The organism is Terrimesophilobacter mesophilus, assembly GCF_014200375.1.
Taxonomy (GTDB): domain Bacteria; phylum Actinomycetota; class Actinomycetes; order Actinomycetales; family Microbacteriaceae; genus Terrimesophilobacter; species Terrimesophilobacter mesophilus.
On sequence record NZ_JACHBP010000001.1, the window covers coordinates 1,022,296 to 1,078,353 of the forward strand.

At 66.7% G+C, this 56,058-nt stretch carries 59 protein-coding genes, 1 tRNA gene and 1 riboswitch (2 of these 61 cut by a window edge); of the genes, 24 read left to right on the top strand and 36 right to left on the bottom strand.

Annotated features, from left to right (window positions below; all coding sequences use genetic code 11):
• Positions 1-422: the start of a cysteine--tRNA ligase gene (cysS, locus tag BKA04_RS05060; RefSeq protein WP_104095430.1), read on the bottom strand. It extends 1,000 nt beyond the left edge of the window; 422 of the gene's 1,422 nt are visible here — the first part of the coding sequence; it begins with the start codon at positions 420-422; its stop codon lies beyond the left edge, outside the window.
• A 60-nt stretch (positions 423-482) separates the two neighbouring features.
• Between cysS and BKA04_RS05065 the strand changes: the two genes are divergently transcribed.
• Both BKA04_RS05065 and BKA04_RS05070 read left to right on the top strand, forming a co-directional pair.
• A complete protein-coding gene (locus BKA04_RS05065) occupies positions 483-1,460 on the top strand; it encodes an MBL fold metallo-hydrolase (RefSeq protein WP_104095431.1) in 978 nt (325 codons plus the stop codon).
• Positions 1,461-1,629: 169 nt separating this feature from the next.
• Positions 1,630-2,556 (top strand): sugar-binding transcriptional regulator, encoded by a 927-nt coding sequence (locus BKA04_RS05070; protein ID WP_198413296.1) that lies wholly within the window; start codon positions 1,630-1,632, stop codon positions 2,554-2,556.
• Between the two features lie 16 nt (positions 2,557-2,572).
• On the opposite strand, the gene BKA04_RS05075 is transcribed toward BKA04_RS05070, so the two are convergent.
• The 11 genes from BKA04_RS05075 to BKA04_RS05125 all read right to left on the bottom strand — a co-directional run bounded on the left by BKA04_RS05075 (position 2,573) and on the right by BKA04_RS05125 (position 12,939).
• Positions 2,573-2,845, bottom strand: a complete 273-nt coding sequence (locus tag BKA04_RS05075; protein WP_104095433.1) for an HPr family phosphocarrier protein — start codon at positions 2,843-2,845, stop codon at positions 2,573-2,575.
• Positions 2,846-2,883: 38 nt separating this feature from the next.
• Entirely contained in the window at positions 2,884-4,218 is a 1,335-nt protein-coding gene (locus tag BKA04_RS05080; RefSeq protein ID WP_104095434.1) for a dihydrolipoamide acetyltransferase family protein, read from the bottom strand.
• A gap of 1 nt (position 4,219) precedes the next feature.
• A complete protein-coding gene (locus BKA04_RS05085; RefSeq protein WP_104095435.1) occupies positions 4,220-5,233 on the bottom strand; it encodes an alpha-ketoacid dehydrogenase subunit beta in 1,014 nt (337 codons plus the stop codon).
• A 22-nt stretch (positions 5,234-5,255) separates the two neighbouring features.
• A complete protein-coding gene (locus tag BKA04_RS05090) occupies positions 5,256-6,227 on the bottom strand; it encodes a thiamine pyrophosphate-dependent dehydrogenase E1 component subunit alpha (RefSeq protein ID WP_104095436.1) in 972 nt (323 codons plus the stop codon).
• Positions 6,228-6,237: 10 nt separating this feature from the next.
• Positions 6,238-7,542, bottom strand: a complete 1,305-nt coding sequence (locus tag BKA04_RS05095; RefSeq protein WP_104095437.1) for an NAD(P)H-dependent oxidoreductase — start codon at positions 7,540-7,542, stop codon at positions 6,238-6,240.
• A gap of 165 nt (positions 7,543-7,707) precedes the next feature.
• Positions 7,708-8,106: a transcriptional regulator GutM gene (locus tag BKA04_RS05100; protein WP_104095438.1), complete on the bottom strand. Its 399-nt coding sequence runs from the start codon at positions 8,104-8,106 to the stop codon at positions 7,708-7,710.
• Complete coding sequence (locus BKA04_RS05105; RefSeq protein ID WP_104095439.1) at positions 8,107-8,484, bottom strand: PTS glucitol/sorbitol transporter subunit IIA; 378 nt, start codon at positions 8,482-8,484, stop codon at positions 8,107-8,109.
• 32 nt (positions 8,485-8,516) lie between these two features.
• Positions 8,517-9,575, bottom strand: coding sequence for a PTS glucitol/sorbitol transporter subunit IIB (gene srlE, locus BKA04_RS05110; protein ID WP_104095440.1), 1,059 nt, complete (start codon positions 9,573-9,575; stop codon positions 8,517-8,519).
• Positions 9,576-9,578: 3 nt separating this feature from the next.
• Entirely contained in the window at positions 9,579-10,241 is a 663-nt protein-coding gene (srlA, locus tag BKA04_RS05115) for a PTS glucitol/sorbitol transporter subunit IIC (protein WP_219818124.1), read from the bottom strand.
• Positions 10,242-10,538: 297 nt separating this feature from the next.
• Positions 10,539-12,206 (bottom strand): phosphoenolpyruvate--protein phosphotransferase, encoded by a 1,668-nt coding sequence (gene ptsP, locus BKA04_RS05120; RefSeq protein ID WP_104095442.1) that lies wholly within the window; start codon positions 12,204-12,206, stop codon positions 10,539-10,541.
• Positions 12,207-12,456: 250 nt separating this feature from the next.
• Positions 12,457-12,939, bottom strand: coding sequence for a CarD family transcriptional regulator (locus BKA04_RS05125; RefSeq protein ID WP_104095443.1), 483 nt, complete (start codon positions 12,937-12,939; stop codon positions 12,457-12,459).
• A 230-nt stretch (positions 12,940-13,169) separates the two neighbouring features.
• On the opposite strand from BKA04_RS05125, the gene BKA04_RS05130 reads away from it, so the two are divergent.
• The gene (locus BKA04_RS05130) at positions 13,170-13,655 is read left to right on the top strand and encodes a hypothetical protein (protein WP_104095444.1); all 486 of its coding nucleotides are present in this window, start codon (positions 13,170-13,172) and stop codon (positions 13,653-13,655) included.
• A 1-nt stretch (position 13,656) separates the two neighbouring features.
• On the opposite strand, the gene BKA04_RS05135 is transcribed toward BKA04_RS05130, so the two are convergent.
• Positions 13,657-14,337, bottom strand: coding sequence for a response regulator transcription factor (locus BKA04_RS05135; RefSeq protein WP_104095445.1), 681 nt, complete (start codon positions 14,335-14,337; stop codon positions 13,657-13,659).
• Positions 14,334-15,500: a sensor histidine kinase gene (locus tag BKA04_RS05140; protein WP_104095446.1), complete on the bottom strand. Its 1,167-nt coding sequence runs from the start codon at positions 15,498-15,500 to the stop codon at positions 14,334-14,336. Before BKA04_RS05140 ends, BKA04_RS05135 begins: the two co-directional genes overlap by 4 nt.
• Positions 15,501-15,654: 154 nt before the next feature.
• On the opposite strand from BKA04_RS05140, the gene phoU reads away from it, so the two are divergent.
• Complete coding sequence (gene phoU, locus BKA04_RS05145) at positions 15,655-16,317, top strand: phosphate signaling complex protein PhoU (protein ID WP_104096641.1); 663 nt, start codon at positions 15,655-15,657, stop codon at positions 16,315-16,317.
• Positions 16,318-16,334: 17 nt separating this feature from the next.
• Here phoU and BKA04_RS05150 read toward each other — a convergent pair whose 3' ends face one another.
• The 4 genes from BKA04_RS05150 to BKA04_RS05165 all read right to left on the bottom strand — a co-directional run bounded on the left by BKA04_RS05150 (position 16,335) and on the right by BKA04_RS05165 (position 19,223).
• Complete coding sequence (locus tag BKA04_RS05150; protein ID WP_104095447.1) at positions 16,335-17,078, bottom strand: phosphoglyceromutase; 744 nt, start codon at positions 17,076-17,078, stop codon at positions 16,335-16,337.
• A 29-nt stretch (positions 17,079-17,107) separates the two neighbouring features.
• On the bottom strand, positions 17,108-18,202 hold the full coding sequence (ygfZ, locus tag BKA04_RS05155; RefSeq protein ID WP_232841967.1) for a CAF17-like 4Fe-4S cluster assembly/insertion protein YgfZ: 1,095 nt from the start codon (positions 18,200-18,202) through the stop codon (positions 17,108-17,110).
• Positions 18,192-18,803 (bottom strand): nitrobindin family protein, encoded by a 612-nt coding sequence (locus tag BKA04_RS05160; RefSeq protein ID WP_104095448.1) that lies wholly within the window; start codon positions 18,801-18,803, stop codon positions 18,192-18,194. The genes ygfZ and BKA04_RS05160 overlap by 11 nt, the downstream gene beginning before the upstream one ends.
• A 129-nt stretch (positions 18,804-18,932) precedes the next feature.
• Complete coding sequence (locus BKA04_RS05165) at positions 18,933-19,223, bottom strand: hypothetical protein (protein WP_198413297.1); 291 nt, start codon at positions 19,221-19,223, stop codon at positions 18,933-18,935.
• Between the two features lie 62 nt (positions 19,224-19,285).
• Here BKA04_RS05165 and BKA04_RS05170 point away from each other — a divergent pair, with 62 nt between their 5' ends.
• From BKA04_RS05170 to pstB, 9 genes are all read left to right on the top strand, one after another.
• Positions 19,286-19,981, top strand: coding sequence for a winged helix-turn-helix domain-containing protein (locus tag BKA04_RS05170; RefSeq protein ID WP_104095450.1), 696 nt, complete (start codon positions 19,286-19,288; stop codon positions 19,979-19,981).
• Entirely contained in the window at positions 19,950-20,825 is an 876-nt protein-coding gene (mshD, locus tag BKA04_RS05175) for a mycothiol synthase (protein WP_167309675.1), read from the top strand. The genes BKA04_RS05170 and mshD overlap by 32 nt, the downstream gene beginning before the upstream one ends.
• 34 nt (positions 20,826-20,859) lie before the next feature.
• Complete coding sequence (locus BKA04_RS05180; RefSeq protein ID WP_104095452.1) at positions 20,860-23,031, top strand: RNA degradosome polyphosphate kinase; 2,172 nt, start codon at positions 20,860-20,862, stop codon at positions 23,029-23,031.
• Positions 23,028-23,975: an NUDIX hydrolase gene (locus tag BKA04_RS05185; protein WP_104095453.1), complete on the top strand. Its 948-nt coding sequence runs from the start codon at positions 23,028-23,030 to the stop codon at positions 23,973-23,975. Before BKA04_RS05180 ends, BKA04_RS05185 begins: the two co-directional genes overlap by 4 nt.
• A gap of 19 nt (positions 23,976-23,994) precedes the next feature.
• Positions 23,995-25,095, top strand: a complete 1,101-nt coding sequence (locus BKA04_RS05190; RefSeq protein WP_232841968.1) for a phosphate ABC transporter substrate-binding protein PstS — start codon at positions 23,995-23,997, stop codon at positions 25,093-25,095.
• A gap of 143 nt (positions 25,096-25,238) precedes the next feature.
• Complete coding sequence (locus tag BKA04_RS05195; protein WP_232842059.1) at positions 25,239-26,360, top strand: phosphate ABC transporter substrate-binding protein PstS; 1,122 nt, start codon at positions 25,239-25,241, stop codon at positions 26,358-26,360.
• Between the two features lie 140 nt (positions 26,361-26,500).
• Entirely contained in the window at positions 26,501-27,448 is a 948-nt protein-coding gene (pstC, locus tag BKA04_RS05200) for a phosphate ABC transporter permease subunit PstC (RefSeq protein WP_104096643.1), read from the top strand.
• Positions 27,448-28,530 (top strand): phosphate ABC transporter permease PstA, encoded by a 1,083-nt coding sequence (gene pstA / locus BKA04_RS05205; RefSeq protein ID WP_104095456.1) that lies wholly within the window; start codon positions 27,448-27,450, stop codon positions 28,528-28,530. Before pstC ends, pstA begins: the two co-directional genes overlap by 1 nt.
• A gap of 24 nt (positions 28,531-28,554) precedes the next feature.
• Positions 28,555-29,334 (top strand): phosphate ABC transporter ATP-binding protein PstB, encoded by a 780-nt coding sequence (gene pstB / locus BKA04_RS05210; protein ID WP_104095457.1) that lies wholly within the window; start codon positions 28,555-28,557, stop codon positions 29,332-29,334.
• 39 nt (positions 29,335-29,373) lie between these two features.
• Here the strand turns inward: pstB and BKA04_RS05215 are convergent, their stop codons facing one another.
• The 6 genes from BKA04_RS05215 to BKA04_RS05240 form a co-directional block, all read right to left on the bottom strand.
• Positions 29,374-29,919, bottom strand: a complete 546-nt coding sequence (locus tag BKA04_RS05215) for a hypothetical protein (protein ID WP_146065760.1) — start codon at positions 29,917-29,919, stop codon at positions 29,374-29,376.
• 6 nt (positions 29,920-29,925) lie between these two features.
• Complete coding sequence (locus BKA04_RS05220) at positions 29,926-30,333, bottom strand: DUF4383 domain-containing protein (protein ID WP_104095459.1); 408 nt, start codon at positions 30,331-30,333, stop codon at positions 29,926-29,928.
• 79 nt (positions 30,334-30,412) lie between these two features.
• Complete coding sequence (locus BKA04_RS05225) at positions 30,413-31,069, bottom strand: anti-sigma factor (RefSeq protein WP_104095460.1); 657 nt, start codon at positions 31,067-31,069, stop codon at positions 30,413-30,415.
• Positions 31,066-31,731, bottom strand: coding sequence for a sigma-70 family RNA polymerase sigma factor (locus tag BKA04_RS05230; protein WP_232841969.1), 666 nt, complete (start codon positions 31,729-31,731; stop codon positions 31,066-31,068). Before BKA04_RS05230 ends, BKA04_RS05225 begins: the two co-directional genes overlap by 4 nt.
• A 184-nt stretch (positions 31,732-31,915) precedes the next feature.
• Positions 31,916-32,545 carry a DNA-directed RNA polymerase subunit beta gene (locus tag BKA04_RS05235; protein WP_104095461.1) on the bottom strand — a complete coding sequence of 210 codons (630 nt, stop codon included), beginning with the start codon at positions 32,543-32,545 and terminating at the stop codon, positions 31,916-31,918.
• 26 nt (positions 32,546-32,571) lie between these two features.
• A complete protein-coding gene (locus BKA04_RS05240; protein ID WP_104095462.1) occupies positions 32,572-34,284 on the bottom strand; it encodes a cytochrome c biogenesis protein DipZ in 1,713 nt (570 codons plus the stop codon).
• 218 nt (positions 34,285-34,502) lie between these two features.
• Between BKA04_RS05240 and BKA04_RS05245 the strand changes: the two genes are divergently transcribed.
• Both BKA04_RS05245 and BKA04_RS05250 read left to right on the top strand, forming a co-directional pair.
• Positions 34,503-35,156, top strand: a complete 654-nt coding sequence (locus BKA04_RS05245) for a fasciclin domain-containing protein (RefSeq protein ID WP_104095463.1) — start codon at positions 34,503-34,505, stop codon at positions 35,154-35,156.
• Positions 35,157-35,239: 83 nt separating this feature from the next.
• A tRNA-Lys gene (locus tag BKA04_RS05250) sits at positions 35,240-35,312 on the top strand.
• A 174-nt stretch (positions 35,313-35,486) separates the two neighbouring features.
• Here BKA04_RS05250 and BKA04_RS05255 read toward each other — a convergent pair.
• On the bottom strand, positions 35,487-36,116 hold the full coding sequence (locus BKA04_RS05255) for a hypothetical protein (RefSeq protein ID WP_134542241.1): 630 nt from the start codon (positions 36,114-36,116) through the stop codon (positions 35,487-35,489).
• A gap of 122 nt (positions 36,117-36,238) precedes the next feature.
• On the opposite strand from BKA04_RS05255, the gene BKA04_RS12245 reads away from it, so the two are divergent.
• Positions 36,239-36,733, top strand: a complete 495-nt coding sequence (locus BKA04_RS12245) for a cation:proton antiporter regulatory subunit (protein WP_104095465.1) — start codon at positions 36,239-36,241, stop codon at positions 36,731-36,733.
• Between the two features lie 4 nt (positions 36,734-36,737).
• Complete coding sequence (locus BKA04_RS05265; protein WP_104095466.1) at positions 36,738-37,964, top strand: cation:proton antiporter; 1,227 nt, start codon at positions 36,738-36,740, stop codon at positions 37,962-37,964.
• Here the strand turns inward: BKA04_RS05265 and BKA04_RS05270 are convergent.
• Together BKA04_RS05270 and BKA04_RS05275 are read right to left on the bottom strand one after the other, a co-directional pair.
• Positions 37,925-38,986 (bottom strand): VIT1/CCC1 transporter family protein, encoded by a 1,062-nt coding sequence (locus BKA04_RS05270; protein ID WP_104095467.1) that lies wholly within the window; start codon positions 38,984-38,986, stop codon positions 37,925-37,927. The two genes, BKA04_RS05265 and BKA04_RS05270, sit on opposite strands and share 40 nt — an antisense overlap.
• Positions 38,973-39,917: an aldose 1-epimerase family protein gene (locus BKA04_RS05275; RefSeq protein ID WP_104095468.1), complete on the bottom strand. Its 945-nt coding sequence runs from the start codon at positions 39,915-39,917 to the stop codon at positions 38,973-38,975. The genes BKA04_RS05270 and BKA04_RS05275 overlap by 14 nt, the downstream gene beginning before the upstream one ends.
• Before the next feature lie 27 nt (positions 39,918-39,944).
• Between BKA04_RS05275 and galT the strand changes: the two genes are divergently transcribed.
• Genes galT through BKA04_RS05290 form a run of 3 tightly spaced genes read left to right on the top strand, consistent with a single transcriptional unit; the run spans position 39,945 to position 43,030 of the window.
• Positions 39,945-41,072: a galactose-1-phosphate uridylyltransferase gene (gene galT / locus BKA04_RS05280; protein WP_104095469.1), complete on the top strand. Its 1,128-nt coding sequence runs from the start codon at positions 39,945-39,947 to the stop codon at positions 41,070-41,072.
• Positions 41,069-42,229, top strand: a complete 1,161-nt coding sequence (galK, locus tag BKA04_RS05285) for a galactokinase (RefSeq protein WP_232841970.1) — start codon at positions 41,069-41,071, stop codon at positions 42,227-42,229. Before galT ends, galK begins: the two co-directional genes overlap by 4 nt.
• A gap of 24 nt (positions 42,230-42,253) precedes the next feature.
• Positions 42,254-43,030: a hypothetical protein gene (locus BKA04_RS05290; RefSeq protein ID WP_104095471.1), complete on the top strand. Its 777-nt coding sequence runs from the start codon at positions 42,254-42,256 to the stop codon at positions 43,028-43,030.
• A 36-nt stretch (positions 43,031-43,066) separates the two neighbouring features.
• On the opposite strand, the gene BKA04_RS05295 is transcribed toward BKA04_RS05290, so the two are convergent.
• The 8 genes from BKA04_RS05295 to BKA04_RS05330 all read right to left on the bottom strand — a co-directional run bounded on the left by BKA04_RS05295 (position 43,067) and on the right by BKA04_RS05330 (position 51,584).
• Positions 43,067-43,942: a bifunctional methylenetetrahydrofolate dehydrogenase/methenyltetrahydrofolate cyclohydrolase gene (locus tag BKA04_RS05295; RefSeq protein ID WP_104095472.1), complete on the bottom strand. Its 876-nt coding sequence runs from the start codon at positions 43,940-43,942 to the stop codon at positions 43,067-43,069.
• 13 nt (positions 43,943-43,955) lie between these two features.
• The gene (glyA, locus tag BKA04_RS05300; RefSeq protein ID WP_104095473.1) at positions 43,956-45,266 is read right to left on the bottom strand and encodes a serine hydroxymethyltransferase; all 1,311 of its coding nucleotides are present in this window, start codon (positions 45,264-45,266) and stop codon (positions 43,956-43,958) included.
• A gap of 20 nt (positions 45,267-45,286) precedes the next feature.
• Positions 45,287-45,369, bottom strand: a riboswitch (ZMP/ZTP riboswitch).
• 2 nt (positions 45,370-45,371) lie between these two features.
• Complete coding sequence (locus BKA04_RS05305; protein ID WP_104095474.1) at positions 45,372-46,298, bottom strand: 1-phosphofructokinase family hexose kinase; 927 nt, start codon at positions 46,296-46,298, stop codon at positions 45,372-45,374.
• A gap of 7 nt (positions 46,299-46,305) precedes the next feature.
• Positions 46,306-47,184, bottom strand: coding sequence for a carbohydrate ABC transporter permease (locus BKA04_RS05310; RefSeq protein ID WP_104095475.1), 879 nt, complete (start codon positions 47,182-47,184; stop codon positions 46,306-46,308).
• The gene (locus tag BKA04_RS05315) at positions 47,177-48,121 is read right to left on the bottom strand and encodes a carbohydrate ABC transporter permease (protein WP_232841972.1); all 945 of its coding nucleotides are present in this window, start codon (positions 48,119-48,121) and stop codon (positions 47,177-47,179) included. Before BKA04_RS05315 ends, BKA04_RS05310 begins: the two co-directional genes overlap by 8 nt.
• Positions 48,118-49,443, bottom strand: a complete 1,326-nt coding sequence (locus BKA04_RS05320) for an ABC transporter substrate-binding protein (RefSeq protein ID WP_232841973.1) — start codon at positions 49,441-49,443, stop codon at positions 48,118-48,120. The genes BKA04_RS05315 and BKA04_RS05320 overlap by 4 nt, the downstream gene beginning before the upstream one ends.
• Positions 49,440-50,681 (bottom strand): Gfo/Idh/MocA family protein, encoded by a 1,242-nt coding sequence (locus BKA04_RS05325; RefSeq protein WP_104095476.1) that lies wholly within the window; start codon positions 50,679-50,681, stop codon positions 49,440-49,442. Before BKA04_RS05325 ends, BKA04_RS05320 begins: the two co-directional genes overlap by 4 nt.
• 108 nt (positions 50,682-50,789) lie before the next feature.
• The gene (locus BKA04_RS05330; RefSeq protein ID WP_104096647.1) at positions 50,790-51,584 is read right to left on the bottom strand and encodes a DeoR/GlpR family DNA-binding transcription regulator; all 795 of its coding nucleotides are present in this window, start codon (positions 51,582-51,584) and stop codon (positions 50,790-50,792) included.
• Between the two features lie 161 nt (positions 51,585-51,745).
• Between BKA04_RS05330 and BKA04_RS05335 the strand changes: the two genes are divergently transcribed.
• The 3 genes from BKA04_RS05335 to nagA are packed head-to-tail and all read left to right on the top strand — an operon-like array spanning position 51,746 to position 54,653.
• Positions 51,746-52,630: an SIS domain-containing protein gene (locus BKA04_RS05335; protein ID WP_104095477.1), complete on the top strand. Its 885-nt coding sequence runs from the start codon at positions 51,746-51,748 to the stop codon at positions 52,628-52,630.
• Positions 52,627-53,499, top strand: coding sequence for an ROK family protein (locus tag BKA04_RS05340; RefSeq protein WP_104095478.1), 873 nt, complete (start codon positions 52,627-52,629; stop codon positions 53,497-53,499). Before BKA04_RS05335 ends, BKA04_RS05340 begins: the two co-directional genes overlap by 4 nt.
• On the top strand, positions 53,496-54,653 hold the full coding sequence (gene nagA, locus BKA04_RS05345; protein WP_104095479.1) for an N-acetylglucosamine-6-phosphate deacetylase: 1,158 nt from the start codon (positions 53,496-53,498) through the stop codon (positions 54,651-54,653). Before BKA04_RS05340 ends, nagA begins: the two co-directional genes overlap by 4 nt.
• Positions 54,654-54,804: 151 nt before the next feature.
• On the opposite strand, the gene BKA04_RS05350 is transcribed toward nagA, so the two are convergent.
• Positions 54,805-55,653, bottom strand: a complete 849-nt coding sequence (locus BKA04_RS05350; RefSeq protein ID WP_104095480.1) for a class II fructose-bisphosphate aldolase — start codon at positions 55,651-55,653, stop codon at positions 54,805-54,807.
• 168 nt (positions 55,654-55,821) lie between these two features.
• Here BKA04_RS05350 and BKA04_RS05355 point away from each other — a divergent pair, with 168 nt between their 5' ends.
• Positions 55,822-56,058: the start of a hypothetical protein gene (locus BKA04_RS05355; protein WP_104095481.1), read on the top strand. Its footprint extends 363 nt past the window's final position; only the first 237 of its 600 coding nucleotides appear in the window; the start codon lies at positions 55,822-55,824; its stop codon lies off the right edge, out of view.

Sequence of the window (56,058 nt, forward strand, 5' to 3'; positions counted from 1 at the left end):
GCGGCGGGGTAGGCGTGGCCGGCATCGATGAGTCGCCGGATGAGCTCGTGCATCTGGCCGATGCTGGCCGTCGCCCGCGGCTCGTAGGTCGGTGCCTGGATGCCGAGGGCGGCGTACCCTGCGGTGAACTCCAGTTCGAACCGGTAGGCGAGTGCCCACCATTGTTCTGCGTTGCCCTCGGCCACAGCGCTCGCAAGGATCTTGTCGTCGATGTCGGTGACGTTGCGCACGAGCGTCACCCGGTAGCCGCGATAGTTCAGCCAACGCCTCCACAGGTCGTAGACGAGTGCTGAGCGCAGGTGCCCGATGTGCGGACTCGACTGCACGGTGGGACCGCACACGTAGATGCCGACCTCGCCCGGAACGAGGGGAACGAAATCGACCACGGACCGGGTCCGGGAGTCATAGAGGCGCACTGTCACAGGCAAAGCCTACTTGTCGCGGCTTCGGGAGGCCTCTGCGAGTCAACTACCATCGAAGCAATGCACGCCACGAGTTCCACCCAGTTCGACGCCGCAGGAGGGCACGGCGTTCCCGGCCTCGAACTCGTGCGCGATGGCCTCTACTGTTACGGCCTCCCGCAGCCCGGAACGCTCCCCCACTACGCGTTCAGCTACCTGCTGCTCGACTCGGGTGGCGCGGTGCACGTCATCGACGCCGGCTGGGACTCGGATGAGAACTGGCAGCGGTTCACCCGGGTCCTGTCCGGTCTCGGCCGCAGCGAGAAGGATGTCGCCACCGTCACGGTCACGCACCTGCACCCCGATCACCTCGGCATGGCCGCGCGAATCAGGGCGGCATCCGGGGCCTCGGTCGCCCTTCACCGGGCGGAGCAGGACGGCATCCGCGAACTCGCGGCCCCCGTCGTCGAGTCCGAGGTCGAGGCGCGGCTCGAGTCGTGGGGTGTCCCCACCGATCGCAGGCCGGAGCTCCTCGAGGCGTTCCGCGGGCGAAGCGGCTGGACCGCGTTCACGGCCGACCGGCTCCTCGACGACGGGGAGTCGCTGGAGATCCCGGGCCGCTCGGTCCGCGCCCTGCATACGCCGGGGCACACCACGGGTCACCTCGCGTTCGTCGACGATGCGAACGAGCTCCTCTTCCTCGGCGATCTCCTGCTTCCGAACCAGTTCCCCGGCATCGGGCTGGGCGGGACGCCGGTCGCGAACCCGATCGACGACTACCTCGCATCCCTCGCGACGGTCGCGGCGCTCGACCGGTTCGAAGCACTGCCGGGCCACGGGTACCGATTCACCGGCATCGCCGCGCGGAGTGAGGAGACCGCAGCGCACCATGGGCGCCGTACGGAACAGGTCGCATCCGCCATCGCGCCCGGTCAGACGGTGTGGGACCTTGCGAGCGTCCTCACCTGGACCGCCGGATGGCAGAATCTCCGGGGACTGGCGTTGCTCTCCGCGCTCTCGCAGACCGACCTGCACCTCGCCCGGATTCGCGATCGCTGAGGCCACCGCGTCGCCTGGCCGGGGGATGAATCCGCCCGGAGCTGCTCGGCGTGGGGATCACCATCGACGAACTTCGTTAGAATTCTGAGGATCGTACCGAAGTCTCCCGGTGTCACTGATCCGAAGGAAGGACCGCCGCATGGCCTTAGCGCGGGATCAGTCTGTCCTGGTGAAGGCGGCAACGCTCTATTACCTCGAGGGCAAGTCCCAGGCCGAAGTTGCGGCGGAGATCGGGGTCTCCCGATCCAACGTCTCCCGAGTTCTCGCCGCCGCACGAACGCAGGGTATCGTCGACATCCGGATCAACGACCCTTTCGGTCGCGCCGGTGACCTGGAGCACCAGCTCATCTCCCGGTTCAACCTCGCCGACTGCCGGGTCGCCAACACCGGGCCCCGCACCGACAATCTCGCACGCGTCGGTGAGCTGGGCGCCGCCTGGCTCATGGAGAACCTGCCATCCAAGGGGTCCCTGGCACTGTCCTGGGGCTCCGCGGTCCAATCCGTCGTGGACCGGCTCGTGCCAGACCCGATCCACAGCGACCTCGAGGTCCTTCCCCTCATCGGCGGTCTCTCCATCGTGGACTCCGCCCGCGACGGCAATGTGCTCGTACGCTCCCTCGCCCTCAAGCTCGGGGCGAAGCACCGCGCTCTCCATGCACCGGCGATCGTCGAATCCATGACGACTCGGGATGCGTTCATGGCAGAGCCGTCGATCAGTTCCGTCCTGACCGCCGCCAGCACCGCACGGCTGGCCATCGTGGGTATCGGGAGCGTCGGAAGCGGCGCCTCCCAGACGATCCTCAAAGCCATGTCGCTCAGCCCGGACGATGAGGATCGGTTCCTGCAGGCCGAACCGGTCGGCGACTGCTGTACGCGCTACTTCGACAAGAGCGGAACCCCGGTCGGCTCTCCGACGAGCGACCGTGTCGTGGGCATCGACCTCGAGACTCTGCGACGCATCCCCACGATCGTCGGCGTCGCGGTAGGGCCGGCCAAGGCCCCCGGCGTGCATGGTGCGCTGCTGGGCGGACTGCTCGACGTGCTCATCATCGACTCATCGCTGGCAGAGGCGCTCCTGGCCGCGAGCATGCCCTAGGGGTATGCGCCGCACCCTACTCGGCAAGCTCCTCGTCAGGCGTTGACAGCAGTTCCGCCAGCCGTTCGAGCACGTCCTCGCCGCCTTCGCCCTCGGTACGGAGGACCACGGTGTCGCCGCAATTGGCGCCCAGCGAGAGCACCGCCAGGATGCTGGCCGCGTTTCCGCTCTTCTCCCCCTTCGTCACTGTCACCACCATGCCGCTGTCCCGCGCGGCCTTCGTGAACAGGGACGCCGGACGGGCGTGCAGACCGTGCCGGGACGCTATCTGGACGGTACGCTCAGCCATGATCTACTCGCTTTCGGTGTGAGGTGAGGTCGGCGGCCTCAGACGGCAAGGATGCTGTCCGGACTGGCGACCAGGTCGCTGATGGTCTGCAGGTAGCGTGCCGCATCCGCCCCGTCGGCGACCCGGTGGTCCATCGTGAGACCGACGGTGCAGGTCAGACGCGGGCCGAACGCCCCGTCCGCCGTGGCCACCACCCGCTGGGCGACGGACCCCGCCGACAGTGCCGTTGCATGGGGCGGTGTCAGCAGCGCATTGAAGTGGTCGACTCCCATGCCGCCGAGGTTGGAGAAGACGCTCGTCCCTCCGCTCAGCTGGCCCGCGGTGATCGAGCCGGAGAGTGCGCTGTCGACGAGCTGGGCGATCCCCGCCGACAGGTTCGGAAGTGTCTCACTCTGCGGGTTTCGGATGACCGGAGCCAGCAGCCCGGACGGGGAATCCACGGCAAGGGCTATGCCGATCTCCTCCATGCGCTCGGGGCCGTCCTCCGTCCACACCGCATTCAACTCCGGATGCCTGCTCAGCGCGATCGCCTGGGCCTTCACGAGGATCGCGGTCCAGCTCGCCCCGCCGAGTCCACTCTTCCGGACTCCCGCGAGCACGCTCAGATCGAACTGGCGATACGCGGTGAACTGCGGAATGCTCGCCGATACCGTCATCGTGCGCGCCACGAGGAGTCTCGTCCTCGCCCGCCGTGCGGCGACCGGGTCTGTTGCGCCGGCCGCCTTGGGCGCGCGTGACGGTGCCGACTGTTGCGATCGGGCGGACGGTTGTGACGGCGCGGACGGTTGCGCCGATGCGGCCGGTTCCGCCCGCGATGGCACGGCTCCCGCGCTCTCGACATCCTGCACCCTGATGATGCCGCCGGGGCCGGTGGGCGCCACGGAGGACAACTCGACGCCGCGATCGGATGCGATGCTCCGGGCGAGTGGGACCGCTGCCGGCCAGTCGGAGGCGGTCGAGGACGCGGTCGATCCATCGCCGCCGACAGGATCCTGGCCCGGAGTCGAGGCCGCGCCACCGTCGCCGACCGCGCCACCTCCGGCCGCACCTGGCCCGGCCGCGGCGGGCGCCTGACCACCGGGCGTCTGACCGCTGTCCGCACCGTCGAACAGGCCACCGAGCAGATCGTCGGAATCGGACGTGATGTAGCCGATCGGCTCGCCCACCTTGATCACGTCGTCGATATCGGCCACGATTCGGGAGAGAACGCCGTCGTAGGGAGACTCCACCTCCATGTCCACCTTGTCGGTGGCGACCTCGGCGACCGGCTCACCGGACTTCACCGGGTCACCCACGCTCTTGAGCCACGCGACCATGGTTCCCTCTTCCATGGTCATCGACATCTTGGGCATTGTCAGCGAGAGCTCCGCCATCTCACCACTCCGTCACGAGTGCGGTGGCGGCGGCAACGATGTCCTCGACCTGGGGCACCGCCGCGCGCTCCAGCTTCGGAGCGTACGGGATGGGGATGTCCAGTCCGGAGAGCCGCCGTACCGGTGCGCGCAGATGGGCGAAGGTCTCCGACTCAGCGATGATCGCCGCGACCTCGGACATGAACCCCAGCGTGCCCGCCGCCTCCTGAACCAGAAGCACCCTTCCGGTCGCCGTCACCGACGCGAGGATCGTCTTGGAGTCGAGCGGCTTGAGCGTGCGCGGGTCGATCACCGTCGCATCCACCCCTGCGGCCGCCAGTTGTTCTGCGGCCTCCATGGCCCTGCTCACCATGACACCGGTGGCGACGATGGTGAGATCCTTGCCCTCCCTCCGGATGGCAGCGACCCCGAGCGGCGTGCGGGCGTCACCCACTCGGACGTCTCCCGACGTCTTGTAGAGCAACTTGTGCTCGAGGACGACGACCGGGTTCGGGTCGTCCAGTGCGGCGAGGAGCAGTCCCTTGGCGTCATCCGGTGTGGCCGGCATCACGACCTTGAGGCCGGGGATGTGCACGAACCAGGTCTCCAGGCTCTGCGAGTGCTGGGCGGCGGCCCCCGTGCCGGATCCACCCGGCGCACGAATCACGAGCGGAACATTGACGGCGCCGCCGAGCATGAAGTGGATCTTCGCGGCCTGATTCGCGATCTGATCCATCGCCTGCGCACTGAAGTCGGAGAACTGGAGTTCCACGATCGGCCGCATGCCGGTGATCGCAGCCCCGACGCCGGCCCCGACGATTCCCAGCTCGCTGATCGTCGTGTCGCGCAGGCGCTCAGTACCCACCTCGTTGATCAGTTCCCCGGTGACTCCGAAAGCACCTCCGTAGATCCCCACATCCTCGCCCATCATGAAGACGCGATCGTCCTCTGCGATGGCGACCCGCAGCGCATCCCTGATGGCCTCTGCGTAGGTCATGACCTTCGTCTCGGTGCCCTCGACCACTTCGTCCACCATCACCTTTCCCCAGCCCCGATCGTCAACTCGCGTAGACCGCTTCGAGAAGACCGTCTGCTGTCGCATCCGGTGCGGCATTGGCGCGCTGTACCGCGGAGCGCAGCTCGTCCCGCACCTGGTTGCGGATCTCTTCCAGGTCCGTCTCGGTCAGCGTTCCGGCCTGCAGCACCCTCGCCTCGAACGCGGGGATCGGGTCGTGGGTGCGCCACTCCTCGATCTCCTCGCGAGTGCGGTACAGGTTCTTGTCCGACTTGGAGTGGCCCCTCCACCGGTAGGTGAGGGCCTCGATGAACGTCGGTCCGCCGCCGGAGCGTGCGCGATCCACCGCCTCCTGGACGGCATCCCGCACGGCCTGGACATCGTTGCCATCGACCGTGACTCCGGGGATACCGTAACCCTTCGCGCGATCGGAGAGCTTCTCCAGATTGAACGCCTTCTCGGATGCCATCGACATCCCGTAGTGGTTGTTCTCGCACAGGAAGACCACCGGAAGCTGCCACATCGCGGCAAGCACGACACCCTCGTGCCATGCGCCCTCGCCCATGGCCCCGTCCCCGTGGAAGCACACCGCCACCTGCTTCGTGCCGCGCATGTGTGCGGACAGCGCAGCGCCGGTCGCGATGGGAACGCCGCCGGCGACGATGCCGTTCGCACCGAGGTTTCCGGTCGTCGTGTCCGCGATGTGCATCGAACCGCCCCGGCCGCGGCAGTAGCCGCTCTCCTTCGCCAGGAGCTCGGCCATCATCCGCTCGATGTCGGCGCCCTTCGCGATGCAGTGGCCATGGCCGCGGTGCGTCGAGGTGATGTAGTCGTCCTTGTTGAGGGCCAGACACGCCCCGGTGGGAACCGCCTCCTGTCCGATGGACAGGTGCATCGTCCCGTGCATCATTCCGCGGCCGTAGAGGTCCTCGACGGCCTCCTCGAATCGACGGATCATCCACATGGTCTTCAGGACGGATTTCGCGGCTTCCGCGTCTTGCGCTAAGGGGTTCATGACACAGCTTTCACACTTTGGATCCGAGCACTCCGTCGGCAAGCAGGCGATCCTGCAGCCGGCGAAGGATGACAATGGTCTTCGTTTCGTCCAGTTGCACATCGTCGTACGTCAACGGTGTGCCCTTCTTGACCTCTCTCACCAGCGTGGCGCCATAGGTCAGACCGATGGGCAGTTCCTTGCCGGCCGCAGCCGTCACCGAGGAGACCGCGTCCCCGTAGACGTGCTCTCCTCCGATTCCATCGATGCGGTCCCCAACACCCAGGTCGCGCTTGGCCCGGGCCGTGACGTCCGCGTTCCACGCGACCGGTGCGAGCGAGCGCTGGCCGTCGATGATGATCTCTCCGATCGTCAGGATCGCCTCGATACTGGCCAGGTGGTACGGACGGTAGAAGGAGAAGTACGGTCCTGCGCCGAGCTTCAGGTAGCTGAGTTCGGCCTGGACCACCGGGTCATTCGCCTTCGCCGTGACGAAGACGCCCGGCGCAACCGGACCGGTCGCGTAGTCGACGACGCCTACGCCGCCGAGCACGCCTCCGTCTTCGATCGGGATGAACGTCTCGTGGAGGGTGGGGACGGTGGATGCCGGACCGTTCATCGAACGGGTGCTCAACTGGAGGTCGGCCGCGTTCGCGAGCGCCGCCATCTCGATCATCGTCTTGGTGCCGTCCACGAAGCTGCACAGCATCCGGGGGTTCATCCCCTTGGCCTTCGCCTCCTCCGCCAGCATCGTCGGCGTGGCCTCGGGGTTCAGCGGATTGTTCTTGCCCTTGCCCGCGCACACCAGTTCGAGGCCGATGTCCCGAACGTATTCGACCAGCTTCAGGCACTCGACGGGCTCGTCTCCCCGGCATACCGTGTAGATGCTGCCGGTCTGGGCCGCGATGGATGCGAGCACGAGGCCCACCGTGACATCCGCCTCCACCGTCATGAGCGCGACGTGCTTTCCGGCCAGCAGCGACGAGAACGCCACCGCTGCGGCCACTTCCGGGACGCCGGAACACTCGATGATGAGGTCGAGAGGCAGTTTGGGCAGTGTGAGCGCGTCATCGACGACGACGTGTTCGCCACGGGCTATCGCCTCGCTCAGCGCGTCGATGTCGTCATTCTTGACGACATCGTGGATGCCCGCGTTGCCCAGGGCGGCGATCGCCCGGTCCACTGCGACATCCGCCACCGCGGTCATGTGCACGCCGGGCAGCCGTGCGATCTGAACTATGAATCCCGAACCCATCTGGCCCGCGCCCACGAGGCCGACGCGTACGGGGCGCCCGGTGTCCTTCTGCCGGGCCAGAAGCCGTTGAGTGTATTCCATGACATCCTCATCAATCGTCGATCTTCCACCACTGTGCACATTTGTGAGTATCATTGATCACGTTTGTGATCCAAGTATGCACTCAAATTCCGGGTAAGCCAAGTCTCGGACCCCGAGTTCATCGTCCACGGACCGGATCAGGGCGACCCGCGCGCACTGAATCGCTCAGGATGCGGATCTGGATGACTGGCGCGCCGCCACCGTGCGGTACTGCTTCAGGGCGTACTCGATGGCCTCGGCGAGCTTCTTCTCGTTCGCCCGCTTGGGTGCAGAAGAGATGGGGCCCAACAGTTCGTCCCTGGCGTGGAACCTGGCGAAGATCGTGACACCGACCATCGCCTCAGCCGCGACAATGCGCTTGGTGATCGAATCGACGACCAGGAGCACGACGGCCCCACGAGTCCAGCCCTTGCCTCGACCGGACACCAGGACCAGGTCCTGGCGACTCTCATACCTGGCGGTCAATCGCCGGGTCGCCGCAGCGTAGTTGCGGTGCTGGATGTAGCTCAGCAGGCCGCCCAGCAGCAGCGCCCCGAGTAGAAGAAGTGCGAATCCATTGTCCACTTACCGACCTCCCGACCGGATCTCGATGGTCTCCCCGATGGTGGGGACAGTGAGCGCACCCGTCGCCAGGACGGCGCCGGGCAGCGGATCCTGCCCCTCCTCCGGATTGACGTAGACCACCATGTGCCCAAGGCTACGCAGATTCTCGCCCGCGATCGCGCCAACCGCATCGAGAGTGACGGTTGAAGCCCCCACCCGCAGCACGTCCCCTGGTGCAGGGTCGCGCTGCGGGTCAGAATCCATCACCCTGTGCACGATGCTGACTTCCGCCAGTTCGTCAGGGCACGGCTCCGCGAAGAAGATCGCGACACCGCCTTCCAGCATCTCCGCGACGTCGACTCCGATCGAGACGACTTCGCTGCGAAAGTATGGATTCATGGGGAACTTCAGTCCTTTTCTTCAGCCGTGCGTCAGACGATGAGCAGGAAGCTGGCCACCCAGGCGATCACAACCGCCATGGGCGAGGTGATCATCCGCGAGAACAGCACAGCCGGCACACCGACGGCAACCGTTTCCGGCTTCGCTTCACCGAGCGCCAGTCCGACCGGGACGAAGTCACAGCCGACCTGGCCGTCGATGGCGAACAGCGTGGGGAGCGCATACGGGATCGGCAGTGCACCGATCGCGATCTGCGTACCCATGAGCACACCGATGACCTGCGCGATGGCTGCTCCTGGTCCCAGAATAGGCGACAGGAACGGCAATCCGGTGATGACCCCGAGCAGGATCAGGCCCCACGGCGAGGACGCCAGCGGCGTGACGACGGTGGCGATCCAGTTGGACAGACCCGTGTAGGTCACGAATCCGATCAGAAGGCTCACATACGCCATGAACGGAAGGATGGTCTGCAGCGTCAACTGGATGGCCTGCCGCCCTGAGGACAACAGCGTGTTGATGATGTTTCCGACGACCGCACCGAACGAGACGGTGACCCGGGAGAAGAATCCCATCACGCCGCCCTGCTTCGGCTGTCCGGACTGAGCACTCGTGCTCATGCCGTGCAGTTTCTCGCCCCCGGAACCCGGAAGCTTCGGTCCACCGCTGCCGGCAGCCATCGCGGCGTTGCCTGCCATCGCGTCGGCCATGACGGCGTCCGCGAGAACGACATTGGCCGGCTTGACGGCGGAGACGAACACATCCTCGGTGATGTACTTGGCCAGCGGGCCCGAGGGCTCACCGGGGAACACATCGATCGTGAGCATCCGCTTGCGGGGATACACGCCGATGCGCGCCGTGCCACCGCAGTTGATGACCACGGCGAGCACGTTCTCCTCCGGGACACTCGTCGTGAACCCGTCCACCGCCTGGACACCGGTGAGCTCGGCGATCTTCGCCGCAACCGGGTGGATTCCGCCACCGGTCACCGAGAGGACCACGTTCTTCTCATCGGAGGGCTCCAGGAGCAGTCCTGGGCCCCAGCCGCCACTGCCGGCGCTGACAAAGACGCTCTTGTACTTGTCGTCAGCCATGATCTACGCCATCCCTTCTGCAGTAGCAACGGTCTTCTTCTTGGGTGTGCGGACATTCGCCTTCGCGAACGCCTTGTCGTACTCGTCGAAGACCTCGGTGAGGCCACCACGACGAATCATCAACCGGGTGATCCACTCGGTCACCATCCCGCGGATGAAGATCACGACGATGCCGACGATGAAGTACAGGAGTGCCAGAGTCGCGTACTGCTTCTCCGTTCCCGCCTTGAGGACACCGGCAGCAACCCCCGCCCACACGAAGATCTCTCCCGCGTTGGCGTGAGGGAAGAACGCGGTGACCGGGTGGACGAACGATACAGCCGAGTCGTAGAAGGCCGGCTTCTGCCGCTCCGGGAGGTAGATCCCGAACGCGTAGCATGCCGGGTTCGTGAGCATGATGACCGCAATGATCGGCATGATCGTGTACCGGGTGATCGCGTATCGTGCGGACCACTGGATCGCCCCGGTCATGCGCTCCTCGCCGACCCACGTGGTGATCGCATACATGAGCGTCAGCAGCACGATCAGGAGCGGGAGGATCCCGGTGATCAAGCCCATGAGTGCGTTACCGGAGGCAGTGAAGAGGCCAATGAAGTGGGTCGAGACCCAGACCAGGCCCTGCATGATCGGGTTGTCCCCCGCTGGTACGGGGGGTGAATCAGCCATATGTACGAATATGGCCAGCGTGCTGTTCATCGGACACCTTTCTCGTCTGGGCACCATGACCCGCGCCAAGTCGACCAGCATCAGCACCGAACCGCGGCACCTTTGCCAACCGCTATGAGGACTAATCTGCACCTATGTGCACATCTTCGGCACACTAGTGTGTTGAATGTCTACCAGTGATCGCGGCGCGGCGCAATAGACACGGCGGTCGTCTTCCGCCTGGTGTGCCGAGCGGTCTGAACTCGGCGGGTGAGCTCGCCGGGGTGAGCTCAGCGGGGTGAGCTCAGCGGGGTGAGCTCAGCGGGCGGCGCCCAGGACTGCCGCGAGCGCATCCTCGGCATTGTCGGCCGCAAGCGCCAGCCGGGCGAATTCCTTCGCCTGCGCAAGGGTGTGCCGGGACAACTCGTCCCTGACGTCCGCGAGCGCTGCAGCGGACATCGACAGCGAGGTCACGCCGAGACCGACGAGGACGACGGCCAGGAGCGGCTCCGCAGCCGCTTCACCGCACACTCCCACCGGTTTGTGCAGGGCGGCTCCGGCAGAACCGACCTCCGCGATGAGGCGGAGCACCGCAGGATGCCATGCGCTCTGGAACGACGCGAGCGAGCCCTGGAGACGGTCGGCCGCGAGCGTGTACTGCGTCAGGTCATTCGTGCCGATGCTCGCGAAGTCGCTGACCGCAAGGATTCGATCCGCCAGGATCGCGCTCGAGGGCACCTCGACCATGATGCCGACCGACTTCAGGTCGAACTCCCGCGCGATGGCGCTGAACGACCTGGCCTCCTCGACCGTCGCGACCATGGGCGCCATGACCCAGGCGTCCGCCTCGGTCTGGCCGGCAGCTCCGGCGATCGCCTGCAGCTGGCTGCGCAGGATCCCCTCATTGGCCAGAAGCGCCCTGATCCCGCGTTGACCCAATGCCGGGTTCTGTTCCGCCTCGCTGTTCAGGAACTCGAGCGGTTTGTCTGCGCCGGCGTCCAACAGGCGGATGACCACCTTCTGGCCCGGGAACGCTGTGAGGACCTTCGTATAGGCGGCTTGCTGCTCCTCCACTGACGGCGCGGCCGTGGCCCCGAAGAAGAGGAACTCCGTGCGGAACAGGCCCACCCCTTCCGCTCCGTACTTCACAGCCTCGTCCACGCCGTCCACCGAACCGATGTTGGCGAGAAGTGAGATCGGCGTCGCATCCGCAAGGGCGCCAGGAGTCGCCGGCCGCGCTCGCTGCGCCGCACGCTCCTCCATCGCCGCGGTTGCCGCCTTCTGCTCCGACTCGGACGGAGACACCGTGACGGCGCCCTTGGCCGCGTCGACGATGACCAGGTCGCCGTCAGCGATCGACTGGGCGTCCGCGACCGCCACGAGCGCGACGATGCCCTTCTCGCGGGCAAGGATGGCCGTGTGCGATGTCGGGCCGCCCTCCGTCGTCACGAAGGCCAACACCGTGGTGAGGTCGAGGGTGACGGTGTCGGCGGGGGCCAGGTCTCGTGCGACCAGGACGAACGGCGTCTCGGACTCCGGGATCCCTGGCGCCGCGACCCCCCGCGCGTACGCGATCGTTCTCTGCATCACGTCGTCGATATCGCTGACCCGCTCCGCGAGATAGGAGTCCAGTCCGGCCACGATCGCGCGGAAGGACGAGAAGCTCTCGAAGATCGCCCGGGCGGCCGTCTTACCGGCCATGACCAGTCTGGACACGTCTTCGTGCACGGATGGGTCCTCCGCCATGAGCGACTGGGCATCCAGGATCTCGCGCGCAGCACCGACGGCCTGCTCACCGCGTGAGCGGATGAACGCTGCCGTCTCCTCGAGCGCGCCGACGGCACAGGACAACTCCTCCGCGGCAGTCCGAGCGCTGGGGATGTCCACCGGTTCCGGCAGCGGGTCCGGCATCCGCCGGACGACGCCCATGGCCGTACCATTGCCGATTCCCATGCCCGACAGCTGCGCGTGCGCTCCCTTGCCCATGTGGCCTTTCCGGTGCGGTTCATCGTGGAAAGACGCATGGATCGCCGCGACCGACCGGTCACGGACCAGTCATGTCCCCGGATGGTTGCCCGGTCGACCCACTCCGATGATCGTCACCTTTTACAGTGCTACTTGCATAAGTGTGACACACACGAGGCCGTGGGCGATCAGAGCGGTGACGCTCCCCACGGCTCATGGGCGTGCGTCAACACTCCCGAACGGACGGTCGGGAGAACTGGACCGGCAATGATCAGGAAGCGAGAACCTCGTCGAGAACGGTGGATGCCTTCTCTTCGTCGGTCTTCTCCGCCAGCGCGAGCTCGGAGATGAGAATCTGGCGTGCTTTCGCGAGCATCCGCTTCTCGCCGGCCGAGAGACCGCGGTCCTGATCGCGACGCCACAGGTCGCGCACCACTTCGGACACCTTGATGACGTCGCCCGACGCGAGCTTCTCGAGGTTCGCCTTGTAGCGGCGCGACCAGTTGGTCGGCTCCTCGGTGAACGGTGCGCGAAGCACCTCGAAGACCTTGTCGAGACCTTCGCGGCCGATGACGTCACGAACGCCGACGAGGTCGACATTGTCGGCCGGAACCTCGATCGTGAGATCGCCCTGGGTGACGTTGAGTTTCAGGTAGAGCTTTTCTTCACCTCGAACGGTCCTCTTCTTGACCTCAGTGATGGTGGCAGCCCCGTGATGGGGGTAAACGACAGTCTCGCCGACTTCGAAAAGCATTGATTGGGCTCCATTCCGCGACCAACAGTTTACCACAGGGCCACCGACGACCCCAGGGGTCGAAATGGGCCGTGAGCGGTCGCGCGGCGGTGGCCGCCAGGACCTGCGACAGCCTCGACGTCAGGTGCGCCAGCGCCCTCTCGCGGCCCGCCGGCGCTAGGCTAAACTCGCAATTGAGTTCCTGTGGTCCATCGCCCGGGAGCGACACCGGTCAACCCTCGGAGGATTCTGTGAAAGCACGTCTTGCTGCGAGCGCCGTTCTCGTCGCGCTACTGGTGGGCGGAACGACCGGATGCACATTCCTCACCCCGCAGGCGACCTCGCACATGTACGACGCGAGCGACGGAATCGGAACGACCCTGGGCGACATCCGCGTCAACAACGCGCTCCTCGTGACGGAGGACGGCCAGAACGCGAGCCTCCTCATCAACCTCGACAACACCTCCGCGTTCGGCGTGCAGGTCTCGATCCAGTACGAGAACACCCAGAAGCAGAAAGTCAACGAGAGCATCTACGTGAACGGCGACTCGGTCGCCCACGTGGGCGGGCCGGATGCCACGAAGCTCGTCCTCAGCGGGATCGATGCGCCCGCCGGCAGCCTCTTCCCGGTCTTCCTCCAGTACGGCGACGTGACCGGCAAACAGCTCTACCTGCCCGTGCTCGCGCCGAACGGCGAGTACGCGGGGCTCGAACCCACCGCGACGCCGACCCCGTGACTCAGCCGTCGAAGCGGTAGCCGAGTCCGCGAACCGTGACGACCATGACCGGCTTCGACGGGTCGCGCTCGATGCGGTTCCGGATGCGCTTGACGTGCACGTCGAGGGTCTTGGTGTCGCCGAAGTAGTCCGAGCCCCACACGCGGTCGATGAGCTGCCCGCGGGTGAGCACCCGGCCGGCATTGCGCAGCAGCACCTCGAGGAGCTCGAACTCCTTGAGCGGCATCGTGATCTCCTGGCCCCTGACCTCGACGGTGTGGCGCTCCAGATCCATCCGTACGTCAGCCGCGGTGAGCACCGCGTCCGGAGCATCGTCCAGGTCGAGCCTGCGCCGCTGGACGGCCCGGATGCGCGCGAGCAGCTCCCGGGTCGAGTACGGCTTGGTCACGTAGTCGTCGGCGCCGAGCTCGAGTCCGACGACGATGTCCACCTCGCTGTCCTTCGCGGTCAGCATGATGATCGGCACAGTGGATACCGCCCGAATCTGCCGGCACACCTCCGTACCCGGGAATCCGGGAAGCATCAGGTCGAGCAGAATGAGGTCCGCCCCTTCGCGCTCGAACGCGGCGACAGCCGAGGGCCCATCGGCCGCGATCGTCGTGCGGTAGCCCTCGCGTTCGAGCAGGAACGCGAGAGGTTCGCTCAGCGAACGCTCGTCCTCGACGATCAGGATGTGGTTCACGCGCTCTCTCCCTGTGAGTCGACCAGTGAGACCGCCGTCGCGTGCGACGCTTCGGGCAGTCGGATGGTGAACGTCGAGCCGTAGCCCGGCTGCGACCACACCCTGATGTCCCCGCCGTGGTTCTGCACGACGTGTTTGACGATGCTCAGGCCGAGCCCCGATCCTCCCGTGTGGCGGGAACGCGCGGGGTCGATGCGGTAGAAGCGCTCGAACACGCGATCCTGCTCCTCCGCGGCTATGCCGATCCCCTGGTCGGTCACGGCGATCTCCACGATGCCGTCCGCGTTGCGCACGCCGATGCCGACCCGCGAACCCTTCGGCGAGTAGATGATCGCGTTGGAGATGAGGTTCTGCAGGGCCACGGTGAGCAGCGCGTCGTCCCCGAAGACCTCGGCACCCGCGTCTCCGCCGCTGGCCATCGTCACGTCGCGCGCCTCCGCGGCGACACGGTTGTGGTCGATCGCGGCCGCGACGACGTGATCGATCTCGACGGTCTCCGGCCTGGCGAGCGCATCCGCGGCCTGAAGTCGGGAGAGCTCGATGATCTCCTGCGTGATCCGCGCGAGCCTTTCGGACTCCTTGGTGAGCCGCTTGGCGAACCGCTTGACCTGGTCCGGTTCCTTGGCCGCGGCCTGGAGCGCCTCGGCCAGCAGCCCCACGGCGCCGATCGGGGTCTTCAGTTCGTGGCTGATGTTGGCGATGAAGTCTCGGCGGACGGCGTCCAGCTTGACGCTCTCCGTGCGGTCCTCGGCGAGCAGCAGCACGTATCGAGCGCCGAGCCGGGCCACCCGGACGAGCAGGAAGATGTTGGTGTCGCCGATCCTGCCCCGCTGCAGCTCGAGCTCGCGAACGATCGGTTCGCCGTAGCGGCGGACGTCGTCGACGATCGCGACGAGCTCCTGATGCACGAGCGCGTCGTTCCAGACGAGGCCGAGTGCCAGCGCCCCGGGGCTGGACTTGATGACGTTGTTGGAGGGATCGAGCACGATGCCACCGGATTCGAGGGCGTCGATCACCTGGTCGACACCATCCGGAACCGAGGGGCTCACGACATCCGCGGCCCTCCTGCCCCTCCTCGCCGCGAGGGTGACGATGAGCACGACGCCTGAGCCGAGCACGATGCCGAACGCGATCGACGCGAGCACCAGCCAGGTGGGGTCCATAGCGACTAGATTAGTTACTTCGATCGTGCTGCCCCGCCGACGTGCGGATTCGGCGGCACGATGAGGGGCGTTGTTCAGTCGGTGGCCACCGATCGTTAACCTCGGCCCGACAGGATGACCGCGTCGAACGATGCACGGTGTGGAGGGATGCGCGATGCGCGAGGTGTTCCAGCAGGAGCTGCGCGAGGTGCAGGAGCGCCTCGTCGAGATCGCGACGCTCGTCGAGGTCTCGATCGAGAACGCGACGAGCGCATTCAACGAATCCAACGTCTCCCTCGCCGAGACGGTCATCGCCAACGACGACAAGATCGACGCACTGACCGTGAGCCTCGACGAGCTCGCCATCAACATCCTCGCGAGACAGCAGCCGGTCGCCCGCGACCTGCGGATCGTCGTGAGCGCCCTGCGCATCTCGTCCTCGCTCGAGCGGATGGGCGACATGAGCGAACACATCGCCCAGCTCGCCCGCTACCGGTTCCCGGAAAAGGTCGTCCCGAAGACGCTTCGCTCGACGTTCGCCGAGATGGGGCGGCTCGATGTCGAGGTCGCGAGGAAACTCACGGAGCTCCTGCGCACCGAGGATGTCGCGATCGCGGAGCAGATCCGCAACGACGACGACAGGATCGACGAATTGCACCTGAGCGTTTTCGACAAGGTGCTCGGAGAGACCTGGAAGGGCGGGGCTGAGGACACCGTGGATGCGACCCTCGCGTCCCGGTATCACGAGCGGTTCGCCGACCACGCCGTCTCCATCGCGAAGAAGGTGCAGTACCTCGCGACGGGCGACTGGCAGGTCAGCAGCACCCCTGCGTCCTGAGCTGCCCGCCGGCCGGGTTACTTCTTGCCCTGCGCGGCGACGGCCGCAGCGCCTGCCGCAGCGGCCTCAGGGTCCAGGTAGCGCGACGGTGCCGCCGGCATGAAGTCGTCCCCGAGCTCGTAGACGAGCGGGATGCCGGTGGGGATGTTGAGACCGGCGATCTCGTCATCCGATATGCCGTCGAGGTGTTTCACGAGGGCCCGCAGCGAGTTGCCGTGCGCCGTGACGAGGACCCTCTTGCCCGCGCCGAGGGCGGGGATGATGTCCGAGCGCCAGTACGGCAGCATCCGCTCGATGACATCCTTCAGGCATTCCGTGCGGGGCAGGTCATCGCCGAGGCCCGCGTAGCGCGGGTCGTGAGCCTGGGAGAACTCGGAATCGTCAGCGATGGGCGGCGGCGGAACGTCGAATGACCGACGCCAGGTCATGAACTGCTCCTCGCCGAACTCGGCGAGCGTCTGCGCCTTGTCCTTGCCCTGCAGCGCGCCGTAGTGGCGCTCGTTGAGCCGCCAGCTCCGCTCCACGGGGATCCAGTCGCGATCCGCCGCCGCCATCGCCGCGTTCGCGGTGTGGATGGCGCGCTTGAGCACGCTCGTGAACTGGATGTCCGGGAGCAGTCCGGCGTCGGCGATGAGCCTTCCGGCATTCGTCGCCTCCTGCCGGCCGAGCCCGGTCAGCGGGACATCCACCCATCCGGTGAAGAGGTTCTTCTCGTTCCAGTCGGACTGGCCATGACGGAGCAGGATGAGCGTGTGGGTCATGCGCCCAGTTTACCGAGGGCCCGGCAGCCCTACCGCAGCCGCGGAATGCGCGGGACGTCGGCGACCGCCCCTGCGGTCGGCGGCACGATGACCTCCTGGGCAGCGGCCACGATCGTGTCGCCGACGGGGATCGAGAGCACCGCGTCCGGATCGGTCGACCGCTTCACCACGGCGAGCGCGACCGGGCCGAGTTCGAAGTGGCGCGCGACGCTCGTGATCCGGCCGACGACCGTGTCACCCAGCACGACGTCGCCGCCCTCCAGCGGGAGGACCGCATCCGAACCGTCGAGGTGCAGCATGACGAGTCGGCGCGGCGGATGCCCGAGGTTGTGCACCTTCGCGACCGTCTCCTGCCCGCGGTAGCAGCCCTTCGTGAGGTGCACGGCGCTGCGCAGCCAGTCGAGTTCGTGCGGAATCGTCTTCTCGTCGACCTCCGCCGTGAAGCTCGGCCGCCAGGCCGCGATGCGCAGGGCCTCGAGCGCGAGCACGCCGGCAGGGACGATCCCCGCCGAGACCAGCTCGTCCGCGACCGATGCCATCGCCGATCGCTCGACGAGAACCTCCGAGTACGTCCAGGCGGATGCCGGATGCTCCTCCGGCACCGCGTACTGATGACCTCCGCGCGGCACTGCAGGCCACGGATCGCGCCAGGCGAGTACGACGCCGTTCGACTCGGCAGCGGACGGCACGCGCGCTCCGAGCGTTCCGACCGTCGCGAAATCGGCCGTGCGATCGGCGACCTCGACGCGCAGCATGAACCGCATCGAGTCGAGCCACGCCCGAAGGGGTTCAGCATCGGCACCGTCGACGAGCAGCCACGCGATCACACCGTCGTCCAGGATCCGGATGTCGTGCTCGATCCTGCCCGTCTGCCCGAGCAGGAGGGTCTCCGCAGAGTCGCCAGGGCGCATGCCCCTGACGCTCTGGCTGGACATGGAGTCCAGCCAGGTGAGCCGGTCCGGGCCCGTGACCGTCAGGACGCCGCGGTTCGACAGGTCGACGATGGCCGTGCCGGCGACGAGCGACCGCTGCTCGACCATCGGGTTGCCGTAGTGCGCGGCGATGCCGGCATCCGCTCCGGATGCCTCCACGGCGCCCTCGAGGGCGAGGAACTCAGTCGACACGGGCGAGCCTCCCCGACGCGTGCGAAGTGAGGGGCCGGCCGAGCGCAGCGATGTCCCACGCCCACAGCAGGTGGCCTTCCACGAGGCCGTACATCCTGGTGGATGCAGTGTGCGGCTTCGCGCTCGCCGAGCGCAGGACGGCATCCGTCGCGAGGTCGATTCGCGCGGACTTCACCTGCCCCAGGTACAACTCGCTCACCCCGCCGGGGTGCAGGATCGATACCTCCAGGTCGAAGCCGTCGTCCGCATTGCGCAGTGTCTCGACCTGCTCAGCCGTCACGAACTCCGGCTCGCCCTCCCCGGCGAGAAGACCGGGACCGGGGTCGGCATCCGTGGCGGCGCGGGCAAGCCGCCAGTATCCGGTCTCGGTGGCGAGCGGCGTGGGAAACGACTGCTCGTCTTTCGAGTCGAGGAGCCAGGTGTACGAGTTGTAGTTGAGGTGCGGCAACCCGTCGTGGCTGAAGCTCAGCCGCTGTCCGAACTCGTAGTCGCGCACGTCGTCTCCGACCGGGTAATTCAGCACGCCGGTCCCCTCCCACACGCCGATCAGCCACGCGAGAGGAGCGAGTTCGGCGGGCAGACCATCCGGCAACTGCAGCACGCCGGCGACCTAGCGCTGGCCGCGGAACAGGTTGTACAGAACGACGACAGAGACGTATGCGATGGCGAGCGACGCGAGACCGAGGAGTCCGACGAACGTGAGCTCAAGCGCGAGAAGCATGATTCGATTCTAGCCGTTCACCAGCTGGAGCAGCGCGAGGACGCCGGTCGCGACCGCCAGGATGAGCACGGCGCCGCCGACCGACGCCATGATCCGGTCCACGAATCCTTCTCGTGTGAGTGTCGAGAGCTGGATGATGAACGTCAGGAGCACTGCTGCAGCCAGTGCGATGGGAAGCCAGATGAGGTAGCTGTCGCCGATGTTGACGACGCCGATCACCACGGCGCCGATGAGGGTGAGGATCCACACCGGCACGACGGTTCCCACCCGGAGATCTCTCGAACGGTCGGCCGATGTCACACGACCATCCTGCCCCATCCGCGCCCCCGTAGACTATTGACCTGTCGAAGCCGGAGGGTCCTGTGGCGCAGCTGTTGATTCTCACCCCCTCGGGGGAGAACGACGTGTTGCCCTCCCTCTCCCTGCTCGGACACCGGGTGAGGACCATTCCCGCAGACCCCGCACACCTCGTCAATGCACCCGGCTGCGACGTCATCCTGCTCGACGCGCGGACCGATCTGGTGAGCGCGAAGTCTCTGTGCAGGATCCTGCAGGCGACTGGGCTGACGGTGCCGCTCATCCTCATCGTCACGGAGGGCGGGCTCGCCGCCGTGAACGCGGAGTGGGGGGCGGATGATGTCGTGCTGTCGTCCGCCGGGCCGGCCGAAGTGGATGCGCGTATCCGGCTCGTGCTCGGCCGGAAGGAGGAAGGCGAGGCGGCGAGCCGCATCAGCGCGAGCGGGATCGTCATCGACGAGGCGAGCTACTCGGCGAAGGTGCGCGGCCGCGCGCTCGACCTCACCTACAAGGAGTTCGAGCTCCTGCGTTTCCTCGCGATGCACCCGAGCCGCGTGTTCACCCGCGAACAACTCCTGAGCGAGGTGTGGGGATACGACTATTTCGGAGGTACCAGAACGGTCGACGTGCACGTCCGCAGGTTGCGGGCGAAGCTCGGCGACCAGGAGTCGGTGATCGGAACCGTGCGGAACGTCGGCTACCTGTTCAAGGTCTACGACGAGGATGACAGTGAGCGCGTTGCAGACACCGTCCGCTCCTGAGCGCCTGGGTGCGCTCATCGCCGCCGCGAGGGCGGTCGACGGGCAGCCGCCGTTCTCCGACCAGAGTCTCGTCGAGCTCGAACGCGGTGAGCGCACCCTCGTGACGAGCGAGCGTGGTTCGGACGCAGAGGGCGCTGCTCTCATCGGGGCTGCCGTCGTCGGAACCGACGAGTTCGAACTCGTCGTGCACCCGGATGCCAGGGGCGCCGGGGTCGGTACCGATCTGGTGCGCAGGGTGCTGGCAGAGCATCCCGCCGCGACCCACGCGTGGGCGCACGGCGACCACCCGGCGTCCCGCGCCCTCGCGGCCAGGTTCGGATTCGAGCCGGTGCGCACCCTGTTGCAGTTGCATGCGGATCTCGATTCGCCGTCTGCGGCGGCACTCGACCCGCGGCGCGAGGATCGAGACCACCTCCGGGTCACCGACTTCCGCCCCGGCATCGACGACGAGCAGTGGCTCGCCCTCAACGCGCGCGCGTTCGCCGATCACCCCGAGCAGGGCAGGCTCACGCTGCGCGACCTCGACGACCGCACGGCGGAAGCCTGGTTCGATGCCGGCGACTTCCTCATCCTGCGCGACGGCGACGCCATGATCGGGTTCTGCTGGCTCAAGGTCGAGGGAACGATCGGCGAGTTCTATGCGGTCGGCGTCGACCCTGCACGGCAGGGCGAGGGGCTCGGCCGCGTGCTCATGGACGCCGGAATCGCGCGCCTGGCCGCGCGCGGCATCCGCACCGCCGTACTGTACGTCGAGGCGGACAATGCGCCGGCGCTCGCGCTCTACAGTCGGTACGGCTTCACACAGCACACGATCGACATCCGGTATCGCCTCATCGCGCGTTAACCCCTCGGACTCTCACGAGTGCAATGATCGAGGGATGGAAGCGGAGGGCTACCTCGATGACACGGGGCTCGCGACAGACAGTCTCGACGACGACTACGACTCGACGTGGGTCGATGACGGCACCCTGCCGCGCGACCGCTTCCTCGACCGAGAGCTGAGCTGGCTCGCCTTCAACCAGCGCGTGCTCGAGCTCGCCGAGGACGAATCCGTCCCATTGCTTGAACGGGTCAACTTCCTCGCCATCTTCGCGAACAACCTCGACGAGTTCTTCATGGTGCGGGTCGCCGGCCTCAAGCGCAGGATCATGACCGGCCTGGCGGTGCCGACGAACGTGGGCACGGAGCCGCTTGATGCGCTCGAGGCGATCAGCGCCCAGGTTCACGAGCTCCAGGATCGCCACGCTGCGGTCTTCCGCGACTCCGTGAAGCCGGCGCTCGACAACGCCGGGATCCACATCGAGACCTGGGCCGACCTCGACGACGAGGACCGCGAGCGCATCGACGAGATCTTCTCGAACCAGATCTTCCCCGTTCTCACGCCGCTTGCCGTCGACCCTGCGCACCCGTTCCCCTACATCTCGGGACTCTCGCTCAACCTGTCCATCCGGGTCCGCAATCCGAAGACCGGGAAGGAGGAGTTCGCGCGGCTCAAGGTGCCGCCTGTGCTGCCCCGGTTCGTGCAGCTGCCGGACGATGAGCGCGGACTCCTGCGCTTCATCCCCCTTGAGGATCTCGTCTCCAACCACCTCGATGAACTGTTCCCCGGGATGGAGATCCTCGAGCATCAGGAGTTCCGGGTGACTCGCAATGAGGACTTCGAGATCGAGGAGGACGAATCCGAGAACCTCATCCAGTCCCTCGAGCGGGAACTGTTGCGCCGGCGCTTCGGCCCGCCGATCCGTCTCGAGATCACGGATGACATGGATGACCGCACGCTCGAACTGCTCGTGCGCGAACTGGGCATCACCGAGCAGGAGGTCTACCGTCTCCCCGCCCCCCTCGACCTCGGCGGCCTCCTCGAGGTGTTCCGGATCGAGCGACCGAGCCTCAAGTACCGCAAACACGTTCCGACCACGAGCGCTGCGCTCCTGCCGAGCGAACCGCAGGCGGAGCCGGACGTCTTCGCGTCGATCGCCCGCCAGGACATCCTGCTCCACCACCCGTATGAATCGTTCGCGACGAGTGTGCAGGCGTTCCTCGAACAGGCGGCGAGGGACCCCAACGTGCTCGCGATCAAGCAGACCCTGTACCGCACGAGCGGGGACAGCCCCATCGTCGAAGCCCTCATCGCCGCGGCAGACGCCGGCAAGGCTGTGCTCGCCCTCGTCGAGGTCAAGGCCCGCTTCGACGAGCTCGCCAACATCAACTGGGCCCGCCAGCTGGAGAAGGCGGGTGTGCACGTCGTCTACGGCATGGTCGGGCTCAAGACCCACTGCAAGCTCGCCCTCGTCGTGCGCCAGGAGTCGGGAAGGCTCACTCACTACAGCCACATCGGCACCGGCAACTACGACCCCAAGACGAGTCGCGTCTACGAAGACCTGGGGCTCCTCACGGCGGATGACCAGGTCGGAAAAGACCTCACCCGACTGTTCAACGAACTCTCCGGCTACGCGATCGAGAAGAAGTTCAAGCGGCTGCTCGTCGCTCCGCTGCACCTTCGCAAGGGACTGCTCAAGCGCATCCGCACCGAAACTCAGAATGCAATGGACGGCAATCCGAGCGGCATCCGGATCAAGGTGAACTCGATCGTCGACGAGGCGATCATCGACGCGCTGTACAAGGCCAGTCAGGCGGGCGTGCCGATCGACCTGTGGGTGCGTGGAATCTGCAGCGTGCGCCCGGGGGTTCCTGGGTTGAGCGAGAACATCCGGGTGCGCTCGATCGTCGGCAGGTACCTCGAGCACTCCCGCGTCTTCTCGTTCTCGAACGGCGGCGATACCCAGGTGTTCATCGGCAGCGCGGACATGATGCACCGCAACCTGGATCGTCGGATCGAGACGCTCGTCAAGCTCATCGCGCCGGATCAACTCGAGGAGATCGAGGCGATGTTCGACCTCGCGATGTCGGACCGCACGGCGTCGTGGTGGCTCGACGCCTCCGGAGAGTGGACCCGTCACCACCTCGCCGACAACGGCAGTCATCTGGTCGACCTCCAGAATGTGCTCATGGGGCGGATCTCTGCACGCAAACGGGGAGGAACCCGATGAGCTCGTCGAATCCGGATGTCGTGCTCGCGGCGGGCGCAGTGTGCTGGCGGATCGTCAAGGGCACGGTCAAGGTGCTCCTCGTGCACCGGGACGATCGGGCAGACGTCTCGCTCCCCAAGGGCAAAGTCGATCCGGGCGAGACCCTGCCACAGACCGCTGTGCGCGAAATCGAGGAGGAGACGGGACTGCGGGTGGCACTCGGGGCTCCGCTCGGGTCGATCGAGTACTCGCTCGGCGGCGGGCGGCAGAAGATCGTCCACTACTGGGCGGCCGAGGTGACGTCGACGGCGAGGGCGAACTCGACCTTCGCACCGAACAGTGAGATCGCCGCCGTCGAATGGCTTCCGCTCGACAGGGCGAAAAAGGCACTCAGCTATGAGCGCGACAAGGAGGTGCTCGATCGGTTCTCCGCACTCCTGGATTCCGGCCGCCTCCGGACGTTCGCGCTCATCGTCGTGCGGCGTGGAAAGGCCGTGCCGCCGACGAGCTGGGACGGGCCGGACAGCACCCGTCCCCTGCTCCACCGTGGGCTCGAGCAGGCCGCGACGATCGCGCCGGCGATCGCGGCCTTCCGCCCTGAGAAGCTCGTCAGCAGCTCCGCAGCGCGCTGCCAGTCCACGCTCGACCCGCTCGCGACGCTCATCGCACTGCCGCTCGCCGTCACCGACGACATCAGCCAGGATGCATTCGAACACCACGATGCGCGCGTCGAGAAGGTCGTGCGTCGACGCCTTGCGAAGAAGGTCACCGCCGTCCTGTGCAGTCATGGCCCGGTGATCCCGGAGATCGTCCACGCGATCGCACAGGAGACCGGGTCGTCCGGTTCCGCGCTGCGCAACGCGGCCAGGCTGTCGACGGGCGAGTACAGCGTCTTCCACGTCTCGGCGGAGCATCCGGATGGCGGCATCGTGGCCATCGAGACCCACGCGCCACTGCTCGGCTGAGCGCAGATACGCTGGTGGAGTGAACCGCCCCCGACTCGCCGTCGCCCGAGCCGTCATCGGTGCCGTGGCGGCCGGTGTCGCCGTCACGACGATCCTGTCGGGCTGCGCGGTCAACGAGCTCGCCGTCACGAGCAATTCGAAGCTCAGCGGCACGATCTTCGGAGACGGCGCATCATCGCAACGCGCTGCGCAGGATGCCTGGATCGCCGCGTTCCAGATCGCGCACCCTCGTGCGACGGTCGAGTACGACCCGGTGGGTTCCGGTTCGGGTCGTGACGCGTTCCAGGCCGGAGCCATCGACTTCACCGGATCCGACCGGCCGTTCACCATCGAGGAGCTGGCATCCGGCACATTCGCCTCGTGCCGCAGCGGCAGCCCCATCATCGAGCTGCCGGCATACGTCTCCCCGATAGCGATCGTGTTCCACCTCGACGGCATAGACCGCCTGAACCTCGATGCGACCACGATCGCGCGCATCTTCAACGGGCAGGTCCAGCGCTGGGACGATCCCGAGATCGCGGACCAGAACCCCGGTGTGACGCTCCCGTCGATCCTCATCTCCGCGGTGCACCGCTCCGACGACTCGGGGGTCACCGAGAACTTCACCCAATACCTGCATGAGGCGGCGCCGAATGAATGGTCGTGGGAGCCGGCCGGAACGTGGCCGATCCCAGGAGGCGAGGCCGCGCAGGGCACCGCCGGAGTCGCGACGGCCGTCGCCAACGGCCACGGAACCATCGGATACGTCGACGGCTCCCAGGCCAGGGGACGCCCCTCCGTCGCCGTGAAGGTCGAGGACGGCTACGTGCCGTACTCCTCAGCAGCAGCCGCAGCCGTTGTCGACGCCTCTCCACTCGAAACCGGCCGCACGGCCGGCGACCTCGTGATCGCCATCGACCGCAAAGGCGCCGGTTCCGGCACGTACCCGGTTGTACTCGTGAGCTACCTGATCGGCTGCGAACACTATGCCGACCCGGTGCAGGGAAAGCTCGTGCGCGAATACTTCGACTGGATCGTGAGCGATACGGCGCAGAAGACGGCGGAGGAATCGGCCGGCTCTGCGCCGCTCCCCCCTGCATTCGCCGCACAGGCCAGGGCAGTGGTCGCCGGCATCCGCTGACCGGATCGCCCGACCTTCACCGGTCGTTAACCCTGCGTTCACCGGGCGGCGGCCGTTCGGTCAACCCTGATTCCTAGGGTCGTCCTGTGGGGTCAGCACCGGCCCCGCGACAGAGCCCTGAAAGGGAACACACAGTGAACTCCATGCCTTTGAAGTCCATGCGACTGAGCTCCACAGGTCGGCGCCCCTGGCGCCTCAGCGGTATCGCCGCCATCGCGGTAGCGGGCAGTCTCCTGCTGGCCTCGTGTGCGGCCAATGAGCCCGCCCCCGGGGGCGAGAGCCCCAGCGGCCTGAGCGGAACCCTCGTCGGCGGCGGCGCCTCGTCGCAGGATGCCGCCCAGCAGGCCTGGGTCGCAGCATTCCAGACGGCGAACACGGGCGCGACTGTCGAGTACGAGCCCACCGGTTCCGGCGCCGGACGCGACAACTTCATCGCCGGCGCCAACAACTTCACCGGCTCCGACCGCGCGTTCAAGGACGATGAGCTGGCGAAGGACAACTTCACAGCATGCGTCGCCGGCACTCCGATCGTGGAGATCCCGAACTACATCTCACCGATCGCGATCATCTTCAAGCTCGACGGCATCACCTCGCTGAACCTCGATGCGGCCACCATCGCCGGCATCTTCAAGGGTGACATCACGAAGTGGAACGACCAGAAGATCGCCTCCCAGAACGCCGGGGTCACGCTCCCCGACCTCGCGATCACGGCCGTGCACCGCTCCGACGAGTCGGGCACGACCGAGAACTTCACCGACTACCTGCACGCGAACACCCCGGTGTGGGATGCCGACGCGAGCGGCAACTGGCCCTACGAGGGTGGAGAGGCCGCCAACGGCACCTCCGGTGTCGTGGATGCGGTCAGCAATGGCACGGGAACCATCGGCTACGCCGACGCATCTCGCGCCGGTGGACTCGGCACCGTCGCGGTCAAGGTCGGCGGCGACTACGTCGAGTACTCCGCAGCCGCTGCCGCGGCGATCGTCGACGAGTCCCCCGCAGCTCCGGGTCGCAACGCGGTCGACCTCGCGATCGAGCTCGACCGTACCTCGGATGCGGCGGGCGTCTACCCGATCGTGCTGGTCAGCTACCTGATCGCCTGCTCCGACTACCAGGATGACGCGATCGTCCCGCTTGTGAAGGCCTACCTCGGCTACATCATCAGCGACGAGGGCCAGGCGGTCGGCGTCAAGGCTGCAGGCATCGCGCCCATCTCCGCCACGCTGTTCGACAAGGCCAAGGCCGCGGTCGACAGCATCCGGTAAGAACCCTTCCCGGTCTGCCCGGTGCCCCCTCACATTGTGCGAGGACTTGGCACCGGGCAGACTGAGGTTGTGACCGAGTTCACATCCTCGCCCGACCACACCAGCGCTACGACCGATCAGGGAAACTCGAGCAGATGACGATGCCGGACACCGCGGCCCCCGCGCGGGCGAAGCCCAGGCTGCGCCCCGGCGACCGGGTGTTCTCCGGATCGGCACTCGCCGCGGGAACCCTCATCCTGGCGATCCTGGCCGGAGTCGCCGCGTTCCTCATCATCGAGAGCGTTCCCGTCGTCACGACGGATCCGAAAGACATCAACATCCTCGACGGGCAGCCGTTCTGGTCGTACGTCGCTCCGCTCGTCTTCGGCACCCTCTGGTCGTCCGCCATCGCGCTGCTCATGGCGGTGCCGGTGTCGATCGGCATCGCCCTGTTCATCTCCCACTACGCGCCGCGCAGGCTTGCCCAGGGACTCGGGTACATCATCGACCTGCTTGCGGCCGTGCCCTCCGTCGTGTTCGGTCTGTGGGGCGGCAACGTCCTCGCACCGGCCATCCAGCCCCTCTACTCCTGGCTCACCGAGCACCTCGGCTGGATTCCGCTGTTCGCGGGCCCGGCCTCGGGAACCGGCCGCACCATCCTCACCGCCTCGATCGTGCTCGCCGTCATGGTCCTGCCGATCATCACCGCGCTCTGCCGCGAGGTGTTCCTGCAGACTCCCGTCCTCCACGAGGAGGCGGCGCTCGCGCTCGGTGCCACGCGCTGGGAGATGATTCGCACGGCCGTGCTCCCCTTCGGCCGCCCCGGGATCATCTCGGCATCCATGCTCGGCCTCGGCCGCGCCCTCGGTGAGACGATGGCCGTCGCGATGGTGCTCTCCTCGTCCGGAGGCATCACGCTCGCGCTGCTGACCTCGTCCAACCCCGGCACGATCGCGGCGAACATCGCGCTGCGTTTCGCCGAGGCGTTCGGGACCAACATCAACCTGCTCATCGCGACGGGCCTCATCCTGTTCGCGATCACGCTCGTCGTCAACATGATCGCCAGGTGGATCATCGGACGACGCCGGGAATTCTCGGGGGCGAACTAGTGGCGGCATCGACGAGTGCCGCATCCGGCACCAACATCTACGCGGCGGGGCTCCTCGGAAAGCGCACGCCCTGGTTCGTTCTGGCCGGATGCCTCGCGGCGTCCTTCGTCCTGTTCTGGCTGTTGCAGGCCGGGACGCCCGGTGCGACCCTCAATGTCGCCGGCGCGATCATCGTCGGTGCGATCTTCTATCCCCTCGCGATCTACACGATCTCGCTCCTCGTGGAGGGCGCGCGCAAGGCGAAGGACCGCCTCGTCACGGCGCTCGTCTACGGAGCCTTCCTCCTCGCCCTTGCCCCGCTCATCACCCTGCTCTCCACTGTTGTGGCCAACGGGCTCGCACGGTTCGACCTCGAGTTCTTCACGTACTCGATGCGCAGCATCGTCGGGGCGGGCGGCGGTTTCGTGCACGCCATGGTCGGCACACTGCTCATGACCCTCACGGCGACCGTGATCTCGGTTCCGATCGGACTCATGACCTCGGTCTACCTCGTGGAGTACGGTCGCGGGCCGCTCGCCAGGGCGATCACCTTCTTCGTCGACGTCATGACCGGCATCCCGTCGATCGTCGCCGGCCTCTTCGCCTACTCGATCTTCGCCCTCCTCTTCGGGCCGGGGACCAAGCTCGGCATCGCCGGCGCCATCTCCCTCACCGTGCTCATGATCCCGGTCGTGGTGCGCTCGAGCGAGGACATGCTGAAGCTCGTCCCCAATGAACTGCGCGAGGCCTCCTACGCGCTCGGCGTGCCGAAGTGGCTGACCATCCTGAAGGTCGTGCTGCCGACATCCATCGCGGGGATCATGACCGGCGTGATCCTCGCGATCGCCAGGATCATCGGCGAGACCGCGCCGCTGCTCGTCGCTGCGGGCTTCACGAACAACCTCAACTACGACATGCTCAATGGCAGGATGCAGTCGCTGCCGGTCGCGGTCTACTACCAGTACGTCAGCCCCGGCGTCGATGTGCAGGCCTACCTCGACCGTGCGTGGGCCGGAGCCCTCACCCTCATCCTCATCGTCATGCTCCTCAATATCATCGCCAGGCTCATCGCCCGCTACTTCGCCCCGAAGTCGGGTCGATAGAAAGAACCATGTCCAGAAGGAACCATGTCCAAGAGAATTGAAGTTCGCGACCTCGACGTCTACTACGGCAAGTTCAAGGCCGTGGAGGGCATCACCCTCAACATCGAGCCGCGCAGCGTGACCGCGTTCATCGGGCCGTCCGGATGCGGCAAGTCGACGTTCATCCGCACGCTCAACCGGATGCACGAGGTCATCCCGGGCGCCTGGGTCGACGGTGAGGTGCTCATCGACGGGAGCAACCTGTACGAGGCCGGAGTGGACCCCGTCCTCGTACGCCGCCAGGTGGGCATGGTGTTCCAGCGGCCGAACCCCTTCCCGACCATGTCGATCAGGGAGAACGTGCTCGCCGGCGTGAAGCTCAACAACAAGAGGCTCAGCAAGTCGGATGCCGACGACCTCGTCGAGCGCTCGCTCAAGGGCGCGAACCTGTGGAACGAAGTGAAGGACCGCCTCGAGAAGCCCGGGTCGGGAATCTCCGGCGGGCAGCAGCAGCGACTGTGCATCGCGCGGGCGATCGCCGTGCAGCCCGACGTCCTGCTCATGGACGAGCCGTGCTCCGCACTCGATCCCATCTCGACCCTCGCGATCGAGGATCTCATCGAGGAGCTCAAGACCGAGTACACGATCGTCATCGTGACCCACAACATGCAGCAGGCGAGCCGCGTCTCCGACCGCACCGCGTTCTTCAACATCGCCGGCACCGGCCAGCCGGGCAAGCTCATCGAGTACGACGACACGAGCACGATCTTCTCCAACCCCTCGGAGCAGTCCACGGAGGACTACGTCTCGGGCAAGTTCGGGTAGCGCTTCGGGCTATCCATCGGCGGTGTGATTCGCAACCGGTCAGTGATGGTGGTCGGGGATGTTGAGTTCGCCGTGATGTGCATGCGGATTGTCCACGCCGGCGCCGGTCGCCGCGAGCGCGGGAGTGGTCAGAGCCGATACCGCGAGCGCTCCAGCCAGGAGTCCGCCGAGATAGCGGCCGGGGCGCTGGAACTTGCGAGGAGTACTGGATGCGGCCTCCTCTTCTGCGTTGGCACGGCGCCGTCGGTCACCGGCAAGAACTCCGGCAAGGAGAAGAGTGAACAGGGTCGCAACCGACATGGGGAAAGCAGGGAATGTCGCGGCAACATCCGGAGTGTCGAACGCCACGGAAGCAAGGAGCACGAGAACCCAGCCGATGGAGGGTACGAACGCCATCACGCCTGCCGCTTTCGGCAGTGGGAAGCGGTTGAGCGCGAGAACACCGACGCCCCAGCCGAACTCGGCGACACCGAGTCCAGCCAGGGCGACGGCGGCGGGAATCGCGGTACCCGGTGCCACCCCCAGATGAATCACGCCGGCCCCCATGGCGGCAAAAGCCAACCAACTCCGCGTGATCTGTGACATGGGTCGTTACGCGATCGCCGTGTGCGTGCGCTTGTCGGTTCCGAGTGCGGCGCCCAGGAGGACAATCGCGCTCGCAAAGTGCAGCACGTGGTCCGCAGAGTTCAGCGCCAGCACGTTGAGCGGCGTCCCCACCAGGAAGAGTCCAGCGATACCGAGCAACAGGTAGGCGGCGCCCACCGTGCCGTTGACGCCCTTCGCTGCGCGGGTGCTCACGAGTCCACCGATGAGCAGTGCTGCACCGATGAGCAGATGGGCGACGTTGTGAAACGCATTCACCTCGAAGATACCGAGAAGCAGTCCGCCACTCGTTGAGAAGAAGCCGAATCCTCCCGTCACGGTGAATCCGAGCAGTCCGACCAAAATGTAGACAGCCCCGAATACAACCCCCACAAGGCGGTTTGGTGAGGTTCTCACGATGTTCCTCCTAATCTGTGTACCGCGGATGTCGCGGACACAGGTCATTCGGCGCCGTCGTGAAAACGGATTGCCCTGCTCAGGAACTGGCGATCGCCACGATCGGATCCGTCGTCGGCTTCGTCGAACCTCCCGAGGGTTCGATGGTGACACCCACGGTGTCTCCAGCGCTCATCGAACCGTCGAGTACTCGCCAGGTCGTCGCCGACGTACTCGATTCGAACGTGCCGGCGGACACCGGGCCGTTTCCCCCGATGTACCACAATTGGTAGGTCTTACCTGCGGAGAGTGCAGGGAGATCCGCCACGAGAATCGCTGACTTCCTCTGGTCGAGAGACCAGATGAGCGTCGCCTCTCCGCCGCCGGCTACCGTTGCGGATGCCCGCTGGAGGTCGCTCGCCGAGGTCAACGCCGCAAGACTCTGCGCTTGGACATCCACCGTGCGATTACCCGTGAGTCCTACGCCGAGGAGTGTTCCACCGGCGAAAAGTATCACTGCCGCCGCGGCGGCCACGAAAATGTTGATGGGGCGGGAAAACCAGCGTGATTGCGCTCTCGTCGCAGCCGGGCCGGTCCGTGCCGGCACGGTCTCACTCTCGTCGAGCACGGGAAGCTGCGGAGTGACGGCGATTTTCGCCATGATGCTCGCCTTGAGCTCTGGCGATGGTGCGACGGGGGGCACGGCAAGGCCAAGCGCCGCCTCCACCTCCGCTTGTTCACGCGGTGTGAGGCTCATGATGCCACCCCCAATTCATCCCTCAGTTTGATCATTCCGTCCCGCAATCGGGTTTTCACGGTTCCCAATGGCACGCTGAGCAGTTCTGCCACTTCGGTGTGGGTGTACCCGCCGTAATAGGCGAGCGAGACGGCCTGACGCTGCAGTTCAGTCAAACTCGCCATTGCCGACTTCACCCTTTCGCTCTCAATTCGCACTTCCACCGACTCGGCCACATGGTCGAATTCGGTTCCGTAGTCCCGGATGCCGATCCTGACATCCCGGTCGCGTCCTGCCTGGGCCGACCGAACCCGGTCGATCGCCCGGCGATGGGCCATGGTGAGCATCCAGGACAGGCCTGAACCTTTCGCCCGATCGAACCTGGCTGCCGTCTGCCAGATCTCCAGAAAGACTTCTTGGGCCACCTCCTCCGATTGCGCATGATCGATCAGAGTTCGCTTGACCAACCCGAGCAGTCGTGGTGCGACGATGTCATACAGTTCGCTGAATGCGGCCTGATCGCCCGTCGCTACTCTGCCCAGCAGCTCGTCGATCGACGGGCCAGCGTCGTTGACGTTGCCGCTGGACTTGTCGGGGAGGCGTGACACGAACCTAAGCTTCTCAAACATTTGGGCGGGTTGGTCGACAACGTCGACATCCAGCTCCCTCATCGCGGTGAGCATGTAGATGATTCGGTGCCGTCGCGTAAACGGATTGCCGTGTTGGCCGGGCCGCAGAACGCCTCTCGGCGCGAGGCCGCTCGAAGCGGCGAATATTGGAGCCCGGGGTTACTGCGGCCCGGCGCTACCCTCTCGGGCGACTCGATTCTAACCGGTCCGACGTGGGAGTGGACTGGATGCGCAATGCTCAGTCGAGGCTGCCCGAGCGCCACAGCAAAGAACACGCCGCGAGTTCGGATGCGGTCTGCGACAGCCTCAAAGCTTGCTTGGTCAGGGTGGTGGCCCGCTCCGGATTGATCACTTCGAGGTCATCGGCAAGTGATGTCGCCCCCGATGCCGTCAGCCTGCAGAATGCTGCCGCCCGATCGAGAGCAATCGCGAAGTCGCCCTGAAACAAACCGCGCAGGATCTCGTCGGCGAGCGTCGTGATCTCGGTAGGACCGGTCGGTGTCGATGCGCCGGCGACCACGTGATCGATAGTGGGCACCATTTCGCTTCCGCGTTGAAACAAGAAGCTGATGGACTCGGGGTCCTGCCGGATGAGTGCGCGAATGAGGTAAATACGCCACAGTGCACCGGGCAGACTGCGCGGACTCGAGCGCGCCCAGAGCTCGGCAATGGCGTCGATTCCGTGCTCGTCGGTGAACGCTACAAGCCTCTCGACAACCTCGGCATCCGGATTTCCCCGCACTCTGGCCAGGAGCGCTTCGGCCGTCTCATGAGCGACCCTGCTGATCTGAGCAGGATCGGTACCCCCCTCGAAGGCCTCGAATTTCGGGCTCGAGAACAGGGTCGGCTTGTGGAATTCCTCCGTCACCCTTTCCACACTAGGCGAGGCGGGCCCTATCCGAATGTGAAGGAGTAGGCCTGAATGCCGTCTCCGAAACGCACCTCGAGTTCCCCCGCACTCGTGCCTTTGGTCGACACAAGCCGATACGACCGTGGTGTTCCGCTCACCTCCAGCGTGCGCGTCCTGCCGGCCTCGGTCACGGTGACGGTTCCCGATCCGGCCAGGACGATGCGCACCTCTCGGGCGTGGTATTCGATTTTGATGCCGGCATCGTGAGAGCGCGGTGTGATGAATTGACCATCCAGCTTCCAGTCGCCATCGAGGGCGAATGAGTCCGCGCGCAACGTTGTCGGATAGGTAAACGATGTGGTGAGCGCCGAGTACTTTTCGTCACCCCCGAAGTTGGTCGCCTTGTTCGGGCTGAAGAAGGTCTCAGGAGTGATCGACCCGGTGGGAGTCGTATCGGGAACATCGGTGCGGGCCGGGAGTGTTTCGCCCGGGTTGGCATCCTGCAGAAGCTGCCGAATGAAACCTTCGGTCGCCTCGTAGTTGCCCTCGCCGAACTGCACGTTCCGCACGACGCCGTTCGCGTCGATCAGATAGTGCGCCGGCCAATACCGGTTGCGGTAGTTCGTCCACGTCGACAGCGTGTTGTCGAGCGCGACCGGATAGTCGATGCCGAGCGCCTCTGCACCCGCTCTCACGTTGCGCGGCTCCTTCTCGAAAGCGTACTCAGGCGAGTGGATACCGATGACCTCGAGGCCGCTGTCCTTGTACCGCTCGTACCACGCCGTCACGTGCGGGACCGAGCGCTGGCAGTTGATGCACGAGTAGGCCCAGAAATCGATGAGCACGACCTTGCCCTTGAGCTGGTCGAGCGCAATGGGCGCGTTCTCAGGGGTGTTGAACCACTCCTGGATGCCAGTGATATCCGGCGCCGTACCACAGCTCTCCAGCACTGTCGCGTTGTTGTGGCACTGGTCCAGGTCCTTGTTCTGGTCGTTGACCAATCCACCGAGGTTGAGCGATTCCTCCACTTGCGATGTGCCGCCGAAGGCGTCCTGCAGCGCGCTCGTGTAATCCGGGATCACGCGCTGCAGCAACTGAGGCACGTTGAAGACGAGCCCTATCGCCAGCGCGATCATGACTATGCCCCCGGTCATCCGAATGCCGCGCTGATGTTTCCGAAACGATCTGACGCGTTCGGCAACCCGGCGGCCGGCGAGGGCGAAGGCGAGCAGCGGAAGTGCAGCGCCTACGGCGAACGTCACCGTCAGGACGATCGTTTCGACGCCGATCCTTCCCGTCGAGCCTGCAACCGTGATCGCCGCAAGTACCGGCCCCGCACACGGCACGTAGACCGCACCCAACGCGATCCCGAGGAAGAAACCACCGCGCTCCGTGCTCACGCTGCGTTGCGGAATCCAGGAGAACGGCTTTTCCAGGATGTGCTCGAACTTCGGCACGATGAGCCCGATGCCGATGAGCACGAGCACGATGAGTCCGGCCCAGCGGATGAAGTCCTGTGGCAGGTGCAGAAGCGCCAGAAGCAGCGACCCCACGAGGGTGAACACACTGAAGCTGACCACAAGGCCCGCAATGACGAGGTAAGGCCTCCACCGAGAGACCGTGACGATATCGCTTCCGCTTTCCCGCGCGCCCTGCGCGCCCCCGGAGAAGAAGATGACGGGCAGCACGGGAAGAATGCACGGTGAGATCCCCGTGATCAGGCCGCCGACGAATCCGATGAGAGCGAGGGTGAGCATGATGGCCTTCCAGAGGGGCTCGGTGACACGGTCGACTCGGAGAGCGACGTGCGAATGATTCGGAACGAGCGCGCAACGGGTTTGGGTTCCCAGCGAAAGTTCAGGTTCAGACGACTTTCCAAACTGCAACCCGTTGGGCTCCGAATGACCGTGTGATGCCGGAGGAAGACCGGCACAAGGTCGGCTGATCGGCCTGACAATCACAAAGGAGTATTCTGATGCGCGTTTTCAATCGCACCGCTGTCGCCGCACTCGCTCTGGCGTCGGTGGCTGCATTCGGCCTATCGGCCTGTTCCGCCACTCCCACCGCGGAGATCACCAAGCCTGACACCTCCGCCTCACCGTCGACACCGGCCATGGACCCCGGGGCTGACCTCGTGGGATCCGGTTGTGCCGCTTACGCGACGGCAAACCCGAGCGGTGGCGGATCGATCGTCGGGATGAGCCAGGATCTCGTGGCCCAGGCGGCGTCGAACAACCCGCTGCTGACGACACTCGTCGCCGCGGTGTCGGGCAAACTGAACCCGCAGGTGAATCTCGTGGACACGCTGAACGGTGCCGAATTCACCGTCTTCGCGCCCGTCGATGACGCGTTCGCGAAGCTCCCGGCCGCCACAGTCGAGTCTCTCAAGGATCCGGCCAATGCCGCCCTGCTGACGAGCATCCTGACCTACCACGTCGTACCCGGACAGATCGCGCCCGACCAGATCGACGGAATGCAGACCACGGTCAATGGGGCGACGGTCGACGTGACCGGCAGCGGCGACAACATCATGGTCAACGACGCGAAGGTCATCTGCGGAGGAGTGCACACGGCCAACGCCACGGTGTACCTGATCGACACCGTGCTCATGCCGCCGGCCAAGGGCTGATCGCACAAGAATCGGAACTGGTCCGCCTCCTGATGGGCGGGCCAGTTCCGTCTGTGCTCGCGCCGCAGGTAGATTTGTTCCGCGGGCCTCTAGCTCAGTTGGTAGAGCAAAGGACTTTTAATCCTTGGGTCGTGGGTTCGAGCCCCACGGGGCCCACCGCATCCGGCACAGGATCAAGAGGCACGCCGGCACACCTGCGTCTTGCTTCTACTCGACGAGTTCGGCGAGTTGGCGGATGACCGTTCCCCAGCCGTCGTGGAAGCCGAGCTCCTCGTGCCGGTGCTTCCAGCGCTGCCCGCTGCTCGCTGCACGCTGCCCGCTGCACGCTGCTCAGGATGCGCCGCGCACGATGCGCAGACGCTCGATCATGCCGGCGGCGATGCGCTCCGTCTCCCCGCGGCCGATCTCCTGCTCCCCGGACGGCACCGGCGTCAGCACCAGAGCCTGCTCATCGCCGCCGGAGACCACCTGGAGCACGAGCGACCACGGGCGGATCGGAATGATCGAGAACCGCGGCCAGATCCAGCGCTTCCGAACGTCGAGAGACACGATGCGGCCGGCCGGAATGCGCAGGATGGTGCCGACCAGTCCGTCGTGGATGGTCACGGCCTCGAGATCGACGACGACGGCGGGTGGCCTCCTCACGGAGTACCGCGGTGCCGGATAGGGCTGGCTGAACGCCGAGCGGAGTCCAGCGATCGACTTCACCGTGCGCGGAAACGGGCCGATGGGGAAGACGAGCGGCTCCGGCGTTCCCGGCCTGCGCTCGGGTTTCTCCCACTCGGCACGAGCGCCTGCGGCATTGCCGGCGTTCCTCCGAACGACGCGGCTGCGGATCCAGTGAGTGATGAAGAAGCTCAGGAACGCGATCACCGCGGCGACGATCGCCGGGCCCGTGATCGCGTCCGTCCACCCGAACCCGTCGATGGGCGCATCCGCTGCACTCAGGATCACAGGCACCACGGGTCCTCCGAACTCGGTCTCCGCGGCGCCTCCACCGCACGGCGCAACCCTATCGCGGAGCACGCGCTCTGAACGCCACAGGGCCAGCGGCATCCCGGCCACGCTGGTACCGTTGAGCGGTGGGCGTACGCGTGGAGAAATCCGATCTTCCCGGTCTCGGGGTGAGGCACGACCTCGTGACGGCCCGCGGTCGGCGCATCGGCGTCATCACATTCCGCGATGGACGACGCGAACTGGCCATCTTCGACCTCGACGACCCGGACTCCTGCCGGGTGTCGATTCCGATCTCCGACCCCGAGGCGTCGACGCTCGCAGAACTGCTCGGCGCATCCGTCGTCCTGAGCAAGCTCTCGGAGCTCACGGATGAGGCGGCCGGCCTGTTCACGGAACACCTGCTGATCCCGAACGACTCCGTCTATGCCGGCCGCCCGCTCGGCGACACGAAGGCACGCACCCGCACAGGGGTGTCCATCGTCGCCATCGTGCGCGACAAGAAGGTCATGCCGTCCCCGACCCCGGATTTCCCGCTCTCGGCAGGCGATGCCCTCATCGCCGTGGGAACTCGAAAGGGTCTCGACTCCCTGGCCGACCTCATCGCATCCAGTACCGGCTGATCGCATGGGCGAACAAGCGCACCAGACGGCAATTCTCCTCGTCGAAGTCGGTGCGCTCCTGCTGGGGCTCAGCCTGCTCGGCCGCCTCGGGATGCGCTTCGGCATCTCCCCGATACCGCTGTACCTCCTCGTCGGCCTCGCGTTCGGGGCTGGGGGCTGGCTGCCATTGTCGGCGAGCGCCGAGTTCTTCGAGGTCGGGTCCGAGATCGGCGTCATCCTCCTGCTCGTCATGCTCGGACTCGAATACTCGGCGACCGAGCTCGTCGGAGGGCTCCGGAACTCCAAGGTCGCCGGCATCCTGGATTTCGCGTTCAACGCCATCCCGGGGGCCGCGTTCGCCCTGATCCTGGGCTGGGGGCCCATCGCCGCTCTCGCACTCGCCGGAATCACCTGGGTGTCCTCCTCCGGTGTCGTCGCGAAGCTCCTGCGGGATCTCGGTCGGATCGGTAACCGGGAGACGCCGACCATCCTCTCGATCCTCGTGATCGAGGACCTCGCCATGGCGTTCTACCTTCCGGTGCTCTCCGCGTTCGTCATCGGGTTGGGACTCATCGAGGGCGAGATCACCCTCGCGATCGCCGTGCTCGTCGTCCTGCTCATCCTGCTCGTGGCTCTGCGCTGGGGGCGGCTGCTGTCGAAGCTCTTCCCCGCCGAGAACGCGGAACCGCTCCTGCTCGGCGTTCTCGGGCTCACGATGCTCGTCGCGGGCCTCGCCGACCAGGTGAACGTCTCGGCGGCAGTGGGCGCGTTCCTCGTGGGAATCGCGCTCTCCGGCCCCGTCGCCCACAACGCCGTGCAGCTTCTCACGCCGCTGCGCGACCTGTTCGCGACGATCTTCTTCGTCTTCTTCGGGCTCGCAACGGACCCGGCACAGATCTGGCCCGTGCTCGTTCCAGCACTGCTCCTCGCGCTCGCGACGGTCCTGACCAAGACCATGAGCGGATACATCGCCGCACGTCGAGCCGGGATCGGAAAACTCGGCCGATGGCGGACAGGACTCGCGCTCATACCGCGCGGAGAGTTCTCCATCGTCATCGCGGGACTGGCCGTAGGGGCAGGCATCCAGCCGGCGCTCGCGCCGCTCGCGACGGCCTACGTGCTGCTCACGATCGTCATCGGCTCGATCGTCTCCCGCTTCCCGGAGGCCGAGTGGTTCCGTCGCCTCGTGGTCCGAGGTTCAGCCCGGGAAGGTCAGGCGAGCCAGATTCCGACGAGCGAGCCGAGCACGTAGGTCACGGCAGCGGCACCGTAGCCGATCAGCAGCTGGCGGATGGCGCGCTTCCACGGCGACCCGCCGGACACGAGCCCGACGATGGCGCCCGTCGAGAGCAGGATCACTCCGACGAGGGCCGCGGAGATGGCGAGCGCCTCGAACCCGGTCGCCCCGAAGATGTGCGGCAGAACCGGGACAAGTGCGCCGAACGCGAAGAACGCGAAACTCGACAGTGCTGCACCGCGTGCCGATCCGACCTCCTCGTGTTCGTCGGTTCCCAGACCGGAATCGAGCTGGTGATCCTTGAGCACGGCATCCGCCATGGCGCTCGCTTCGTCTTCGGAGACACCGCGTGCGCGGTAGACGAGGGCGAGTTCGTTGGCATTCACATCGAGGTGGCCGAGCGCGCCGCCGCGACCGGGGCTGGGAGCGCTCGATTCGAGCAGTTCGCGCTGTGAGCTGATCGACACGTACTCGCCCGCCGCCATCGACAGCGCACCCGCGAGCAGCCCGGCCAGTCCCGTGATCACGATGAACTGGTTGGACACGCCGGTCGCCCCCACGCCCAGGACGAGGGCGAAGTTGCTGACGAGCCCGTCGTTCGCCCCGAACACCGCGGCCCGGAACGAGCCGGAGACCCGTGCCCTTCCGCGCGCGGCGAGACCACGGATGACCTCCTCATGGATGCGCTCGTCCGCCGCCATCGTGCGCGTCGCATCGTCATCCGATTCATACGGTGACCTCGCCTCTGCGCGCTGGGCGAGCGCCAGCACGAAGACGGAGCCGAAGCGTCGAGCCAGCCAGCCCAGGACCCGGGTGCGCCACTGCCCGGCCAGCGGAGGTCCGACCCGATCGCCGAGGAGGGTCAACCAATGTTCCTCGTGCCTGCCCTCCGCATCCGCGAGCGCGAGAAGGATGTCCCGCTCCTCGCCTTCGCGGCGCGACGCGAGGTCTCGGTAGGTCGCCGCCTCCGCCCGCTCGTTCGCGAGGTATCGCCGCCAGCGCCTGACCTCCCGGCTGGTCGGGCTACCCGCGGCCATAGTTCACACCCCAACTTCCCGACCACTCCTGCCCCGGTTCGAGCCAGCGAAGCCCGAGGCCGCTGTTGAACGCGTTCGGGGGGGCCGTCATCGGCTCGATCGCGACCGCCTGACCCAGTGCTCCCGGAGCATCCGGCGCCGGACGAGGGTAGGTGTGCGGAGTGAATGCCTGGACGAAACCGAAGTCCGCACCCTGCCACACCTCGGTGTACCGGCCATCCGGTGCGCTCAGCCGATGCCGGGCGATGCCGTCACCGCCGTGCTGGACTCCGCCGAACGCCGTGTCGAGGTCGAGGTCGCCGACGCGACGACCAGCGCGGAGATCGAAGCCGGTCGCCTCCACCGGCACTTCGGCCACCGGGTTCAGCCTGTCATCCACCTCGAAGCGGGTCGACGCCGGAATGGTCAGGACGAGGTCGGCGATCGCCGTGTCGCCCACCCGAAGGAACGGATGAGCGCCGACAGCGACCGGGGCGGCGGCATCCGACCCGTTCGCGATCCGGTGCGTCACGACGATCCCATCGCCGACGAGCTCGTACCGCACGCTCGTGTCGACGAGGAACGGGTAGCCGTGCTGCGGAAAGATCGTCGCCTCGAGCGTGATGGCGTGCTCGCTGCGTTCCGCGACCCGATACGGCCTGTTGCGCAGCAGGCCGTGGATGGCGTTGCCGTTCTCCACCTCGGTGATGTCGAGTTGCCTCGTCACGCCGTCGTGCACCCACACGCCGTCACGGATGCGGTTCGGCCACGGTGCGAGGACGGTACCCGATCCGTACGGCGGCATCGACGACGCCGGGTAATGGTCGATGACCTCGACCCCATCGACCTCGAGCGCACGAAGGGACGCGGCCACCTCGGTTATGATTGCGCGTGACTGTGATGCGTCGTTCCCGAGTGCGAGGGTGAAGTGTTCGCCGGTGGGTGCACGCATTCGTTCAGCCTAGACGCAGAGGGACCCATGGCCTCGATCAACAAACATGCGACCACTCTTGCCGACGGCCGTGAACTGATCTACTTCGACGACGCCGATACGAGACTCGGCCCGGATCGCGCGATCGACGGACGCATCCTCGATGCTCGGCCCCACACCCCGACGATGCGCCAGGATCCGCTGACCGGCGAGTGGGTGTCGATCGCTGCGGACCGTCAGAACCGCGCCTTCCTCCCGCCGGCGGACCATGATCCGCTCGCCCCGGCGTCGCCGTCGAACCCATCCGAGATACCCGACGACTACGACGTCGCGGTGTTCGAGAACCGGTCACCGTCGTTCGGCCCCGCGCTGGATGGTGCGAATTCCCCCCTGGGTCTCGCCGACCTCGACGAGCTCGGCATCGGCCGGATGAGGACGGCGATCGGACGCTGCGAAGTGGTCTGTTTCAGCCCCGAGACGGTCGGGTCGTTCGGCAGCCAGTCCGTCTCGCGCGCCCGCACGGTCATCGAGGCGTGGGCGGATCGCACCGAAGCGCTCTCGGCGCTTCCCGGCATCCAGCAGGTGTTCCCGTTCGAGAATCGCGGAGAGGCGATCGGCGTCACCCTGCATCATCCGCACGGCCAGATCTACGCGTACCCGTACATCACGCCCAGGACCCGCCAGCTGATCGCGTCCGTCGAGAGGATGCCGGAGCTCTTCTCGCAGCTGCTCGCGTTCGAACTGGAGTCGGAACGGGTCGTGCTCCGCGGTGAGCACTGGAGCGCGTTCGTCCCGTTCGCGGCACGCTGGCCGCTTGAGGTCCACATGCTGCCGCACCGGCAGGTTCCGGATCTCGCGGCCACGAGCGACGCAGAACGCGACGAGCTCGCCATCCTGTACCGCATGATCCTGCGCGGCATCGACCGGATCTACGACTCGCAGACACCCGACAGCACGACGCCGTACATCGCAGCCTGGCACCAGGCTCCCGTCGCATCGCATCGGAACGACATCCGCCTCATGCTGCAGGTGACGTCGCCCCGCCGCGCCGCAGACAAGCTCAAGTACCTCGCCGGCTCGGAGGCGGCGATGGGGGCATGGGTGAGCGACGTGACTCCGGAGCACGCGGCAGAACTCGTGCGCGCCGGGATCGCGGCGGCCAGGGCCGACTCGTGACCGACCTTCGAGACGAGGCGGCCACCGCGTTCCAGGAGATCTTCGGCCGCGCCTCGGACGGGCTGTGGTCAGCGCCGGGCCGAGTCAACCTCATCGGCGAGCACACCGACTACAACGAGGGCTTCGTGCTTCCGTTCGCCATCGACCGACGCACGATCGCCGCCCTCGCCGTGCGCGATGACCGCATGCTGCGCATCGCGAGCGCATTCACCGACGAACTCGTCGAACACGATCTGACCCAGGTGAGCCCGGACGTCCTGCACGGCTGGTCCGCGTATCCCTTCGGCGTCGCGTGGGCGCTCGGTGAACACGGCGCAGACCTGCACGCCGTCCCCGGCGCGGACATCTACATCGACTCGGATGTCCCTGTCGGTGCCGGTCTGTCCTCCTCCGCCGCCATCGAATGCGCGGTCGCGATCGCCCTCGACGATGTGTGGCACCTCGGGCTGGACAGGGCGGTCCTCGCCCGGGCGGGGCAGCTCGCCGAGAACACCGCCGTCGGGGCGCCGACCGGAATCATGGACCAGGCGGCTTCCCTGTTCGGAGAGGACGGAGCCGCGGTCTTTCTCGACTGCCGTTCGCTCGAGTCCAGGCTGGTGGACCTTCGTCTGGCCGAAGCGGGACTCGCGATCGTCGTGATCGACACGGGCGCGGCGCACGACCTGGCCACTGGCGGATACGGTGAACGACGCGCATCCTGCGAGCGAGCGGCGAAGGCACTCGGCGTGGCCGCACTGCGCGATGTCCGCGTTGACGACCTCGATCGGGCCAGGGGGCTGCTGGATGACACGACGTTCCGTCGCCTCCGCCACGTCGTCACCGAGAACCAGCGTGTCCTGGACGTGGTCCGGCTGCTCGCCACTGATGGGCCGGCTTCCATCGGCGAACTCCTTGATGCGTCACATCGGTCTCTTCGCAATGATTTCGACGTCTCGACCCCGCAACTGGACCTCGCCGTGGAGACCGCGGTCGGAAACGGGGCGATCGGAGCGCGCATGACGGGAGGCGGATTCGGCGGTGCAGCGATCGCGCTCGTGCCGGAAGAGCTCACGTCACTGTTACGAGTTGCTATCGATGGGGCCTTCGCGGAACATGGGCTTGAGCAACCTGATATTTTCAGAGTGGCCGCATCGATCGGTGCGCGACGGGACGCGTGATTCACCTCGGTGCACCATCATCGAATGGAGCTGTTCATGGGGGCCCCACTGTTCAGGGTTGCGGGGAGTGCCCTCGCCGCCATGGTCCTCGTCGGCACGTTGGCCGGATGCGGTGCAGCTCCTGCCCCTGAACCGACCGGGCCGACACAGGTCAGCGAATCGCCCACTCCGTCTGCGGAGCCGAGTGCCGACCCCACGGCGGACATCCTCTTCACCATCACCGCGAACGTGCGCGCCGTCGACGGTCGCACGGTGGGAATCTCCATGGCCGCGCACGCTCCGGTCGCCAGCGTCGATGACGCGGCATCCGCCTATCGCGCCCAGTTCCTGAGCGTGTGCAGTGCGGGGACGGGCGCGCAGCCGATCACGGAGCAGTACCTCGCGGACAACGGCAGCACCCTTCTTCCCATCACGATCACGTCCACGGCTCCGGACCTCGCCTTTGCGACGCCGGTCGGCCTGTATTTCGGGAGCCCCTATTTCGCGCAGGCCGCCATCGGCAACTCCGTCACTCCGGAACCGGTCGGCCAGCCTTGCTTCTACGGATTCTCGTGGGCGAAGTCCGGCGAGGTGCACGGGGTCGCGGATTTCGAGAACTCGGACGGCGTTCCCGACCTGAACCAGTGGAAGTTCGGCCGCTACGGCTTCTCGGTGGACCCCAACTCCGGCTCCACGATCGAGGCGTGCTCCGTGACGATCACGGAGGTCGGGATGAAGAACAGCATCGATGATTCGCCCGGATGGGACCCGAGCGGTGCCGGCGACGGGATCTCCTGCATGATCGGTTACGTCGGCGAGTAGCTCGCCGGCCGGGATGGTGCCGGGGAGGCCCTCTGCCTACGCCCCTGCGCGTTCCGCTAGATCGACGACGTTCGTCAGCAGCATCGCCCTCGTCATGGGGCCGACGCCACCGGGATTCGGCGAGATCCAGCCGGCGACCTCCGCGACATCCGGGGCGACATCACCGGCGATGCGGCTCTGATCGCCGTCGATGACCCGGCTGACGCCGACATCCAGGACGATCGCTCCCGGCTTCACGTTCTCGGCGGTGACGATTCCGGCGACCCCGGCGGCTGCGACGATGACATCGGCACGCTTGAGGTGCCCGGCCAGGTCGGCCGTGCCCGTGTGCGTGAGGGTCACGGTGGCGTTGTACTCGCGCCGGGTCAGCAGCGGGCCGATCGCGCGGCCGACCGTGACCCCGCGCCCCACCACGACGACGTTGCGGCCGGACCAGCTGATGCCATGCCGTTCGACGAGTTCGATGATGCCGCGCGGTGTGCACGGTAACGGCGAATCGATCGGCCGACTCACGTTGAGCAGCAGGCGGCCCAGATTCATCGGGTGGAGGCCGTCGGCGTCCTTGCCCGGCGCTACGCGCTCGAGGATCGCATCCGTGTCCAGGTGCGGAGGGAGCGGCAGCTGGACGAGGTAACCGGTGACGCCGGTGTCGGCGTTCAGCTCGTCGATGACGGCTTCGAGTTCGGCCTGCGTCGTCTCGGCGGGAAGGTCACGCCGGATCGAGGCGATACCGACCTCTGCGCAGTCGCGGTGCTTGCCGGCGACGTACTGGCGGGAGGCCGGGTCGTCTCCCACGAGCACGGTGCCGAGCCCCGGCGTGATCCCGGATGCGCGCAGCACAGCGACGCGCTCAGTGAGCCCAGCCTTGATCGCGGATGCCGTGGCGCGTCCGTCGAGAATCCGTGCGGTCATCGGCGCCGCCCGCCTACCACTGCTCCAGGCCCGGGTAGAGCGGGAGGGCATCCGTGAGCTTCTTCACGCGGGCGCGGAGCGCGCCGAGGTCGGGGTCCGGGTGCAGCGCTGTGGCGATGACATCCGCGACCTCCGTGAACTCCTCGTCGCCGAAGCCACGCGTCGCGAGGGCGGGGGTGCCGATCCGAAGGCCCGAGGTCACCATGGGCGGCCTCGGGTCGAAGGGCACGGCATTGCGGTTGACGGTGATGCCGACCTCGTGCAGCACATCCTCTGCCTGCTTGCCGTCGAGCGGGGACTCGCGCAGATCCGCGAGCACGAGGTGGACGTCCGTGCCGCCGGTCAGCACGTCGACACCGTTCGCCTTCGCGTCATCCGCCATGAGCCGGTCGGCGAGGATCTTCGCCCCCCGGACGGTGCGCTCCTGGCGATCCTTGAACTCGTCGCTGCCCGCGAGAAGGAATGCGGTCGCCTTCGCGGCGATGATGTGCATGAGCGGTCCGCCCTGCTGGCCGGGAAACACGTTCGAGTTGAGTTTCTTCGCGAGCTCCTGGTCCCGGCTGAGGATGAAGCCCGACCGCGGCCCGGCGAGGGTCTTGTGCACGGTGCTCGACACGACATCCGCGTGGGGAACGGGGCTCGGGTGCAGCCCGGCCGCGACGAGGCCGGCGAAGTGCGCCATGTCGACCCAGAGTTTCGCACCCACCTCATCCGCGATGGCACGGAAAGCAGCGAAGTCGAGTTGCCGGGGGTATGCGGACCAGCCGGCGATGATGACGGCGGGTTTGTGCTCGAGCGCCTTGTCGCGGACGACATCCATGTCCACGAGGAAGGTCTTCGGGTCGACGCCGTACGCGGTGGCGTTGTAGAGCTTGCCGGAGAAGTTGAGCTTCATGCCGTGGGTGAGGTGGCCGCCGTGGGCGAGCTCGAGGCCGAGGATGGTGTCGCCGGGCCCCGCGATCGCGGAGAGCACGGCGGCGTTCGCCGTCGCACCGGAGTGCGGCTGCACGTTGGCGTACTCGGCACCGAAGAGCGCTTTCGCGCGGTCGATCGCGAGCTGCTCCGCGATGTCGACGAACTCGCATCCGCCGTAATAACGACGGCCGGGGTAGCCCTCGGCGTACTTGTTGGTGAGGACGGAGCCGGCGGATTCGAGCACGGCGCGCGGCACGAAGTTCTCGCTCGCGATCATCTCGAGGTAGTCGCGCTGTCGACCGAGTTCCTGCTGCAGTACGGCGGCGATCTCGGGGTCGACGCTCGAGAGCGGGTCGGTGAAGGTGGATGGGAGGCGATCGGACACGGGCTGGCTCCTCTGCAAGCTCATCGGATGGTTATAACGGTATCCGCTTCGGCCCAGGCGAACGGCCGAATCGCTTGTTATCGCTCCCCGGTGGTGGCCCACCCGAACGCCAGTCGCGATGGAGTCAGTCTAGCAATCCACGAGGCGGATGCCGGCGGCGATATCGAGCGCTGTGTCGCGATCGAACGAGCCTGCGCCGGGCTCCAGCGCGTTCGCGATCGAACAGCCGGATGCCTGCTTGAGGGCTTCCGAAAAATCGGACCCTGCATCCAGAGCCGCGAGCAGCCCGCCGAAGAAGGCGTCGCCACTGCCCACCGGGAATGCCCCGGTGCGCTCTGGGGGCGGAATTCTCCAGCGCCGGTCGCCATCCGTCGCGACGGCTCCCGCCGTGCCGTCGGTCACGACGACGAGGCCAGCGCTCCTGGTCTGGATCGCCGTCGCAAGCTCGATCGCGGCGGTGCCATCGGCCGTGCCGAGCAGTTCGATCGCCTCCGCACGGTTCACCTTCACGAGTGCGGGCGACACTGCCACTGCCTCGGTGAGAGCGGGCCCGTGGGTGTCGACCGCGAACGGTACGTCGCCGTCCGCGCTGGCGCGCGCAAGACCGGCGAGCACCGCGGGATCGAGACTCGCCGGCAGGCTCCCGGACGACGCCACCCAGCCGGGCTGCTGCAGCAGCAGCGCGTGAACCTCGGCAAGAACGTCCCCCCACTCCCCCGCGCTCACCGGTGTCGCAAGTTCGTACACCTCCGTCAGCCCTCCGCCGGCAACCGAAGCGATCGAGATGCAACTGCGGGTCTCTTCTCCCCCTCGGATGGCGCGCAGACCGACGCCCTCCCTCGGAAGCTGAGCGGAGATGAACTCTCCGGAGTACCCGCCGAGCACCGCAACGGCCCGCACGTCCGCGCCCATCGTGGCAGCGGACCTGGCCGCGTTGAGTGCTTTGCCGCCCGCCCGCCGGTGCACGGAGACGGGCCGGTGAGCCCCGCCGGGAAGGTACTCGTCGACGACGTAGGTCACGTCGACGGACGGACTCGGGGCGATGAAGACCAGCAACCGCTACTCACTTGATCCCGGTGAAGGCGAGGCCCTCGATCACACGCCGCTGGAGAATGATGAACAGGATGAGGATGGGCGCCATCGTGAGCACGCTCGCCGCCATGAGCACCGGATAGTTCACCGTGGGCACGCCGGCGAGCGCGGCGAGACCGACCGAAAGCGGGGCGGCATCCGACCTCGTGGAAACGACGAGCGGCCAGAGCAACTCGTTCCACGAGAACAGCACGACGAGGATCGCGAGCGCGCTCACGGCCGGGCCGGTGAGCGGAAGCATGATCTTCCAGAAGATCTGGAACGGGTTCGCGCCGTCGAGCCGCGCCGCCTCCTCGAGTTCGACGGGCAGGCCCAGGAAGAACTGCCGCATGAGGAACGTTCCGAACGCGCTGAACAGGCCGGGCGCGACGATGCCTGCGACCGTGTCCAGCAGGCCGAGGTTCTGCACGATCTGGTACTGCGAGAGCAGATAGACCTGCGACGGGACCATGAGGATCGCGAGGACGAGCGCGAGCATGAGCCCCCTGCCCCGGAACCGCATGCGGGCGAACGCGTAGCCGGCGAACGTGCACAGGATGATCTGGACGACAACCCGGATGACGGTGATCCAGATCGAGACGCCCAGCTGCGAGAAGAACGGCATGACGTCGAACACCGCGAGATAGTTGTCGAAGCGCAGTTCGCGCGGGAAGAACGTCGGCGGCACGCTCGTGACCTCGGCGTTCGAGGAGAGCGACATGATGATCTGCCAGAGGAACGGCAGGGCCATCGCGAATCCGCCGAGCACGAGCACGATGTGGGCGAACAGGTGCGAGCCGTAGCGCTTCGCTTCGGAACCGCGCCCGTGCGCTCGACGCGACCCGGACATCCGAACCGCCGGACTAGTCATAGTTCACCCACCTCTTCTGCAGGCGGAACTGGATGACGGTCACGATCCCGATGATGACGAGGATCGCGAGCGCGATCGCCGCGGCGAAGCCCTTGTCGTTCCTGATGAACCCGTTCTCGTAGAAGTAGAAGACGAGCGACTGGGTCGCCGGCATGACCGGATTGTTCGGCCCGAGCATGGCGTAGAGCGCGTCGAACAGCTGGAAACTGCCGATGATGGTGATGATCGTCACGAAGAAGACGCTCGGCGACAGCAACGGCACCGTCACGGAACGGAAGCGACGCCACGGGGTGGCGCCGTCGAGCTCCGCGGCCTCGTAGAGCTCCACCGGGATGTTCTTCAGGCCCGCGCCGAGAATGAGGATGGCCAGTCCGAACGAGCCCCAGAACCCGACGAGCGACACGGAGATGAGCGCGAGCCCCGGCGTCGAGAGCCAGTGCGGCCCATCGATGCCGACGAGCGACAGTGCGTAGTTGATGATGCCGAAGTCGCCGTTGAACATCATCCGCCAGACGAGGGAGATGGCGACCGGCATGGCGATGTACGGCAGGAAGAACAGCACCCGGTAGAGGGACGCGAAACGCAGGCCGGGGCGATTGATGAGGCTTGCCAGGAACACGGCGACCGGGATGCCGAGGAGCACGATCGCGGAGTAGATGAGAGTGTTCAGGATGGCCCGATAGAAGTCGGGGTCCTGGACCAGGCGGGCCCAGTTGGCTGCGCCGATCCAGGTCTGCCCTCCGAAGACCCCGAACTTGGTGAACGAGAAATAGACCGTCTGCAGGATGGGCCAGAGATAGAAGACGCACACACCGAGGAACAGGGGCGCGACGAACGCCCAGGGCCACCATCCGTCGGTCCTGGCCGGGCCCGCCGAACGCCGGCGGTCAGGAGTGCTGACCACCGGCGTCCGAACGGTGCGGAGGGACAACGTCACTCGGCGTCCAGCGCCGCTTGCACCTTCGTCGCGAGTTCCGCATTGGCCTTGTCGACCGAAACGTCGCCGTTGAAGGCGGGGAGGAGGATCTCCGCTTCCAATCCGGCCCACGCCGAGGTGTTCTTCGAGACCGGGTACGGGAATGAGTACGCGATCGCGTCGAGGAAGACCTGCAGATCGTACTGCGGGATCGAGTCGACGAAGGCCTGCTGGGTTCCGTTGAACGCGGGGATCACCGCGCCCATCTCGCCCTGCTGCTCCTGCGCGGCCTTGCTCGCGAGGTAGACCTGCAGGGCCTGCGCGGCCTGCTTGTTCGCACTCTTCGCCGAGACGACGTTGGCCACACCGTGGATGACGGTGGCCTGCCGCTCGCCCTTGGGCAATTCGACGACCTGGACGTCATCCTTGATGTCGGACTGCACCATGGCGTTGCGCTGCCAGCTTCCGCCCTGGAACATCGCGGCCTTGCCGGAGGTGAACCAGGTGAGGGCCGGGGTGTCGCTGAGCTGCTGGATGTTCGGCGACGCGCCGCTCGTGATGAGGTCGGTCCAGAACTGGATGCCGGCCGCGGCCTCCGGGGTGCCGTACCCCGTCTTCTTGCCGTCGGCGGAGATCACGTCACCGCCCGCCTGCAGGATGGTGTCGTAGTAACCCGACTGGCCGTCCGTCGCTGCGGCGATGCCGTAGATGCCGTCTCCGGAGAGCGCGGTGGAGATGGCCTTGGCCTTCGTCTGGATGTCGTCCCAGGTCCAGCCCGCCTTCGGCACCTCGACTCCGGCCTTCGCGAACAGCGCCTTGTTGTACCAGACCGCGATCGTGTCGAAGTCCTTCGGCACCCCATAGCTCACGCCGTCGAGGGTGTAGAGGTCGATGAGTGCCTTCGGGTAGTCGGCCGGCTTGATGTATCCGCCATCGACGATGGACGTGATCGGCTCGAACATCCCGTTGGATGCATAGAGCTGGAAGTTCGGTCCGTTCATCCAGAAGATGTCGGGGAGGGTCGAACTCGACCCCTGCGTCTGGAGCTTCGTCCAGTAGTCGCCCCACGGGGTGACGTTCACATTGACCTTGATGTTCGGGTACTCCTTGTTGAAGCCCTCGATGTTGGCGTTGATGGCATCCACCTGGGTCTGGTCCCAGACGCCATAGGTGATCTCGGCCGCGAAGTCCTTGGCCGGAGGGGTGTAGCCGTCGCCGCTGGGTTCCGCGGGGCTTCCGCCGCCGGCGCATCCGGCGAGGAGCCCGGCGAGGCCGAGCGCCGCGATACCGGTGAGCCAGCCACGGCGCCGCAAACGGGCATGGGGGGATATGCGATTCATCATGGGTGGTGCCTTTCTCCTTGGTGGTGGTCGGGCGTCGAGGATGAGACGGTGGTCTGTTCGAAGTAGTGTGCGAGTTCGGGGTCGAGGGGCGGGATGTCGACGGGCACCGACCCGTTGCGCAGCGACTGCGCGGCGAGGTCGCCGACCGCGACGGCGTAGCGCGCGGCGACCGGTGAGGTCTGTGTCGGGGCGCCTGTCCGGAGGTGCAACAGGAACTCCCCGACCGTCGCGGCGTCGGCGTCGACATGGCCTCCGTGCTCGCCCGCGATCGGGTACTCGGCGTCGCCGTCTGCCGCGTACTCGTGACGACGGTTCCAGACCTTCACGACCCCGCCGGAGGTGTCGCCGAAGTTCTCGAGACGGCCCTCGGTGCCGATGACGGTGTAGTTGCGCCAGTAGTCCGGGGTGAAGTGGGCCTGCTGGTAACTCGCCTGCACGCCGTTGTCGAGCTCCATCATGAGCATCGAGAGGTCCTCGACGTCGACGACGGGATTGAGACCGGTGTTCGACAGCGGCGGCCAGTTGTCCATAGAGAACCACTCCGTCATCCGCTGTCCCGTGCGGTCGGCACGATCGTCGATGGAGCCGTAGACGACGAGGCCGCCCATGCCGACGACCCGCCTGGCGTATCCTCCGGAGAGGTAGTGGATGACGTCGATGTCGTGGCTGGCCTTCTGCAGCAGGAGCGAGTTGGTCTTGCTGCGGTCGGCGTGCCAGTCCTTGAAGTAGTAGTCGGCGCCGTTACCGACGAAGTGTCGGCACCAGACCGCCTTGACCTCGCCGATCTCACCGCGTTCGATGATGTCGCGCATGAGCACGACGACGGGAGAATGCCGGAAGTTGTGGCCGATGTAGAGGGCGGTTCCGGTCGACCTCGCGGCGGCGAGCGTCTCGTCGGCCCCGGTGATGCTGATGGCGAGCGGCTTCTCGAGATAGACCGGGATGCCGGCCTCGAGCAGGTCGATGGCGATCCGTGCGTGAGTCCAGTCGGGGGTGAGCACGAAGGCCGCATCGAGGTTGTTCGCCGTGGTCAGTTGCTCGTGGCTCTCGAGGAGCGCCACGTCCGAGCCGAAGAGCTCGAGGGCTTTCGCGCGACCCTCCTCGCTCGGGTCGACCGCGGCGACGACCTTCTCACCGGCCGCGATCGCGTGCCGGAGGATGTCCGCCCGCTGCCCGACGCCCACGACGGCCAGCCGCAGCGCATCGGCTGACGATGGTTCCCGGTGAGTCGAATTCATCGAAGCAACATCCTTGTTTGCGTGATCTTGAACGATTATGCCCCATATCGATCATGATTTGTCAACCCTTCCGGGCAGACCGGTTCCCGATCGCAACGAGCGAGCCGACTACGCCCGGGTGGCGACGATCACGTCGACCGCGGCATTCTCGAGCGCTCGCGCCATGTCGTCGGACACGGCCGCGTCCGTGACAAGGGTGTCGATCTTCTCGAGCGGGCAGATCCGCGCGAAGGTCGACCTGCCGAGCTTCGAGGCATCCGCGACGACGACGACCCGCTTGGCGACATCCGCGAGCTGCCTGCTCACCTCGGCCTCTCCCTCGTGGATCGTCGTCGCACCGAACTCCGCACTCAGTCCGTCGACACCGAGGATCGCGACGTCGAGGGTCAGTTCGTTGATGGTCTCACCGACGAGAGGGCCGACGAGTTCGTAGGACTGCCTGCGCGCGACGCCTCCCGTCACGACGATCTTCACCTGAGGGCGAATGGAGAGTTCGAACGCGATGTTGAGGGCATTCGTGACGATCGTGACCCCCGGCTCGTCACCGTGTCCGATGAGGTGCTCGCTCCTGCCGAGCACGCGAGACACCTCGCTCGTCGTCGTGCCACCGTTGAGCCCGATGACATCGCCGAAGTTCACCAGGCCGACGACCGCCTCCGCGATCGCGACCTTCGCCTCCGCGTTGCGGGGGATCTTGTACTGGAGCGGCAGTTCGTAGCCGGACCCGAGCGCCATACCGCCGCCGTGGGTCCGCGTGACGAGGCGCTGCTCTGCGAGGCTGTTGAGGTCGCGGCGAGCGGTAGCGGCCGAGACTTTGAGCTCGTCGACGATGTCCTGGATGGAGACGGATCCGCGCAGGATGATGAGCTCGAGCAGTGCGTTCAATCGCTGCTGCTGAGACATCGCTCGTGCCTTCCACTCTTCTCGGGCGGACTTGTCCGCCGCCCGCACCATCAAAGCACAGGCGCGCCGATTGCGGACGGCTTGATTGAAATTGCCCGTTTTCGCTAGTATCAATCAAGAGTGTTCGCGAATTCGACGCTCTCATCGACAGGAAGCAGCTCATGAACCACACATTCGTCGCGGAAGAGATCGCTGCACAGCCGGAGTCCTGGCGCACGGCGGCGGCCCTCGTCGACACGGTGCGCACGTCGCTCCCTTCTCGAGGTGAACGAGTGGCGATCGTGGGCTGCGGCACATCATGGTTCATCGCGATGAGCTGCGCCGCGAGGCGCGAACAGGCCGGGCACGGCGAGACCGACGCGTTCGCCGGTTCGGAGTTCCCTGCCAACCGGAGGTACGACCGGGTCGTCGCGATCTCCCGTTCCGGGACGACCACCGAGATCATCGAACTGCTCACCCGCCTGCCGAAGCACACGACGACACTCCTGACGGCCGTCACAGACTCCCCGGCTGCGCAGTTGGCAGGCAACGTCATCCCGCTCGCGTTCGCCGACGAGAAGTCGGTGGTGCAGACCCGATTCGCGACGACGGTCCTCTCGCTCTTCCGTGCCCTGCTGGGCGATGATGTCGCCGCGCTCGCCCGCGACGCCGAGGCGGCACTCGTCGAGCCGATCGACGACCTGCTGGATGCCGAGCAGGTGACTTTCGTGGGGCGCGGAGCAGCCGTCGGTCTCGCTCATGAGGCCGCGCTGAAGTCTCGCGAGGCCGCCCAGCTCTGGACGGAGGCCTATCCGGCCATGGATTACCGCCACGGCCCGATCTCCATCGCCGAGCCAGGGCGACTCGTCTGGTGCCTCGGCCCATCGCCGGAGGGCCTTCGCGGCGACGTCGAGGCGACGGGGGGGCGCTTCGTCGAGTTCGAGCTCGACGCGCAGGCCGCGCTCGTCATCGCCCAGCGGTTCGCCGTCGCCCAGGCCGAACGCAGAGGACTGGACCCCGACCACCCCCGCAACCTCAGCCGTTCGGTTATCCTGACAACCGAATGAGCCAACCACTCACCCTGGGCATCGATGTCGGTGGGACGAGCATCAAATGCTCGGCGATCGACCCGTCCGGCGAGTCGCGAGATGTCCTCCGGATGCCCACTCCCCAGGATGACACCGACGGCGCGCGCACCGCATCCGCGGTCAGAGGGCTCATCGAGCGCGTGCGGGCCGCCCACGACATCGCGGCGATCGGTCTCGCCGTGCCCGGGATCGTCGATGAGGCATCCGGCACCGTGGTGAGCGCTGTGAACCTCGGCTGGAAGGATGTCGGATTTCGCGCTCTCATCGAGCGTTCGGTGAACATTCCGGTCGCGTTCGGCCAGGACGTTCGTACGGGCGCACTCGCCGAGGCGAGGCTTGGGGCGGCGCGTGGGTATCCGGTCTCCGTGTTCCTCCCCATCGGCACCGGTGTGTCGATCGCCACCGTGATCGACGGCGTTCCGCTCGCTGGCGGCGGCTGGGCGGGCGAGCTCGGACAGTTGCCGATCGGGCGACCAGGCGAGGCCGACCGCGTGTCGATCGAGTCCCTGGCCTCCGCCTCCGCGATCGCGGCCCGCACGGGCTCCCGGACTGCGCTCGATGCGGCCGAGAAGGTCCGCCAGGGCGACCCGCTCGCCGTTCGCGTGTGGACGGAAGCCATCGACGCGCTCGCCGACGCGCTCGCCTGGACGGTCGCCGTGACCGGCGCAGGAATCGTCGTGGTGGGCGGTGGGCTGGGCTCGGCGGGGCGACTGCTGCTCGACCCCCTCGAGGCCGGACTGAGTGCGCGACTCTCGACACTGCGTCCGCCGGTCGTGGCGGGAGCGGCTTTCGCCGACCTGTCCACGATGGTGGGCGCGGGGTTGATCGCGCACGACCTCCTGCGATGAGCGCGGAGCCGGTGTCCGTCTACACCGCGGACGCCATCGTGACCGGAAGTCTCATCCTCAGCCCAGGCTGGATCCGGGTGGAGGGAGCCCGCATCCTCGAGGTCGGGCGTGGTTCGGCTCCAGGGACAGTTCCCGTCACATCCGCTCCGATCGCACTCCGCGGCACGGTCGTTCCGGGGTTCGTCGACATCCATGCCCACGGCGCGGCCGGCCTCCATTTCGCCGAGGCCGTCGATCGCGAGATCGAGCCTGCGATCGACTGGCACGCTCGGCGGGGCACGACGACGCTCGTCGCGTCTCTGGCGACGGATGCCTTCCCCCGGATGGAGGAGCAGGTCGCCGCCCTCGCACCGCTCGTACGTGACGGCGCGCTTGGCGGCATCCACCTCGAGGGCCCGTGGTTGTCGCCGGAGCACCGCGGAGCCCATGAGGCGACCCTGCTGCATCCACCGGCCACCGACGAGGTCCGACGGCTGCTGGCGGACCCGGCGGTCAGGATGGTCACGGTCGCACCCGAACTGCCGGGCGGGTTGGAGGCGATCGACTCCATCGTTGCGGCCGGCGCTATCGCCGCGATCGGGCACACCTCGTGCGATTTCGCGACGGCGACGGCCGCATTCGATCACGGCGCGACCGTCGCCACCCACCTCTTCAACGGCATGCCTGCCCTGCACCACCGGATGCCGGGACCGGTCGGGGCCGCGCTCCTGGACGATCGTGTCGTTGCGGAGCTCATCCTCGACGGCCATCATCTCGCGGACGGGACGGTCGCCATCGCCGCGCGTCTCCTGGGCGATCGCCTCGTCGCCGTCTCGGATTCGATCGCGGCGACCGGACAACCGGACGGCGAATACACACTCGCCGGAACAGCCGTCTCGGTGCGCGACGGCGTCGCGCGGGTCGCGGGAGGCGGCTCTCTCGCGGGAAGCACGATGACACTCGCGTCGGCATTCCGCGCGCTCGTCGAGCGGCAGGGATTCTCGCTCCTCGAGGCTGTCCTGGCGACGGCCACGGTGCCGGCCGGGGCGCTCGGCCTCTCGGCTGTGGGAAGCATCCGAGCAGGCGGATTCGCCGACCTCGTCGTGCTGGATGGCCTGACCGTTTCTGCGGTGATGAGGCGCGGCGAGTGGCTGGGCGCGACACCGACGCGGTAGTGACGCGGCGCCGGGCAGCACCGACGCGGCCGTGACGCGGCGCGGGGCAGCACTGGCGCGTGCGGGTCCCAACCAGCCCCGGCCCAGACCGGCCCGGTCGGGACCGCAGCTGGGACCGCAGTTGGGCCGCAGCTGAGCCCGCTTGCGGTGGTCAGCCGCCCACGACCGCGCAGAGTTCGGCCACCTCGATGGCGACCGCCTCCCGCGCTGACCGGAGGTACGAGCGCGGATCCGTCGCGGCGGGGTCCGACGCCAGAAATTCTCTGATCCTCCCGGTGAACCCGACGTTGAGGGCGGTGCCGATGTTGACCTTGCGGATCCCGGCTTTCACCGCATCCCGGAGGACTGCGTTCGGTACGCCGGAGGACCCGTGAAGCACGAGCGGGATCGTGAGGCGACGGGCGAGGCGGCTGATGAGATCGACATCGAGCACGGCGTCGCGCGAGGTCATCGCGTGCGAACTGCCGACCGCGACCGCGAGGCCGTCGACGCCGGTCGCGCGGACGAATCCTGCGGCCTCCTCCGGATCGGTGCGGACGCCTGGCGCGTGCGCGCCGTCCTTCCCGCCGATCTCGCCCAACTCCGCCTCGACCCACAGCCCGGCCTCGCGTGCGCGCGCGGCCAGGAGCGCCGTCGCCAGGACGTTGTCGTCATACGGCATCCGGGAGGCGTCGACCATGAGGGAGCTCACCCCGAGTTCGCCGGATTGCACGATTCCGGCGAGCACGAGGTCCTCGTCCTCGAGATGGTCCAGGTGGAGTGCGATGGCGACCTCGGATGCGATGGCGAGCTCGCGGCATGCTGCGAGGATCGGACGCAAGCGCCCGTTGTGGTAGCGCACGGCATTCTCGCTCACCTGCAGGATGACGGGGCAACCCGTCCGCTCGGCGCCGGCGAGGACGCCCTCCGCGTGCTCGATGGTGATGACGTTGAACGCCGGCACCGCGGTTCCCGCGCGCCGTGCACGCTCGACGAGTTCAGAGGTTCGCGCGAGGGTCATGATTCGATCCTTGCCTGTCGTCACTCCAATTCGCAAGTTCTTGATTGTGAATCCGGATTATCGATCATAATAGATCACACGGTGCGCTCAGGCGAGGCCGACCGCCGCCACGATGTCCAACGCGAGGAACCCTTGCTGAAGGGTCACGGCACCCGATAGCATCGCCGCGTGACCACACCCCATCAGCTCGGACCGGAGGTGGTGACACGGGGGCTGCTTTTCTCGCTCGTCGTGATCCCGCTCGGCATCATCGCCTGGCTGATCCTCTGGAACTTCGGCTTCATCGCCTCGGTCGTCGCGTGGGGGATCGCATTCCTGGCTTCATGGCTCTACCGGCGGGGCGCCGGGCGCATCGGGCGAACCGGTGTGATCGTCGTCGTGGCCGTGACCGTCGGCACCCTGCTT

What these genes read in the sequence shown, in the direction of transcription:
- BKA04_RS05065 (WP_104095431.1), top strand. Translation starts at nt 483, where the DNA reads ATGCACGCCACGAGTTCCACCCAGTTCGACGCCGCAGGAGGGCACGGC.
- BKA04_RS05075 (WP_104095433.1), bottom strand. Translation starts at nt 2,845, where the DNA reads ATGGCTGAGCGTACCGTCCAGATAGCGTCCCGGCACGGTCTGCACGCC.
- BKA04_RS05080 (WP_104095434.1), bottom strand. Translation starts at nt 4,218, where the DNA reads ATGGCGGAGCTCTCGCTGACAATGCCCAAGATGTCGATGACCATGGAA.
- BKA04_RS05085 (WP_104095435.1), bottom strand. Translation starts at nt 5,233, where the DNA reads ATGGTGGACGAAGTGGTCGAGGGCACCGAGACGAAGGTCATGACCTAC.
- BKA04_RS05090 (WP_104095436.1), bottom strand. Translation starts at nt 6,227, where the DNA reads ATGAACCCCTTAGCGCAAGACGCGGAAGCCGCGAAATCCGTCCTGAAG.
- BKA04_RS05095 (WP_104095437.1), bottom strand. Translation starts at nt 7,542, where the DNA reads ATGGAATACACTCAACGGCTTCTGGCCCGGCAGAAGGACACCGGGCGC.
- BKA04_RS05105 (WP_104095439.1), bottom strand. Translation starts at nt 8,484, where the DNA reads ATGAATCCATACTTTCGCAGCGAAGTCGTCTCGATCGGAGTCGACGTC.
- srlE (WP_104095440.1), bottom strand. Translation starts at nt 9,575, where the DNA reads ATGGCTGACGACAAGTACAAGAGCGTCTTTGTCAGCGCCGGCAGTGGC.
- srlA (WP_219818124.1), bottom strand. Translation starts at nt 10,241, where the DNA reads ATGGCTGATTCACCCCCCGTACCAGCGGGGGACAACCCGATCATGCAG.
- ptsP (WP_104095442.1), bottom strand. Translation starts at nt 12,206, where the DNA reads ATGGGCAAGGGAGCGCACGCGCAGCTGTCGGGCATGGGAATCGGCAAT.
- BKA04_RS05125 (WP_104095443.1), bottom strand. Translation starts at nt 12,939, where the DNA reads ATGCTTTTCGAAGTCGGCGAGACTGTCGTTTACCCCCATCACGGGGCT.
- BKA04_RS05140 (WP_104095446.1), bottom strand. Translation starts at nt 15,500, where the DNA reads ATGGACCCCACCTGGCTGGTGCTCGCGTCGATCGCGTTCGGCATCGTG.
- phoU (WP_104096641.1), top strand. Translation starts at nt 15,655, where the DNA reads ATGCGCGAGGTGTTCCAGCAGGAGCTGCGCGAGGTGCAGGAGCGCCTC.
- BKA04_RS05150 (WP_104095447.1), bottom strand. Translation starts at nt 17,078, where the DNA reads ATGACCCACACGCTCATCCTGCTCCGTCATGGCCAGTCCGACTGGAAC.
- BKA04_RS05180 (WP_104095452.1), top strand. Translation starts at nt 20,860, where the DNA reads ATGGAAGCGGAGGGCTACCTCGATGACACGGGGCTCGCGACAGACAGT.
- BKA04_RS05185 (WP_104095453.1), top strand. Translation starts at nt 23,028, where the DNA reads ATGAGCTCGTCGAATCCGGATGTCGTGCTCGCGGCGGGCGCAGTGTGC.
- BKA04_RS05195 (WP_232842059.1), top strand. Translation starts at nt 25,239, where the DNA reads ATGCCTTTGAAGTCCATGCGACTGAGCTCCACAGGTCGGCGCCCCTGG.
- pstC (WP_104096643.1), top strand. Translation starts at nt 26,501, where the DNA reads ATGCCGGACACCGCGGCCCCCGCGCGGGCGAAGCCCAGGCTGCGCCCC.
- pstB (WP_104095457.1), top strand. Translation starts at nt 28,555, where the DNA reads ATGTCCAAGAGAATTGAAGTTCGCGACCTCGACGTCTACTACGGCAAG.
- BKA04_RS05215 (WP_146065760.1), bottom strand. Translation starts at nt 29,919, where the DNA reads ATGTCACAGATCACGCGGAGTTGGTTGGCTTTTGCCGCCATGGGGGCC.
- BKA04_RS05225 (WP_104095460.1), bottom strand. Translation starts at nt 31,069, where the DNA reads ATGAGCCTCACACCGCGTGAACAAGCGGAGGTGGAGGCGGCGCTTGGC.
- BKA04_RS05230 (WP_232841969.1), bottom strand. Translation starts at nt 31,731, where the DNA reads ATGCTCACCGCGATGAGGGAGCTGGATGTCGACGTTGTCGACCAACCC.
- BKA04_RS05240 (WP_104095462.1), bottom strand. Translation starts at nt 34,284, where the DNA reads ATGCTCACCCTCGCTCTCATCGGATTCGTCGGCGGCCTGATCACGGGG.
- BKA04_RS05245 (WP_104095463.1), top strand. Translation starts at nt 34,503, where the DNA reads ATGCGCGTTTTCAATCGCACCGCTGTCGCCGCACTCGCTCTGGCGTCG.
- BKA04_RS05265 (WP_104095466.1), top strand. Translation starts at nt 36,738, where the DNA reads ATGGGCGAACAAGCGCACCAGACGGCAATTCTCCTCGTCGAAGTCGGT.
- BKA04_RS05270 (WP_104095467.1), bottom strand. Translation starts at nt 38,986, where the DNA reads ATGGCCGCGGGTAGCCCGACCAGCCGGGAGGTCAGGCGCTGGCGGCGA.
- BKA04_RS05275 (WP_104095468.1), bottom strand. Translation starts at nt 39,917, where the DNA reads ATGCGTGCACCCACCGGCGAACACTTCACCCTCGCACTCGGGAACGAC.
- galT (WP_104095469.1), top strand. Translation starts at nt 39,945, where the DNA reads ATGGCCTCGATCAACAAACATGCGACCACTCTTGCCGACGGCCGTGAA.
- BKA04_RS05290 (WP_104095471.1), top strand. Translation starts at nt 42,254, where the DNA reads ATGGAGCTGTTCATGGGGGCCCCACTGTTCAGGGTTGCGGGGAGTGCC.
- BKA04_RS05295 (WP_104095472.1), bottom strand. Translation starts at nt 43,942, where the DNA reads ATGACCGCACGGATTCTCGACGGACGCGCCACGGCATCCGCGATCAAG.
- glyA (WP_104095473.1), bottom strand. Translation starts at nt 45,266, where the DNA reads ATGAGCTTGCAGAGGAGCCAGCCCGTGTCCGATCGCCTCCCATCCACC.
- BKA04_RS05310 (WP_104095475.1), bottom strand. Translation starts at nt 47,184, where the DNA reads ATGACTAGTCCGGCGGTTCGGATGTCCGGGTCGCGTCGAGCGCACGGG.
- BKA04_RS05320 (WP_232841973.1), bottom strand. Translation starts at nt 49,443, where the DNA reads ATGATGAATCGCATATCCCCCCATGCCCGTTTGCGGCGCCGTGGCTGG.
- BKA04_RS05325 (WP_104095476.1), bottom strand. Translation starts at nt 50,681, where the DNA reads ATGAATTCGACTCACCGGGAACCATCGTCAGCCGATGCGCTGCGGCTG.
- BKA04_RS05330 (WP_104096647.1), bottom strand. Translation starts at nt 51,584, where the DNA reads ATGTCTCAGCAGCAGCGATTGAACGCACTGCTCGAGCTCATCATCCTG.
- BKA04_RS05335 (WP_104095477.1), top strand. Translation starts at nt 51,746, where the DNA reads ATGAACCACACATTCGTCGCGGAAGAGATCGCTGCACAGCCGGAGTCC.
- BKA04_RS05340 (WP_104095478.1), top strand. Translation starts at nt 52,627, where the DNA reads ATGAGCCAACCACTCACCCTGGGCATCGATGTCGGTGGGACGAGCATC.
- nagA (WP_104095479.1), top strand. Translation starts at nt 53,496, where the DNA reads ATGAGCGCGGAGCCGGTGTCCGTCTACACCGCGGACGCCATCGTGACC.
- BKA04_RS05350 (WP_104095480.1), bottom strand. Translation starts at nt 55,653, where the DNA reads ATGACCCTCGCGCGAACCTCTGAACTCGTCGAGCGTGCACGGCGCGCG.